A 57,671-nucleotide genomic window follows, 5' to 3' on the forward strand; every position below is an offset into this window, starting at 1 on the left:
TGCTCATGCCACCGCCCCGTCGGGGTCTTCGACCGCCGACCTGCGGGGGCACGCCACGCCTTGCCCCTTGTGGGTCGGCACTCGAAGAGTCCGACATTGCACCATTCACCAATGCCGCCCGCGCAAGCGCAAATGCTCAACCCACGGTCCACGTCGGGGTCTTCAACCGCCGACCTGCGGGGCACGCCACGCCTTGCCCCTTGTAGGTCGGCACTCGAAGAGTCCGACATTGCACCATTCACCGCTGTCGCCCGCGTAAGCGCAAATGCTCATGCCACCGCCCACGTCGGGGTCTTCGACCGCCGACCTACGGGGGCACGCCAGGCCTTGCCCCTTGTAGGTCGGCACTCGAAGAGTCCGACATTGCGCCATTCACCGCTGTCGCCCGCGCAAGCGCAAATGCTCATGCCACCGCCCCCGTCGGGGTCTTCGACCGCCGACCTGCGGGGGCACGCCACGCCTTGCCCCTTGTGGGTCGGCACTCGAAGAGTCCGACATTGCACCATTCACCAATGCCGCCCGCGCAAGCGCAAATGCTCAACCCACGGTCCACGTCGGGGTCTTCAACCGCCGACCTGCGGGGGCACGCCACGCCTTGCCCCTTGTAGGTCGGCACTCGAAGAGTCCGACATTGCACCATTCACCGCTGTCGCCCGCGTAAGCGCAAATGCTCATGCCACCGCCCACGTCGGGGTCTTCGACCGCCGACCTACGGGGGCACGCCAGGCCTTGCCCCTTGTAGGTCGGCACTCGAAGAGTCCGACATTGCACCATTCACCGCTGCCGCCCGCGCAAGCGCAAATGCTCATGCCAACGCCCACGTCGGGGTCTTCGACCGCCCACCTGCGGGGGCACGCCAGGCCTTGCCCCTTGTAGGTCGGCACTCGAAGAGTCCGACATTGCACCATTCACCGCTGTCGCCCGCGCAAGCGCAAATGCTCATGCCAACGCCCATGTCGGGGTCTTCGACCGCCCACCTACGGGGGCACGCCAGGCCTTGCCCCTTGTAGGTCGGCACTCGAAGAGTCCGACATTGCACCATTCACCGCTGTCGCCCGCGCAAGCGCAAATGCGCATGCCCCCGCCCCCGTCGGTGTCTTCGACCGCCGACCTACGGGAGCACGCCAAGCCTTGCCCCTTGTAGGTCGGCACTCGAAGAGTCCGACATCGCGCTTACGTGGATGGGCGATAGCGTTTCCACAGTGGCGGCACGATGAGCAGCAGCGCTGCCACTGCCATCAAGCCGCCCGACAGGGGCCGGGTGAAGAAGGTGGACCAGTCGCCTTGGCTGATGGTCAGCGCCTGGCGCATGGATTGTTCGCCCAGGGGGGCCAAAATCAAGCCCACGATCAGCGGCGCAGCCGGGAAGTCAAAGCGCCGCATGATGTACCCCAGCAAGCCAAACACAAACAACAAGCCCACGTTGAACACCGAGTTGCCAGCGCCGTACACACCAGCGGTAGAAATCACGATGATGCCCGCGTACAGCCAAGGCGGCGGAATCTTGAGCAGCTTAACCCACAGGCTCACCAGTGGCAGGTTGAGCACCAGCAAGATCACGTTGCCAATGTAGAGGCTGGCGATCAGGGTCCACACCAGGCTGCCTTGTTGGCTGAAGAGTTGCGGGCCGGTCTGGATGCCGTAGCCTTCAAAGGCCGACAGCATGATCGCCGCCGTGGCCGAGGTGGGAATGCCCAAGGTGAGCAGGGGCATCAACACCCCCGCAGCGGCGGCGTTGTTGGCTGCTTCTGGCCCGGCCACACCTTCAATCGCGCCGTGGCCGAATTCTTCGGGGTGCTTGGAGAGTTTTTTCTCGGTGTAATAAGACAGCAAGGTGGGCAACTCCGCCCCGCCTGCGGGCATGGCCCCAATGGGAAAGCCAAAGAAGGCACCGCGGAACCAGGCTTTCCACGAGCGTGCCCAGTCTTGCTTGCTCATCCACAGGCTGCCCGAGAGTTTCATGACCTCGCCACCTTTGGATTCGCGCCCTTGCCAAGCCAGGTACAGCGCTTCGCCCACGGCAAACAGGCCCACGGCGGCCACCGTCACCTCGATGCCGTCGAGCAGTTCTGGGCGGCCAAAGGTGAAGCGGGGCTGGCCAGTTTGCAGGTCCACCCCCACCATGCCCAAGAGCAAACCCAGGCCCAGCGCCACTAGGCCGCGCAGCATGGAGTTGCCCAGCACGGCCGACACGGCCACCACCGACAAGACCATGAGGCTGAAGTATTCGGCCGGGCCAAAAGCCAGAGCCGCTTCGACCACCCAAGGGGCCACAAAAGTCAGGGCCAGCGTGCCGATGGTGCCGGCCACAAAGCTGCCAATGGCCGCAGTGGCCAGCGCTTGGCCCGCTCGGCCACGCCGGGCCATTTTGTTGCCCTCTAAAGCAGTGACGACTGCCGCCGATTCACCAGGGGTGTTGAGCAAGATGGAGGTGGTGGAGCCGCCATAGGCTGCGCCGTAATAAATGCCTGCGAACATGACGAACATGCTGGTGGCGGGCACATGGTAGGTCAGGGGCAAAAGCAAGGCGATGGTCAGCGCTGGGCCAATGCCGGGCAGCACGCCGACCAGCGTGCCGACAAAGCAGCCCACAAAGCCCCACATCAAAGTGGTGGGTTGCAAGGCAATGGCAAAGCCACCCATCAGGGCGTCAAAAGCTTCCATGGGGAATCCGATCTATGTACGTTTTGCGTTGAGCGTTGAGCGTTGGGCGTTGAGCGTTGGGGAGGAGTCATGGCGTTGATGCCCCTTTTTGGATTCGGCCCTGTGAAGTTTTCAATGTTCCAAGATCTTGTAGGTCGGCGGTCGAAGACCCCGACGTGGGCCTGTGCCTAAACCCATCCTGTCTGCCTTTGCGAGTGGCGACCTACGAGCTGACATTTCTCACAATTTGAACCGCCCTAAGGGCTGGGCTCTCACTTAAATCCACCAAGGCAGAGCAGGCCCCAGGCCCACCCCCAACAGCTGCGCAAACACAAACCAGAAGGTGCTGGCTATGGCGGCGCAGATCAGGGCCGATTTGAGGCCCAAGGGCGCATCGAACGAGCGGGCCACGCCCATGCCGCACAGCGTGCCGGGAATGACAAAACCCAAGGGAATCACCAGCACGATGAAGGCCACGCCGCCGCCCAGCAAGCTGAGCACGCGGGTGTTGGCACCCGGCAAGGCAGATTGGTCTGGTGCTTGGCTTTCGTCGGTTTGGCGACCACGCCAAGCGCTCACGCCGTACAACACGGCAAAAACACTCAGCGCCGCCACGATCACGCCGGGAGCCAGCACCGGCCCCACGGTCATCTGCATCATAGATTGAGGAATGACAGAGACCTGCCAACCAGCCACCCCGCACAGGGCGATCAGCAAAAGGGCCACGCGAAAAGGCGTCATGCCAGGCCCAGTTCTTTCATCAGGACTTCCTTCTCGGTAATGTCCTTGGCCAGGTCGCGCTCAAAGGGGCGCTCGGTCATGAAAGCGTCGGTCCACTTGCGTGTTTCCAACTCTTGCTTCCATGGTGCAGAGGCGTTGAGTTTGGTCACGAAGTCGATCATGGCTTCGCGTTGAGCGGTCGAAATGCCAGGAGGTGCAAACACGCCGCGCCAGTTGGACTCGGTCACGTTCACACCCAATTCGCTCAGGGTGGGCACGTTCACGCCGGGAATGCGGCGCTTGCCGGACACGGCCAGCGGGATCATGCGGCCCGCCTTGATTTGCTCTTCAAACTCGGAATAGCCCGAGATACCGGCCACCACTTGGCCACCCAAAATCGCGGCGTTGGCGGGGCCGCCACCTGCAAAGGCCACATAAGCGGCTTCGCGGGGGTTTTTGCCCAGGGCTTTGATCAGCATGCCCAAAATCAGGTGGTCGGTGCCGCCAGCGCTGCCGCCCGCTACTGAGACGGCCTTGGGGTTGGCCTTGATGGCGGCTTCGAGTTCTTTCCAGGTTTTGATCTTGCCGCTGGCGGGCACCACGATGACGCCGGCTTCTTCGGTCAGGCGGGCAATCGGGGTCACGTCCTTGATGGTCACGGGGCTCTTGTTGGCAATGCCCGCACCGATCATGACCGAGCCGCCGATCATCAGGCTGTTGCCCTGGCCTTTGCGTTGGTTCACGTAACGGGGCAGACCCACCATGCCGCCTGCGCCGCCGACGTTTTCAAACTGCATGGTGCCCACCAGGCCAGCAGCTTTGGCCGCGCGTTCGATGGCGCGGGCTGTGCCATCCCAGCCGCCGCCGGGGGCTGCGGGCACGAACATGTTGATGCTGGCGATCAGGGGCTTGGCTTGCGCCCAAGCGGGCAAGGCCATGGATGCGCCAGCGGCAGCGCCGAGGGCCAGAAAGTCGCGTTTGGAAAGGGTCATGCGGGTCTCCTGTGTGAAAATGAAAAACACTTCTGCGCGGCGCAGGCCATCGGCAGATGCTTTGATTTTGGTGTGCTGCTGGCGGCGAAACTGTCAAACAGCTGTCAATTGCGTTCAGTGAAAACCCTCAATAAACCATGCACCCCCGAATCTTGTTGGTGGAAGACACGCCCGACATTGCCCTGTGGCTGGGCACGGCTTTGCGCCAAGGGGGCATGGCGGTCGAATTTGCCACCGATGGCCATGAGGCTGACCGCTGCCTGCAGGCGGGCCATGGTTTTGATGCGGTCTTGCTCGATTTGCAGCTGCCCGGGCAAGACGGTCTGAGCGTGTTGCAGGCCTTGCGGGCGCGGGGCGACACCGTGCCGGTGTTGATTTTGACGGCGCGGGCCAGCGTGCCCGACCGGGTGCTGGGCCTGAACATGGGGGCCGACGACTATTTGCCCAAGCCTTTTGATTTGAGTGAGCTCGAAGCCCGCTTGCAGGTCTTGCTGCGCCGCCAAGGCCGCACCAAAACCAGCGCCTTGCGCTGGGGGCCTTTGGAGATGAAGCCCGACACCAGCGAAGTGCAGCTGCACGGGCAGCCGCTGGCGCTGACCCAGCGCGAGGCGGCGGCGCTGCGCGTGTTGCTGGCTTCGCCCCAGCGCACCGTGAGCAAAGAGCAGCTGCACGCCGAGGTGTTTGCCGACGAGTCTGCCGGGCTGGATGCGGTGGAGGTGCTGATTTACCGCTTGCGCAAAAAGCTCGAATCGGCCGCGCTGGTGCCCGGCCCGTCGGCCGGTGTGGCGATCACCACCTTTCGCGGCATGGGTTACATGCTGACCCAGGCGGTCAAGCCGTCACAGGCCCCGTTGCCATGAGTGAATCTCCATGAGCGCTTTTTCATGAGCGATTCCCCGCAGGTTTGGGCACCTTCTGCCACGTCCTTGCGCAGGCGCTTGCTCAGCTGGATTTTGTTGCCGCTGGCCGGCCTGATTGGCATCAACGCCTGGGTGGGCTATGGCAATGCGGTGCAGGCGGCCAACGAGGCCTACGACCGGTCTTTGTATTTGGCCGCCCGCACGCTGGCCGAAGAGCTGGAGTGGCGCGAGGGCCGCCTGCAGCTGGATGTGACCCAGGCGGCCGGCTATCTGTTTGAAAACCACACAGGCTCGCGCTTGTTTTACAAAATCACCTCACCCAGTGGCCAGTGGCTGGCAGGCGTGGCCGCCTTGCCCGATGTGCCTGCCCGTGCCCAGTCGGCGGTCAAGTTTTTTGCCCTGGTGCAGTTTGACGACGGCCAATACCTGAGCCAGCCGGTGCGTCTGGCGCAACTCATGCATGTGGTGGAGGCCGATGCGAGGGGGGCTGGGGCCAAACCCACGGAGCAGTTGGTCAAGATCACCGTGGCCGAGACCATGGAGGCTCGCCAGCAACTGATTGAGCACATTTTGTGGGACACCTTGGGCAGTCAAGGCTTGCTGCTGTTGGCCGCCGCTTTGCTGGTGGTGTGGGGCGTGCAACGCGGCATTCGCCCGCTGGAGGCGTTTCGTCAGCAACTGGACCAAAAAGCCGATGACGATTTTTCACCCATCGAGCCGCCGGATTTACCGCGCGAGTTGCGCCCCTTGATCGAGACCCTGAACAGCTATCTGGCGCGTTTGGGGCGTTTGATCGACATCCGCAAACGCTTTTTGGACAACGCCGCACACCAATTGCGCACGCCGCTCACCGCCCTCAAAACCCAGCTGACCTTGGTGCAGCGCAGCGCAGAGCCTGAACAGGTCCAGACTTTGGTGGCGGCGGCACACCAGACCACCGACGATGCGGTGCGCCTGACCGAGCAGTTGCTGGCCATGACGCGGGTCGAGCATGCCCGCGAAATGCACAGCCCACAGCGTGTGGATTTGGCGGATTTGGCCCGGCGGGTGACGCAAGAGCATTTGCTGCGCGCGCATCACATCGGGCACGATCTGGGGTTTGAAACCACATTGGCGCAGGGCCAGCGGTGTGAGGTTCCGGGTGTGGCGCTGCTCTTGCATGAGGCGCTGAGCAACTTGGTGGACAACGCCATCCACCACTGCCCAGCAGGCGCACACATCACCGTCAGGGTGGGCCTGCACTGGGTGGAGGTGCAAGACAGCGGCCCCGGCATCGCTCTGTCGCACCAGGCCCATGTGTTTGAGCGCTTTTACCGGGCCGCTGCCGCTGGCGTTTCAGGCAGTGGCCTGGGCTTGTCGATTGTTCAGGAAATTGCCAAACAACATGGGGTGCAATTGCAGCTGAAAAGCCCTGCTTGCGCGGCAGGCGGCACAAGCATTCGCATGGCCTGGCCCCAGCTGGTTGCGGGGCCAGTCAGTGCGTCGGGCAAGGATCAGAAAACGTGAGTCAATGACGCGTTCAAGCGCCAGTTGTTGGGCGTGGATTCGATGTTGTAGGGTGTCCATGCCGAATACCCGCCCAAGCCTTTGGCCAGAGTCAGGCTGTAGCTGGATTTCTGCACATTGCCTGACAACTGCAGACCTATCGCTTGCAGTGTGTACTTGTTCAGGGGCTCGGTTCCGTTGGTAGCGGGGTTCTTCAGCTTGATCAGGCCCGCATCGTAAAAGCCACCCACCAACATGCCATTGTTCAAACGGCGGTTGAGTTCGAGCGAGGCCACCGCGCCGTCGTCACCCGTGCCGTCCACCGAGGTGTAAGCCCGAACGCCACCGATGCCGCCCAGCGAGAGCTGGTTGTATGAGTCCAGCCGCGCAGAAGTCATTTGTCCACGGAACTTGAGCACCGAAAACAAGCTGCCATCCTGGTTCCACGATTTTTGGCCCCTCAGCGCCAGTTCGATCTTGGCATAAATGCTGGGGTCGACTTGGGTTTGACCCTCGATCAGGCTGTAGTTGCCCAGGGTGTAGGTGAATTCTGCACGGCTGGCGTCGCGTGTCAGCTTTTCGTTGTCAGCGGTGATGCGCACACGGAACTGGTTGTCGTGCACGCGGGTGGTGACCGCGCCAGTGCTCTCCAGGGTGCTGCTGCCCCGACGGGCGGCGATTTCCACGTTTTGCTTGAACACGAAATCGCGGAAACCACCATGGATGCGGGTGATGCCCAAGCCCACCTCACCACTGCGGCCCAGGGTGGTGGATTGCCCGCCCATGATGTTGCGGCTGTTGGAGCCAGCTGTCCAAACACGCCAGCGCGATTGAGCGCCTTCCAAAGCCGACTCATATTCACCACGGCCGTAGGTGATGCCTTCGGATTTTTGGCCCACCAGGCTCAAGCTGGCTTTGGGCTCATGACCGCCAATCACCAAGGAGCCCATGACCTGAGGAATGCCGTATTGACGCAGGCCGTAGTTGTTCAGCTGAACCACGCCATCCAGCACTTTGCCCATGCGTTGGGGCGCTTCTGCCATGCTGACGATCAGGTCGATTTGCTCGGGGCCCACGGCGCGGATCGTGGCGTCCAGCTCAATGGGCAAGTCGTAGCTGGCCGAATCGAGGCGCTGGTCCAGGCCCAGGGTGTCCACGGGCATATTGGCCTTGAAGTCCTGTTCAAAGCGCTGGGTGATCAGGGCACCATAGGTTTGTAGCAAGGCCGGGTTTTTGGCAATCACCCGCACGGCGTTGATCTTGGGGCGGAGAATTTTGACCACCAAGATGCTGCCACCCTCAGATTTTTTGATCTCGGTTTGTGCATACGACAAAAAACCCAGGCGGCGTGATTCTTCAAACAACCAGCCATTGAAGTTTTGCAGTTCATCGGCCGAAACAGGCTTGCCAATCGAGCCCGCCCAGTATTTCTGGATCTCGTCTTGCAAGGCGGCGCTTTGAATTTCTAATCCCAGCAAGCGGTCGATCGACTCTGCGTTTTCCAGACCCAGCACATCGATGTTGGCCAGTGGTTTGACTTTGGGTTTGGGCAACTGGTTGACGGATTGGTCGATGTTTTGCTGAATGCTGCCCGGTGGCGGCGTTGGCGTGGAGGTTTGAGCCCAGGCTTGCCCAAAAGTGGCCTGAAGTGCAGAGGCCAAAGTGATCAGTTTGAAAGTGTGTTTCATGGTCGGTTCAAGACTAGCAAGTATTCGGGGAGCGGGGTATTGGTGTTTGAATGGATGCTGAAAAAGTTTAATTGATAACTATAAAATATTTTTGAATAAATTTCATAAAACTTTTAAAGTCATTTTTTTGGTGTTTGGGGTTCATTTGTTGGACCTGTGATGGCTGAGTGGATAGCCGGTTCGAATCAGGCGGGGTTTTTGTGAATGACCCAAAACCCGCCTGTACCTGTTTCAGGACTGGATGCAAGTTCAGCTGTTTGATGCAGGGGCCAGGCACATTTCGACGCCTGTGACTCCAATTTCTTCGCATGTGCAGTCGATATCACTTTCGGGGGTGCACGACAAAGGGTTTGCATTGTTGCTGCTCGATTCCTGTGCGTCAACGCCACCGGCCACGGCCGCGCCAATTCCACTTTGGTTGGAAAAGCCTGACAAGGTCAATCGGCTGATGGGCGTGACGCTTCTGGCTTGCGGAATGGTGACCGGAATCACTGAGGCGTTGGCGTTGGCTGCTGCCGGGTTGATGGTCAGGGCTGCATTGGTGATGTTGATGTTGTAGTTGGTCAGCAAGGTGGCTGCATTGGCGGGGCTCAGACTCAGATTGGAGTTGTAGGTGCCTGCGGCCGTGCCCGTTGCGAGTCCTGACACATTCACATCCTCACCCGCCATGAAGCCGGACTTGGTGGGGGTACTCTGCGTTTGAAGGGTGCCATCCGCTGTGGCCGTGGTGTCAGTGCTCGTGACCGACGCATTGGCCTTGTCAATGTTCAGTGAACCCGCGACGAAATTCAAGTTGGCGTAGTTGTTCGCCAATTGCGTGTTGTTGCCTGTGAAGGTGCTGGCATAGCTGCCTGCGTTCTTGGCAGAGGTGCCAGCGGAGAGGCCTGCCACCGCAGCGGCGCTGTTGGTGGCGTCATCGCCCACCAGGCCCGTCACAGCAAAGCCGGAAACACTTTGAGTGGTGCCGTTGTAGGTGGTGCTGGCGCTGTTGGCGGTCAAGATCACGATGCTGGTGCTTGGGGCAATTTTGAGGCTGGCATTGGTGACGGCGATGGTGTAGTTGGACACATCACCGCCCGTGGCGATCAAGTCCGAGGTGTAGGTTCCTGCGTTGTTTCCTTGGGCCGTGCCGCTGACCAAGATGTCATCGCCTGCCAGGAAGCCTGTGCTGATGGCCGGGTCCTGACGGATGGTGTTGCCGCTGTAGGTGGGATTGCTCAGGGTGGCGCTGAGGCTTGCTGCTTTTTTGCCAATCACAAACTTCACGGTGTCAGCGGCAATGGTGGAAGCATATTTGCTGCTGTTGAACTCACCGAATGAGTAGGCGGTGTCGCTGGCGCGCAAATAGTTCGATGTGCTGTAAGTGGCGCCCTGCAATGAGGCGCTCATGGAATCCAGCAAAACCGCATTGGCAATGCGCAATGTGCCTGCTTGTCGGCCTGTGACGGTGGTTTCGCCGAGGTTTTTGTTCTTGAGCTGGCTCAGCACGTCGGCCATCAACAGGCCGGAGGCGGTGTTGAGTGTGCTGCTGTCGCCATAGGTTTTGTTCAGACTGATGTCACCATCCAGGGCCCCGATGGCCACTTTTTCGCGGAACATGACTTGGGCTTGAGCGCCCCCCGCAATGACGTTGCGAGTGCCATCTGTTTCAAAAGCGGTAGACGAGTCGGCGTTTTGCAAGCCCCCCGCAATCGCGGAAAAGTCCAGGTTGCTCAGCGTGCCGTCCAATGCCGAGAGCGTGCCGGTTTGGCTCACATTGCCGGTGTAGATGAAGGTGTTGCGTGTCCCGTTGCTGACGGTTTTGCCAGCGGTGGTCAGCACGTTGGAGCCCAGGTCTTGACCTGCTGCGGCAGCCACACCAGCGCCGAGCACCACGTCGCCCGTGCTGGTGTTGTTGATGCCTTGCAAAATGCTCAGGTTGCCGGTTTGGGTGGTGATGGCGGCGCCATTGGCCGTGGTGATGCCGGTGGTGGTGGTGCCTTGCACGCTCACGGCATCCAGGTTCAATGCAAGCGCGTTGGTGAAGTCCAGCTTTTGCACTTGCGCGGCCAGCTTGCCGACCGCGTTGGTTTTTTCATTCAAGAAGAAGTTGCCCGTGCTGCCCAGCAATTGAAGTTCTGCGGCTTTGATGGCGGCCCCCGCATTTTGAGTGGCGGTGCCTGCCGCTTGCAGTGACAGTTTTTTCGTGCCGACATCCAAGGTCTTGTTCAGCACGATGTCGCCGCCTGTTTGCAAGCGAACGTCGCCTGTTGTGGCCAGGGTCTGGGTGGGGCCAGCAACGGTGATGGTGCCGGTGCTGCTCGCGTTGCCCACCACCAAGTTTGCGGCCGTGATGCGGTTCAATTCGCTGTTGTCAATGCCCAGGACTTGCCGGGTTAGCGTGGTGTTGAAGGTGTCTTCGGCACCGATCTGTATGGTGTTGCCTGCGGTGGTGGTCTGCAGGTGCACGGTGCCTGTGCTGCCCGCCTTGACGGCAGAGCCGTTGGCAATCAGCAAGGTGTTGGCGTTGATCTGGATGGATGTGTTGCTGCCCCTTGTTTCCAGGCTGCCAAAGGTCGAGCCGCTCAGTTGGGTGATCGCCACCGCGCGCTGGGATGCGGCTTGGGTTTGACCCGTTGCCGTGATGTTGCCGTCGATGGATGTGATTTGGTTTTGTACCAACAGACCTTGCGCATTGGTGGTGCTGGCGCTGGTGCCTTCCAGCACGATGTCTTGTTTGGCATTCAAGGTGCTTTGAATTTGTGTACCCGCTTTTAGCGCACTGCGACCGGTGATGCGGACCTGAGCTTGTGTCGATGACAATTTCCCCTGCGAGTTGCTGAAGACCCCTTGATCGCCGTTGGATGAACCCTCCAAGACCAGACTGCCCCCAGTGATGACGCCAGCGTTGTAAATGCCCAGACCGAATGCACCTTTGGCCTCACCTGTGATCGTGATGTTTCCGCTGTCGGCGGTGATGGCGGCTGCGCCGCCGTTGTGGTTGATTTCCACGGCGCTGCCTGTGCCAGCACTGCTGCCTGTGATGAGGATGTTGCCCCCACCGTTGGCACTGATGGCGTTGGCGATGTAGACCCCTTTGCCTGCACCACGGCCCGAGGTGCTGCCTTGTCCTGTGAGGGTGACGGCGCTGCCATTGTTGCCGGTGATTTTCGCCAGATCCAGGTTCAAACCGGTGCCTTGGCTGGAGACGCCTTGCAAGCTGATGCTGCCGCCTGCGCCATTGGCGGTGATGGTGTTGCTGATGTTGTTCAGGCGCATGTTCACGCCTGTTCCTGTGCCGGTACTTTCACCATCGATCACAAGTTGGGCCCCATTGAGGCCGGTGATGGTGGCCGGGGTGGGGGCGTTGTCCTGGATGGAAATGCCTTCGCCCGAGGACTTGCCCAGCAAACTCAGCCGCCCGCCTTGGGCTGTGAGGGTCGTGCCCCGAATCCTCAGATTGCCGTTGGTGTTGAGCTTGGAGCCCACAGTCACATCCCCCTGGGTGTTGAGCGTCATGCTGCCAAGGAACACGCCGCCACTGCTGTCTGTGGTGCTCCGCAAGACGGCCTGTCCCGGGCCGCTGTCAATGCTGAGCGTGCCGCTGTTGGCTTGAACCCCCAGTGTGCCTTTGCCCTCGATGACGCTGGCCACTGTGGTGGATGTGGACTTGAAGCTGGATGTGCCACTGGTGTTGACACCGGCGTTGTGGAGAGAACTGCCATACACCTTGTAGCTGACGGCCTCAATGGCGGTGTTGTTTTCGATGTTCACCCCGGCGGCGGGGCCTTGGGTGATGCCGCTCACACTGACCGTGCCCCGTGTGGCCGTCAGGGCGTTGTTGAGCTTCACGCCCAAACTCTGGTTGCTGGTGCCCGTGAGGGTGATGTTGCCTTGAGCGGAGGTCAGTGCTCCGAAGCCGCCAATGCCGAAAAACGCATCGGCTTGCCCCGTGATGGTGATGTCTTTGAGTGCGCTCATGCTGCCGCCACCGCCCAAGGCCAAGCCTGCGCCCTTGGTGGTTTCACCCCAAACGGTGATGCTGCCACCCGTACTGGTGAGTGCGCCATTGGTGAACAAGCCATGCCAGTTTTGGGATTTGCCGGTCAATTGGATATCACCTGTGGCAGTGATGCTGTTGTTGATGTTGGCTGCCACATGGTTCAGGCTTTGCCCTTGCACGCTCACGCCACCTGCCGTGGCCTGAAGACGGCCAATCCCGCCTACGCCAAAACCGTCCACTGAGGTCCCATTCAGCGCGATGCTGGCTCCGGTGATGCCTGCGCTGACCGTCAGGCCCGAGCCCTTGGTGCTGTTGCCCGAGAGTTGCACAGCCCCCGTCGCTTGGATGGCGTTGTTCACGCCTGACCGGGCGCTGAGCGCCACACCTGTCAGGGTGTTGGCCGATCCCGTGCCCGCAACGGATGCCAACAACGCCCCGTTGGCATCGTTGCTGGTGCCTCCGGTGTTGTCGATGGTGATGTTGTTGCCGGTGATGGCCTGGGTCAATTCGCTCAGCTTGATGTCACCCTGATTGGCCTTGAAGGTCACATCGCCATTGCCGGTAGAGACCGCGCTGAAGCCATGGTTCGAGCCGTCCCTGCCTGCTTCGATGGCCTGGTTGCTGCTGGCTTGGACGTTGGCCTCAATCAGTACATGGCCACCTGCTTGCATTTTTGTATCGACCAGGCCAATGGCTCCTGTGCCCGCAATGTTGCTGGCTGCTGTGGCATCGCCCATCAGGGTGATGTTTTTCGAGGCTTTGATCTGAACTGCATTTCCAGTACCCGAGCCCAGCAAAATGCTGCCAGCGTTGTTGCCGTTGACCGAGCCGACACCCTTTTGCGTGGCTGCCATGCGGATGCTGCCGGCCGTGGCCTCCAGGGTGGTGGCGTTTTGCAAAAACGCACCATACACGCGGTTGACCACGGGCAAATCCACATTCAGCACAAAGTTCAGGTCTGTGCCCCGAATCATGGCGCCGCTGCTCATGGCCAGTGCCGACCGGGTGAAATCCCAAAAACCTGTCTGGCGGGTGGTGGCATCGATGCGCACTTGCCCATTGGTGTCGATGCCTGCACCGCCTTGCATATACACGCCGAAGCTGTTGGCACTGTTGGCCGCCCGGCCTTGGGCTTTGAGCACCACATCCAGCTGGCCTGTCCCGGTGCCCGTGATTTTGACGCCGCTGCTGAACCAGATGCCATTGTTCGCCTCCAGCGTCAGCGTGGCCTTGGTGCCTGTGGTTTTGGCAATGTTGGCCGCCACGGTGATGTTGCCGTCTTGCCCGCCACTGCCCGTGCCCGTGGTGATGGTCACGTTGGTGCCATCGTTCAGGCTGTTTTGGATGTCCGTGTTGCGGATGATTGAGGTGTTCGCCGCCGCCGTGTACGCATAGCTGCCACCCGTCGAGTTGGGGTCGGTGTAGGCCGTGCCCGAGGGGCTGCCACTTGTGATGGTGATGTTGTAGGGGTCCAGCAACCAGTCTTTGGCATGCACTCGGGTGCCATCGGTGAGGAGCCATTTGCCCGAAGTTTCGACAAATCCGCCCTGGCTTTGCAGCTTGGCACCACTCACATCCGTGGTTTGGGCCAGCGCGCCGCTGTCCAGGTCGCGGCCGATGACGATGTCCCCGCCTGGGTGGCCTGCTGCCGTGCTGTTGGCGGTGATGCTACCGTCCACCACAATGCGGCCGCCGTCGGCCAGCAAGTGCACCGCGCCGCCTTGAACGCCTGATGTATCCATGTTGCCCGATTGCATGACGCTGGCCATGGCACTGCCCACGGCGGCGGCTTGCATGTAGACCTGGCCGCCTTCTGTGACGATGCTTCCGCCCCTTTGGTTGGCCACGGCGGCGTTGATGGCCGAGGGGGTCAGCTCCATTTTGATGCGGCGGCTGCCGTACACGGGCAAGGTGATGGACTCTGCCGCGCCCAGGGCGACGTTGCCTTGGGGGGCCACGATCTTGCCTTCGTTGCTGACGCTGGCGCCCAGCAGGGCCACATAGCCGCCCGGGGCTGCCGTGAGCGTGCCCTGGTTGAGCACCTGGCCGGTGGCACCGTCTCGGGTGAAGCGGTTGCGCCCGGACATGAAGTCGGCGTCAGTGGTGTTGAGTGTGCTGGCTGTCAGGCCTGCGGCGCTGACCGAGCCGTCTTTGCCAAAGGTCACGCCGTTGGGGTTGACCAGAACGACCTGGCCGTTGGCGCGTAACTGGCCAAAGATTTGGCTGGGGGCGGTGCCCGTGACGCGGTTCATCAGCACGGCCTGGGCGTTGGGCTGTACGATGTTGACTTTGGCGTCTTTGCCGATGTCAAAGCTTTGCCAGTTGACGACGGCGCGTGCCGTGCTTTGGTGGATGGCCATGTTGGCAGCGCTTTGGCTGATGGCCGCTGTGCCTTGGGCCACTTGGCCGCCTGTGGGCAGGGCGTTGGGGGCTGGGGCTGCCCAGGCCAGGGTGACCAGGCAAAAGCTCAAGGTCAGGGCACTCACAAAGCAAGCCCCTGGAATGGGGCCAGTGCCAGTGAAACGATAGCCTCCCAAGCCGGCAAAACTGCCATTGGCTTTGCCTTGGCTGCTCGTTTGCTCACCCACCGCCACGAGGGTGCCCAGGCGTTTGGAAAAAACGGTTTTGTAGCAATGTGTATTCATGAAAAAAATGGACTGATCAAGTTGTTTTGGCGCAACCACGCAGACGCAAAGACAAATTCGTGAATGACCACGATGTCTGAGGTTTTCTGTGTGAGGAGGCATCGACCAAGGCCGATGCATGGGTTTCAGTAGGTTTTTTGTTTGACCAGATACGTCGTCAACAAAAAATGAAAACTAAAGCGCGCAAATCATACAATTTAAAACGCGTAAAACAACTTAAACAATATTAACGTTCGAAACGTTTTTCATTTCAAAAATATCTTAAATATTCTTTTATCGTTCCAAAGCCTTGAGTGCTGAGTCAAATCACCAGACTTGTCACTCGGGTGATGGGGCTCGTGGATGCTTGGTGAGGCCATCGGAGCGATGTCTGAGCCGGTGAAGGCACCGATGGGATTTCTTGAGAGATGTGCAGGTCAATGCTCGGATCTATTGAGCCGACACGTTGCAGTCAGAAACGATCATCAGGCGCTTGGCAAAGGTGGAAAGCGCCTTGATATGTGTGGGAGCGAAGCCGTCTGGGCGGTGGGGGCTGGTCTGCGAGGGGGTGATCGCAACGTGGGCACCGCTCCCACAGGAGAAGGGCCCTGCAAACTTGACAGGGCCGCCTTTAGAGGTTGAAGCCTCCGGCGATGAGGACCAAGGGCCTGTTGGTCCTTGCGCGCAGTGGACGTGATGGGGGGGTATCGGCTTGGCGAGTGCCGACGTGTTCAGCGGCCTGCGGTCTTGCGCCAGCCGTTCATGCGGCTGCGTGGGCCGCGGTGGCCCAGGTAGCTTGGGGCCACGCCCGCTGCAGATGCAGGCGCGATGCCCAGCGCGGACAGGCCCGGGTGCTGGCCTGTGGCGATGTTGTCCACTTTCATGGATGCCAGATTGTCCCGGCTCATCAAGGGCTCGCCCGGGGCCATTTCCATGACCAGGGCCTGCAGCCAGCCCATCCACATGGGCAGTCCGATCACCGGGCGGCCTCGGCCGTGGTTCACCCCGGCCCACTGGCCAGCGCGATGCACCAGCTCGCCCAGGGTCAGCACGTCGGGGCCGCACAGCTCGTAGGTCTGTCCGATGGTGTCCGGCTTTTGCAGGCAGGCCACCACGGCGCTGGCCACATCGGCCACCCACACGGGTTGGAAACGGGTTTTGCTGCCTGCCAGCGGCATGAAAGGCACGATGGATTGCAGGTCGGCAAACAGATTGAGGAATTTGTCTTCGGCACCAAAGATCACGCTCGGGCGCAGCACCGTGAGTTGCAGGCCTGCGTTGTGCAGCACGGTTTCGCCGCGGGCCTTGCTGCGTTGATACATCGACGGACCTTGGGCATCTGCACCCAGCGCACTCACATGCACCAGCCGCTGCACGCCCGATTTGTTCATGGCGTCCGCGATCTTGCCGGGCAGGGTGACATGCACTTGTTCAAAGCGGTCTTCGTTACCGTGCAGCACCGCCACCAGATTGACCACGGCATCGTGCCCGGGCATGAGCCGAGCCAGATCGGCTTCACTGTGCACGGAGGCTTCGATCACTGTGAGGCCGGGCAGGGTTTGCACATGGGATGCATTCACAGCGCGTCGCGTGGCAACAGTGATTTGCCAGCCCAGACGGGCCAACTGCTCGCACACATGGCCGCCTACAAAGCCGGTGCCGCCCAGAACCAGAATGCGTGGTTGAGTCATTTAACTGTTGAGGCCTGTCACGGCTTGGTGCATGGCGTCCATGGCCTGGTCCACGATCTGGGTGCGCCATGCGTCAGTGTCCACGTAAAACGCATCCATCAGGTCTTGCTTGATCTGCTTTTTCAGGGCCTCGGGGGCTTCGGGGTGCAGGTGCAGCCAATGGTCGCCGCGCAGGGCACCGATGACCTGGTTTTGGGTTTGCGTGCCGTATTCCATCGCAATGCCGGTGTACTCGGCTTGCGGGCATTCCTGGTAGGCCGACATCCACATCAGGCCCGTGAGGAAGGCCGAGCTGGACGAACCGTCATAGATGGAGGTGATGCCCTGGCCCCACCAGGCTTTGGCACGGGTGTAGGCCGCTGCGTCGTCGGCGCAGGCAAAAATGCGCTCGCCTACACCGCTGGGGCCAAGGCCCGTGTGCAGGTCAATCCAGGCCATTTTCTGGCAGCGTTGGCCGTACTTTTGCAGCACTTGGCGCAAGGTGAGGTTGCTCCAGGTGGGGGCCTGGCCACCAAAGAACAGTCCGTCCGGAAAGTCGTGCTGGCCTTTGGTGACGGCGGCCTGAAAGACTTTCATGCTGCGCTCGGCGATGTACTGGGCGGTGGCTGCCGCATTGGCGGCGTCGGGCGGCCAGACTTCGGGCAGCAACAGGGCGTGGATTTCCTGGTAAGCCTCGTTGGTCGGCAGGGGTTTTGAAAAGTCCTGGAAGTTGCGGTTGATGTCCACGTTTTCGTGGGTCACGCGCCGCACATGCGAAAACCCGTGGGGGTTGAGCGCATGGATGTAGAGCACGGCCACGCCGTTGGCCTTGGCAGCTGCACGCCAGGCGGTGTTTTGCAGCGCGTGGATTTGCACGCCCGAGCCGCAGTAGCCCTCAACCCCGTGGCAGGCGCTGCTGATGACCAGCAGCTGCTTCGCATCAGGCGCGCCGTCGAGCACCACGTCCATGGCCAGCTCTTCGCCATCGCGGCCCTTCAAGGGGTGGATGTTGGAATCAATGGTCAAACCCGCAGCATTTGCGGCGTTCAGGAACTTCTGACGAGCTTCGGCATAGCTTTTAGAAAAGCCGGTTTGGATATCGGTCATGCGGATTTTTTACTCAAACGTTTTGTGTTGGATTGGCCAGCCATTGCGTGGCGAGCTCGACCCAGTAAGTGCCGCCCAATGGGATCAGGTCGTCGTTGAAGTCGTAGCTCGGGTTGTGCAAGGTGCAAGGGCCGCCGCCGTGGCCCATCTCGCGGTGCGCGCCGTCGCCGTTGCTGATGAACACATAAGCCCCCGGCTTGGCCTGCAGCATGTACGAGAAGTCTTCTGCGCCCATGGTGGGTTCTTGGTGCAGCACTTGCTCGGCCCCCACGATGCCGCCCATCACCTGGCGGGCAAAGTCGGCCTCGGCGGGGCTGTTGATGGTGGGCGGGTAGTTGCGTTCGAACTCGAATTCGCATTGCGCACCAAAAGCAGTGCAGATCGACTCGGCCACCAGCTTCATGCGGGTCTCGATCAGGTCGAGCACTTCGATGCTGAAGGTGCGCACGGTGCCCTGCAATTCGCAAAAATCGGGCACCACGTTGGTGGCTTCACCCGCATGGATCATGGTGACCGAGATCACACCCGCGTCTACCGGTTTTTTGTTGCGGGTGATGATGGTCTGGAAACCTTGCACCATTTGGCAGGCAATTGGCACCGGGTCGATGCCGTTGTGGGGCAGCGCAGCATGGCTGCCTTTGCCGCGGATGGTGATCTTGAACTCGTTGCTGGACGCCATCACGGGGCCAGCGCTCACCGCGAAGGTGCCCACCGGGGCGCCGGGCCAGTTGTGCATGCCGAACACGGCCTGCATGGGGAACTTGTCGAACAGACCGTCTTTGATCATCTCGCGTGCGCCGCCGCCGCCTTCTTCGGCCGGCTGGAAGATCAAATACACCGTGCCGTCAAAGTCGCGGTGCTTGGCAAAGTGTTTGGCCGCTGCCAGCAGCATGGCGGTGTGTCCGTCGTGGCCGCAGGCGTGCATCTTGCCTTGGTGTTTGCTGGCGTGGGCGAAGGTGTTGAACTCCTGCATGGGCAGGGCGTCGATGTCGGCGCGCAGGCCAATGCCGCGCCCGCAAGCGCCGCCGTCACGCCCGTGCACGATGCCCACCACCCCCGTGGTGCCCATGCCGCGGTGGATGGGGATGCCCCAGTCGGTCAACTGCTTGGCCACCACATCGGCCGTGCGCACTTCTTGAAAGCACAACTCGGGGTGGGCGTGGATGTCTTTGCGAATGGCCGCGATGCTGGCCGCGTCGGTGAGGATGGAGTCGATGATTTTCATGCTGAACAGTCTAGCGGGACTTCCTGAGCCACGCCATCACCCCTGTGCGCTTGGGGGACATCGAGTATCAGGGTTTTCCCGTGATCATTCGCTTGCGAAGTGGTGGCTACAGGGGACACAGTATTTGTAGGTCGGCGGCTTCAGCCCCGACATGGGGCCTTAGCCGAAGCGAACAATGTCGGAGCTGAAGCTTGCGACCTGCGAGGGAAGGTCTTTTGAAGGTCGGCACCACAGCGGATACCCGACAATCTCGCTTCCAGCTTCAGCTTTGCCACATGACCACCACCGACACCTCCATCACCGTGCGCGGCGCTTGTCCGCACGATTGCCCCGATACCTGCGCCTTGTTGACCACGGTAGAAAACGGCCGTGCGACCAAAGTGCAGGGCAACCCGGCCCACGCCCTGACCGACGGCGTGCTGTGTACCAAAGTGGCGCGCTACACCGAGCGCACTTACCACCCCGAGCGACTTTTGCAGCCGCTCAAGCGTGTCGGCCCCAAGGGATCGGGCCAGTTTGAGCCTGTGGGCTGGGACGAAGCCCTGGAGGCGATTGCCGCCCGCCTGCAAACCATCGCTGCCCGCGACCCGCAGGCCGTTCTGCCCTACAGCTACGCGGGCACCATGGGCCTGGTGCAAAGCGAGTCGATTGCGGCGCGGTTTTTCCACCAATTGGGCGCGTCGCTCTTGGACCGCACCATTTGCGCCTCGGCCGGGGCCGAAGCCTTGACGCAGACCTTGGGCAACAAGGTCGGCATGAAGGTGGAGTTTTTTGCCGAATCCAAGCTCATCGTGATTTGGGGCAGCAACTCGATTGGCAGCAACCTGCACTTTTGGCGCATCGCCCAAGCGGCCAAGCGCAACGGGGCCAAGCTGGTGTGCATCGACCCCCGGCGCAGCGAAACGGCCGAAAAATGCCATGAACACATTGCCCTGCGCCCTGGCACCGACGCCGCGCTGGCGCTGGCTGTCATGCACGAGCTGATCGTCAATGCTTGGTTGGACCAAGATTACATCGACCGCTACACCCTGGGCTGGGACGCCCTGAAGGCCCGCGCTTTGCAGTGGTCCCCCGAGCGCGCGGCCGAAGTCTGCGGCGTGCCGGTTGAACAAATTCGCCAACTGGCCCGCGACTGGGGCACCACTCAGCCAGCAGCCATTCGCCTGAACTACGGCATGCAGCGCGTGCGCGGCGGTGGCAATGCGGTGCGGGCGATTGCTTGCCTGCCAGCGCTCACGGGCGCTTGGCGGCACCGGGCGGGTGGTTTGTTGCTCAGCAGTTCGGGGCATTTCCCGGTGCGGCGGGCGGCTTTGCAGCGGCCCGATTTGATGGGCGAGCGGCGTCCGCGCACCATCAACATGAGCACCATTGGCGACGACTTGCTTCGTCCGGCTTCGCCCACGTTTGGCCCGCAGATCGAGGCGCTGATTGTTTACAACAGCAACCCGGTGGCCGTGGCCCCCGAGTCGGGCAAAGTGGTGCAGGGCTTTGGCCGAGAAGACCTGTTCACCGTGGTGCTGGAACATTTTCAGACCGACACGGCCGACTACGCCGACTTCATCCTGCCCGCCACCACGCAGCTGGAGCACTGGGACATCCACACCAGCTACGGTCACACCGACGTGCTGCTGAACCGCCCGGCCATTGCGCCCGTGGGCGGTGCACGCACCAACACCGACATCTTCCGGGCGCTGGCTGCACGCATGGGGTTTGACGACCCGTGTTTCGCCGAGAGCGATGAGAGCCTGTGCCGCAGCGCCATCGGCGATGCGGATGATTATGAACAGCTGCTGGCCCACGGCTTTGCCTCTTTGCCCGTACCGGACGCGCCTTTTGCCCAAGGCGGCTTTCCCACACCCTCGGGCCGCTGCGAATTTTTCAGCCAGCGCCTGGCCGACCAAGGCCTCGATGGCCTGCCCGACCACTTGCCCAACTATGAGCTGGCCACACCCGGCGGCCGCTACCCGCTGGCCATGATCTCGCCGCCTGCGCGCAACTTCCTCAATTCGACCTTTGTCAACGTGCAAAGCCTGCGCGACATCGAAGCCGAGCCGGTGCTGGAGATGCATCCCGAGGATGCTGCCCAGCGGGGTATTGCCGATGGCGCGGTGGTGCGTGTGTTCAACGACCGGGGTACCTACCACTGCAAAGCGCGGGTGAACCAGCGTGCACGGCCCGGCGTGGTCAATGGCCTGGGCATCTGGTGGCGCAAGTTGGGGCTGAACGGCACCAACGTGAACGAGTTGACCAGCCAGCATTTGACCGATTTGGGGCGTGCACCGGTGTTTTATGACTGTCTGGTAGAGGTGGCGACATGCCCGAATTGAAGATTGAACGCGCCCACACGCTGGGCCTGGCGGGTGCGCGGGCCGTGGCCCAGCGCTGGCGCGAACAGGCCGAGCAGGAATGGGGCATGGTGTGTGAACACGGGACGGGCGAAGCGGCGTCTGTCGATGGCTGTGCAGTGGAGCCGCAAGACCAGATGCGCTTTGCCCGCAGCGGCGTCAGTGGCCAACTCACTGTGACCGCCAGCCGCTTTGACCTGCAGCTGAAGCTGGGTTTTTTGCTGGGGGCCTACAGCGAACGCATTGCCCAAAAAATCAACGCCAATCTGGACGAGTTGCTGGGGCCTGCGCAAGCTTGAAGGCGATGCAGGCGCATGCGGTTTGCGAGTGATCGCTTGCAGGGCCATCTCCTACAAAAATACCTTTTGATTTGTTGTAGGTCGGTGGCTTCAGCCCCGACATGTGCCCGTGCCGAAGCCCATCATGTCGGAGCTGAAGCTGCCGACCTACGGGGAGGTGCTGATGGTTTTTGTAGGTCGGTGGCTTCAGCCCCGACATGCGGCCTGTGCCGGAGCTGACATTGTTGGAGCTGAAGCTGCCGACCTGCGAAGCCGACCTGTTGCAAGCACCTGCCCTGCTGATGGCCCCGGTGCTGTTTACGCCGACGGCTTGACGAACAGGCTCAGCGGAATTTGTGCCTCGGCCGCCTGCTTGGCCCATTGGCGGTCTTCGGCGGCGCGTTCGGCGTAGCGGTTGAAGCGCCAGGACGTGCCCTCGGCCGTGATGCGGTGCCAGACCGTGCGTTTTTCGCCGGGCGTCATCTCTGTCCACAGCTGCACTTCTTCAAAACTGCGGCCACAGCCCTTGCAGGTTTCATCGCCCTGGCTGGTCGAACAAATGGCGATGCAGGGCGTGTCCGGGGTGCTGGCGTACCAGTCCTGCCAGGCTTCGGCGGCTTCTAGCGGCAGCGTGAACTCGTCGGCAAAGTCCTGCTTGAAGTAGACCATGGCGCCATACACCTCGGCCAGCGCACGCAGCTCAGGCGGCAGCAATACGCCGTCGGGTGAAGGGTTCTTGGCCCGCCAGTGGTTGATGGCAGCTTCAATGTCGGTGATGTGGATTCCAGCCATGTTGTCTCGGATGTAGGACGGCGATGATAGCCCTTTGCCAGGGCGCTGTCGGTGGTCCGGACAGCGCCCAACCTAAAGGTCAGGGCAAGTCGGGGTTGACTTCGACCGTTTGGCTGTTGCGTGGCCCGACTTGCCCCAGGCGTGCTTTGAGAGATTGGGGTTGGCGCGTCAGGATGGCCGCGTAGTTGGTGGTGTTGGACAGCACTTTTTTCACGTAATCACGCGTCTCATGGAAGGGGATGTTCTCGGCCCAGATGGCCGCTTCGAGCACCGGGCCATTGCGCCAGTTGCGTGGACGGCCGGGGCCTGCGTTGTAGGCGGCAGCGGCCATGGGCATGGAGCCTTCAAAGTCGTCCAGCACGAGCTTGAGGTAGCCGGTGCCAATGGCCACATTCACCTCGCGGTCGTTGATCTGGTCGGGGGTGAAGTTGGTCAGGCCGATTTTTTTGGCGGTCCATTTGGCGGTGGCGGGCATGACCTGCATCAGGCCCGAGGCACCCACATGCGAGCGGGCGTCGGTGATGAAGCGGCTTTCTTGCCGGATCAGGCCATAGACATAGGCCGGGTCGAGTTTGATTTGCTCGGCCCGGCGCACCACGATCTCGCGCAGAGGCATCGGAAAGCGTTGTTCAAAGTCGATGAGGTCCTTGGTGCGATCGCTGGTGTTGATGCAGCGGTCCCACACCTGGCGCTGGCAGGCCAGATCGGCCGCAGCCAGCAGATCGCGGTCGTTCATGCCGCCTGGCGTGTGCAAGTTGGTGCTGTAGTTCCACTCGCGGTTGCCTTCGGGGCGCAGGCCTATGCTGATGGCGTACAGGGCGCGTTGCAGGCCGGGGTTGTTCAGGGCTGAGGCCTTTTCCTGAGGCGATGGAGGGGCGGGGCGCTCGGGCACGGTGATGGGCTGGCCCAGGTCTTCCAAAGCCAGCTGCTCATAAAAGCCCCGCACGCTGGCGATGTTGCGCAGCAGGTTGTGCGCTTCCTGTTTTTGCGCGGCATCGCTGGCGGGCGAGGCCAGCAGGGCGCGGGCGCGCCAATACACCCAAGTGGGGTCTTTTTGCGATTCGGGGCTCATGGCTTGTGTGGCGCTCAGCACTTGCCGCCATTGGCCCTGGCGCAAGGCAGCGCGCACTTTCCAGCCCAGCAGATCGTCGTTCAGGTCACTGTCTTTTTGCACTTTGGCAAAGTAGGCGGCAGCGTTGCCCTGCAGTTTTTGAGCGGCTTGCTTGCCAATCACGCCCCATGTCCAGTGGCGTTCTTCGGCGCTCAGCATCAGGTCCCAGTGCTTGTCCAGGCGCTCGGCCGCCTCGTCCGGGTTGCTGGCGGCCAGGCGGATCAGGGCCAAAACGGCCAGTTCCTTGCGATTTCGGGTGATGGCGATGATGCGTTTGTCCAGGTACTTGGCCGGGTCAGCATGGATCAAGGTCACTTGCTCGGACAGCCGCGGGGCTTCGATGTCCACCGCGTCTTTGGCTGGTCTGGGGCGGTTGGCGTCCATCGCGATGCGGGCCTTGCGCCACAAATCCAGGCCGTTGATCTGTTTGCCTGAATGCAAATGGTCGGCCACATAGGTGCAGCCATCATCGGCCTCGCGCAGGGCGTACCACAGGCGTTTGGCCTCTTCGGCCACATTGGCCTTGCTGTTCATGGCCTCGGTGGCCAGCGCGTAGCAGCGCACCTCGCGGTCATCGCGCATGCGGTAACGTGGGTATTCGGCGGTGAACGTGGCCCAGTCGCGGCGCTTGCCCAATTGCAGCAGCCAGTCGTTGCGCAGCCGGTCTTCGTAGTAGCTGCCCGCGTAGGCGCTGAAAAAACTGCGGATCTCGGAGTCGGGCGCAGTGTCCAGCCGTGCGCGCAGTTCCCAGTAAGCGGCCAGCGGCTCCAGCACATGGCCGCGCACCTGCGGCAGCAGCGCCGCCAGGCGGGTTTTGTCGTTTTTGCGTGAAGCCTGGTGCATTTCCAGCATCAGGTCATCGCCCTTGTTTTGCGCTTTTGCAGCAAAACTGGTCAGACCTGTCATGGTCAGTGCACTCAGCAGTGTCAGAATCGGCGTCAGTAGTTTGATTGAATAAGGCATGGGTTGATTATGGACAAAGCACAAGCCAAGAAAGCCTTGCGAAAGGCCTTGATTGAAGAACGGTTGAATCTGCCGGACCGTCTGGAGCGGGCCGAGGCCTTGCAGCGCGTCATGCGCATCTGGCTGTTTGACCGCCCGGACACCGTGATTGGCGCGTATTGGCCCATCAAAGGCGAGTTCGACCCGCTGCCCGCATTGCACCGCTGGAAAGAAGACGGCGAACTGCACGGCGAACCCCAGCGTCGCCAAATTGGCTTGCCCGTCATCAACAAGCAGCACAAAACCCTGACTTTCCACACTTGGTACCCCGGCTGCCCCATGGAAGAAGACGCCTACGGCATCCCCAAGCCCAAAGACACCGAAGTCATCGTGCCCACCTTGCTGTTTGTGCCCTGCGTGGGTTATGGCATTGGTGGCTACCGTGTGGGCTATGGCGGCGGTTTTTACGACCGCACGCTGGCCAGCTTGCAACCCAAACCCTTCACCGTGGGCCTGGGCTACACCCAGGGCTTTGTGGACGATCTGGAGCCCGAAGACCACGATGAGCCGCTGGACGCCATCCTGAACGACAACGGCGTGGTCTGGCCGGTTTGACGGGTGATTGTTCCGGCACGCTGAAGTTTGAAATGTGTAAGAAGTGCCATCTCGCAGGTCGGCACTCTCAGAGTCCGACGTTATTGGTTTCGGCACCGGCCCATGTCGGGGTCTTCGACCGCCGACCTACAACATCTTTGAGGCATGTCATTTCGTAGGTCGGCACTCGCAGAGTCCGACATTGTTGGTTTCGGCAAAGGCCCACGTCGGGGTCTTCGACCGCCGACCTGCAACATCTTTGAGGCATGTCACCTCGTAGGTCGGTACTCGCAGAGTCCGACATTGTTGGTTTCGGCAAAGGCCCACGTCGGGGTCTTCGACCGCCGACCTACAGCATCTGTGATGCATGTCATTTCGCAGGTCGGTACTCGCAGAGTCCGACGTTATTGGTTTCGGCACCGGCCCATGTCGGGGTCTTCGACCGCCGACCTACAACATCTTTGAGGCATGTCATTTCGCAGGTCGGCACTCGCAGAGTCCGACGTTATTGGTTTGGGCAAAGGCCCATGTCGGGGTCTTCGACCGCCGACCTACAGCATCATTGAGCATTGATCTCGTAGGTCGGCACTCGCAGAGTCCGACGTGATGGGTCTGGGCAAAGGCCCACGTCGGGGTCTTTGACCGCCGACCTGCAACATCTTTGAGCATTGAATACTTCACAGGGCGGAATCAATCATCAGGCGCGGCCAGCGTCTGCGGGTCAGGCACATCGCCAGTGGCCAATCGGGTGTTGTCTGCCTGCTGGCGCAGCCAGTCGCAAAAAGCACGCACTTCGGGCCGCAACTTGCTGCGGGGTGACACCATCAGCCAATAAGCCAGTGGTGAACTCAGCCGCATCTCTGGCAGCACTTCCACCAAGTCGCCATTGGCCAGGCTTTCTGCCACAAGGGGCTGACGTGCCAGCGCCACGCCCTGGCCGGTGAGCGCAGCCTGGACGATCTGGTGGGCGTAGTTGAAATACAACCAGCGCGCAGGGGAGGGGGCGGCTGTTTTGCCTGCAGCTTGGGTGCTGAAGGTGTCCAGCCAGCGCTGCCAGCTCAGCCATTCCATGTGTTGGTTGCGGTAGGCATAACCTGACTCGATCAGTGTGCAGCGCATCAAATCAGCCACGTTGCGGATGGGCTGTGATTTCAACAGCCATGGGCTGGCGACCACGGTCAGATGCTCACCAAACAGGCGCTCAGCGGAGCTGCCGATTTGGCTGGGGTTGGCATAGCGCAAAGCCAGATCCACATCGGTGTTGTTCATGTCGATCACCGCATCGGTGGCGTCGATGCGGATGTCGATGTCCGGGTATTCGCGCTGAAAGGCTTCGAGCCGGGGAATCAACCACATGCTTGCAAATGAGGCCCAGGTGGTGATGGACACGCTTTGGCGTCCGGTGCTCTGGCGGATTTGTCGTACCGCTGAGTCAATGCGCTCCAGTGTTGTGCTCGCCGATCGGTGCAGCACGCTGCCCGCACTGGTTAACTCTACCGAGCGGGTGTGCCGCAAAAACAGCGTCGTGCCGACTTCGTGTTCCAGCGCCTGAATCTGGCGACTGACCGCGCTTTGGGTCAGGGCCATTTCCTCTGCTGCCACCCGGAAGTTCAGGTGCCTGGCGACAGCATCGAACGCCCGCAGGTAACTCATCGAAATGGGGCGAGTGCGGGCCGAGGGGGCGAAAGCAGGGGTGGAGGAGGGCGGCATGGTGTGGGCAATGATTCGGGTGACTGGTTTTTCAATTAATGCGTTTAATGCATCAATTTGAGTGAGTATATTCATTGGACGGTGAATGCTTTGGCTTGCATCATGGCTGTACCGACGATGTTGTCGGTGCCGATGGAAGCCAGGAGATCGAGATGTCCGAAACCAATGTGTGCGGTTCTTTGCAAGACTGTCAAAAACTGAAAACTGTCCGCTGGGCAGGCACTTGGCATCTGGCCCCCGAGCGTGCCATGAGTCTCTTGCCACGCAAAAAAAGCCAATTGTTGATTGTTCAGGGTAGCGCATGGATCACGACAGGAAAACCGATGGGACACTGGCGGCAATCCGATGGCGACCATTTTTTGCAAGCGGGACAAATCATGGATGTCGTGGCCGGGACCCATTTGGTCTTGCAGTCGCGCCACACCCACGAAGCCTTGCGTTTTGACTGGCGCGAAATGCCACCCGGTTTGGTGCAGCACCACAGCCCCAAGGCCAGCGTGCCCGAGTTGGCGCGGCAGTGGGTGCAGGCCTGGGCTCAGGTCGGCCTGGCCACCGGCAGTCTGGCGCGTGCCCTGTGGCATGCACGCTTGCCAGGGCGGCAGGTCAGCGACATGCCTGTGTGAGCGCCTTGGGCAAGCTTGAGGGTCTGATCAGAAAGAAGCCGTGGGCCATGGCTGGCAAAATGCCGCCATGGCCCGACCCAAATCAGCAACCCACGACATCAAACGCGACGCGATCCTCGACATCGCCGCCCAATGCTTTGCCCAGAGCAGCTACCCTGCCACCAGCATGAACGAGATTGCTGCGGCCTGCGGCACCTCCAAGGCGCGGCTGTACCACTATTACGAGAGCAAAGAGGCCATCTTGTTTGACCTGCTGGACCGCCACACCCAGCGCCTGCTGGCGCTGATTGCGCAGACCGAAGCCACCGCCCAGCGCAAGAACCTAGACGACCGGGCTGCGCTGCACGAGTTGGTGCGGGCTTTTTTGCAGGAATATGAAACCTCCGCCACCCGGCACGCGGCACTGCTCAACGACACACAATTTTTGAGCGATGTGCCCGACCCGGCCTTGCCCGCCAGCAACGGGTCACCGCGCGACCTGATCCTGAACCGTCAGCGCGACATCGTGGCCGCCATGACCCGCTTTTTGAAGCGCGCCTACCCCGAGCGCCTGACCCCCACCAACCAGACCGCCCTGACCATGATGCTGCTGGGCATGATCAACTGGACCTTCACCTGGCTGCGCCCGGGTGGGCCGATCAGCTATGCGGACTTTGCTGATGAGGTGATCTCCATGCTCGAAAAAGGCTTGGGTTGACTGTGTAGGCCGAGACCTTTGGAGTTTTGTAGGTCGGCGGCTTCAGCCCCGACATGGACTTGCGACGAAGCCAGCAACGTCGGAGCCGAAGCTACCGACAGGAAGCCGCGGGCCCAAGTAGGTCGGCGGCTTCAGCCCCGACATGAGTTTGCACCGAAGCCCACAATGTCGAACCTGAAATGATCTACATAAACACATGCACAGTTGCCAACGGGGTGAATTTTGGGTTTGTAAAAATTCAACTATCCGTAACGCATTTCGTTTAGGTAAAATTCATCCCATTCATTGACCGGAGAAATTTCCATGTCCAGCGCCCCCACCAAAGCCTTCGCCAGCCAGGCCGACCTGACCGAAAAGAAAATCACTTTCGAGCAACTCAGCCAGCACTGCTGGGCCTACACCGCCGAAGGCGACCCCAACTCGGGCGTCATCATCGGTGACCGCTTCATCATGGTCAGTGACGCCACGGCGACGCCCGCCATGGCGCAAGATCTCATCAAAAAAATCCGCACCGTCAGCGACCTGCCCATCAAATATGTGCTGCTGACCCACTACCACGCGGTGCGCGTGCTGGGCGCCTACGCCTACGCCGCCGAAGGCGCGACCGAGATCATTGCCAGCGAAGGCACCCTGGACCTCATCAAAGAGCGTGGCGCGCAAGACATGAAAAGCGAGATGGAGCGCTTTCCGCGCCTGTTCAGCGGTGCCGACAGCATCCCGGGTCTGACCTGGCCCACCATGGTGGTCGGCGGCGGCAACCCCACAAAAGGTGAAGTGCCCGGCAAACTCAGCATCAACCTGGGCGGTGTGGTGGTGCAAATCTGGCATCCGGGCCCTGGCCACACCCGTGGCGACACGATTGCCTGGGTGGAAGAAGAAAAAGTGCTGTTCTCGGGCGATCTGGTCGAGTACGAAGCCGGCGTCTACACGGGCGACGCGCAGCTTGAAGAGTGGCCTGCCACGCTCGAAGCCCTGCGCGACCTGAACGCCGAATTCATCGTGCCAGGCCGCGGCGAAGCCATGAAGGGCAATGACAACGTGAACAAGGCGCTGGACTACACCCAGCGCTGGGTGACGACTTTGTTCCAGGCGGGCAAGGAGGCTGTTGCGGGCAATATGGACCTCAAAGCCGCCATGGCCCACACCCGCAAGAGCATGGACCCGGTGTTTGGCCATGTGTTCATTTACGAGCACTGCCTGCCCTTTGACGTGACCCGCGCTTATGACGAGGCCAGCGGCATCAAGAACCCCCGCATCTGGACCGCCGAGCGCGACATGGAAATGTGGAAAGCGCTGCAAAGCTGAAGCCGCTATGTCGGGGTCTTCGACCACCGACCTACAAAATGCCGCTTGCCGCTGACTGCTTTACCCGTAGGTCGGCACTCGAAGAGTCCGACGCTGTTGGCAAGCCGGTAGCCTCGTCGTGCAGCACATTGTCTCGCATGCAGTTGTCGGGGTCTTCGACCACCGACCTACAAAATGCCGCTTGCCGCTGACTGCTTCACCCGTAGGTCGGCACTCGAAGAGTCCGACGTTGTTGGCAAGCCGGTAGCCTCGTCGTGCAGCACATTGTCTCGCATGCAGTTGTCGGGGTCTTCGACCACCGACCTACAAAATGCCGCTTGCCGCTGACTGCTTTACCCGTAGGTCGGCACTCGAAGAGTCCGACGTTGTTGGCAAGCCGGTAGCCTCGTCGTGCAGCACATTGCCTCGCATGCAGTTGTTGGGGTCTTCGACCACCGACCTACAAAATGCCGCTTGCCCCGGACAGCTTTACCCGCAGGTCGGCACTCGAAGAATCCGACGTTGGCGCACTTCAGGGCTTGATCAAATCACGCAGGTCGCGCTCGTAGGCGCGCAATCTGCGGCTGGCGCGCAGGCGCTGCTCTGGGGTGGTGGTGTTGTGCAACTGGGCCAGGTTGTCGCAGGCTTGCTGCGTCATTTTTTGCACCATCATGCGTCCGGCTTCGTCGGGCGGCGTCAACCATCGCTGCCAGACGGCATAGAGCGAGGCCTCGACTTGCGCAACCGAGCCGCTTTGCCGGGCTTGTCGCAAGGCGCTGAGCAAGTCGTCCTGGCGGCGCAATCGGTCTTGTCTGCCCCAATGGGGGTTCCACGCCGACTGCGCGACTTGTGCTTTGATCAGGGTGATTTGTTGGGGGCTCAGCTCGCCGTAAAACCCGCTGTAGCGGTCCAGGCTTTTTTCCAGGCGGCGCTCCAGCCGTTCATCGGGCGTGCCTTGGAGCCATTCTTTTTCCCAGTCTTCGTTTTTCACCTCCCAGTGCCGGGCCAGGTGACTCCATTGGCGTGGCCCCAAAGCCATGACCACTGGCGCGGCTTGGGTGATGCTGGTGCGCAGCGTGCGGTCCATCTTGTTTTGCACTTCAACCCAGACGCTGCAGACCTGACTGGCTTGCACGGGGCTCTGGCTCAGGGCTGTGGTGCGCTCGAGCAGGTCCAGATACGTGGGCAGTTCCTGGTAGCGGTGCCAGCGGTGGGTGTTTTGCAGGGCCTCCTTGGCGCGCAGGGATTGCTCGTCTGTGAACGATAAGGCGCTGTCGAGCCACCAATACCCGAGGGTGGGCAGTTGCGGGTATCCCAGCTTGAAGCTGCTGCACCCTTGCAACCATGACAGAACCAAAATCACCAGCAAGCATCGCTTCATGGGCGGCCTTTCATTGACAAATTGAACCGGGCAGAAACCGGGGAGCGCTCGGTGCAAGGCAGCCATTGTGACCGCAACAAGCGCAATAGCCTGAAACGGGTCGAATATCGGGTCCATGGCGTGACCACAGCTTCGCAGTGACGATAATCTCCTGATTCCATTGTCCGGGCCTGGCTGTCGGGCTCCCTTGCGAAAGAAGTTCATGAACGAAAACAATCAATTGCCCGTGGATGTTGTGGTGATGGCCGCTGGCAAAGGCACCCGCATGAAAAGCCGCTTGCCCAAAGTGCTGCATCGCCTGGCGGGTGTGCCGCTGGTGCAGCATGTGTTGAACACCGCTGCGCAGCTGAACGCACGCTCGGCCGTGGTCATCACCGGGCACGGGGCCGATCAGGTGGAGCCGGTTTTGTTGGCCCCAGGGCAAGCGCTGGCGGTGCAATGCGTGCGCCAAGAGCCGCAATTGGGCACCGGTCACGCCGTGCAGCAAGCGGTGCCCGTGTTGGGCGACGATGGAGTCGTTGTGATTTTGTCTGGCGACGTGCCCCTGACCCAGGCGGACACCTTGCAAGCGCTGATTGGCCAGTGCGACGGCCAGCGTCTGGCGCTGCTCACCCTCGACATGGCCGACCCCACGGGCTACGGCCGCATCTTGCGCGAGGGCGATGCTGTCAACGCCATCGTTGAGCACAAAGACGCGAGCGACGCGCAGCGCCAAATCCAAGAGGTGTACAGCGGCATCATGGCCGTACCTGCCCGCCTGCTCAAAGGGTGGCTGGGCCGCATCGGCAACCAGAACGCCCAAGGCGAGTACTACCTCACCGACGTGGTCAAGCTGGCTGTGGCCGACGGTTTGCCCGTGGTGGCGCACAAGATCAATGACGCCTTGCAAGTGGCGGGCGTCAACAGTCCGGTGCAACTGGCCGAGCTGGAGTGCGCCCACCAACACCGCCAAGCCATCCAATTCATGGAGCAAGGCGTGCGCCTGAAAGACCCCGCCCGCTTTGACCTGCGTGGCCAACTGGTCTGCGCGCAAGACGTCGAGATCGACGTGAACTGCATTTTTGAAGGCCAGGTGTCTTTGGGCGAAGGCGTGAAGATTGGCGCAAATTGCGTGATTGCCAACTGCACCATTGAAGCGGGTGCCGTGATCCACCCCTTCACCCACATCGACGGCGAAAAGCTGGGCGTGACGGTGGGCGAGGGCGCGCTGATTGGCCCCTTTGCCCGCCTGCGCCCCGGTGCGCAGCTGGGGGCCGAGGTGCACATCGGCAACTTTGTCGAAGTCAAAAATTCCACCCTGGCCAAGGGTGCCAAGGCCAACCACCTGGCCTATTTGGGCGACGCCACCGTGGGCGAGCGTGTCAACTACGGCGCGGGCAGCATCACCGCCAATTACGACGGGGCCAACAAGCACCGCACCGTGATCGAGGCCGATGTGCACATTGGCAGCAACTGCGTGCTGGTGGCACCCGTGACGATTGGCGCAGGCGGCACCGTGGGCGGCGGCTCGACCATCACCAAAAGCACCGAACCCGGGGCATTGAGTGTGGCCCGGGGCAAGCAAGTCAGCATCGCCAACTGGACCCGGCCCCAGAAAAAACCCAAGGCCTGAATCTTGCCCGCTCAGCGGCGCGTTCATTGGCCAGTTCAGCTTTGGTGATCGGACTTTTTCAGAGCCGCCCAAGCCATGCGATCGACCCAATTCGGGGCGATCAGCTTGAGCCAGCGGCTCAAATACCCGGTCGGGCTCATGAGCACATCGCGCTGGCGTTGCTCGGTGCCCTGCAAGATCTTGCGCACGCACACGTCAACGGGCATGGCCTTGTCTTCGCTCAGGCCGCTGGAGCCTGCAGGCTGGCCCAGCGCATTGAAGCCGCGGCGGCGGATGTCGGTGTCCACTACCCCGGGGTAGGCCATCGTCACTGACACCCCATCGCCCTGCAATTCGGTGCGCAGCGCTTCCATGAAGCCATTCATCGCAAATTTGCTGGTGCAGTAAGCCGTGCGACCGGGCACGCCCACCAAGCCCGCCAGCGACGAGACCGCCACGATTCGGCCGCGTGAGGCTTTGAGGTGCGGCAGCGCTGCATGGGTGCACCAAATGGTGCCCCACAGGTTCACACGCATCAGGTCTTCGTACCAGTCCAGGTGCTCGGCCTGCACCTCTTGCAGCAAGGCATGTGCAGACACCCCGGCGTTGTTGATCAGCGTGTCGATCCGGCCAAAGTGCTGCAGGGTCCGGGCGATCAGGGCTTCGCAGTCTGCGCGCACGCTGACATCGGTGGGCACGCACAGCACTTGCGTTCCATGGGGGAGGCAGGCGGCAGCCACCGCTTCGAGCTTGACCACCTGGCGCGCTGCCAGCACCAGCGCCACGGCGGCACCTTTTGTTTGGGCCAACTGTGTGGCCATTTCGGCCCCAATGCCTTCAGAGGCCCCGGTGATGATGATCACTTGCATGTTGTGCTCCTTTTGCTGGATCAGACCACCACTTTGATTTTGGCGGCTGCTTCGCGTGCGCGTTGCAGGGCTCCCAGGCCTTTGGCCAGCGCTACCGCCATGCGGCGGTAAGGCCGGGTGCTGGGCTTGCCAAAGATGCGCACATCCACGCCCGGCTCGCTCAGGGCCGCTTCCACGCCGGTGTAGGTGGGGGCGCTGCCCTCCTTGTCGGCCAGCACCACGGCGCTGGCACCTTCGCTGCACTCGATGCTTGGGATCGGCAGGCCCAACACGGCGCGGGCGTGCAGGTCAAACTCGCTCAGGTTCTGGCTGATCAGCGTCACCATGCCGGTGTCGTGCGGGCGGGGGCTCAACTCGCTGAAGATCACTTCGTCCTTGGTCACGAAAAACTCCACGCCAAAGAGGCCCGCACCGCCCAAGTCGGTCGTGACCTTCTCGGCCATCTGCTGGGCCGCGCTCAGGTGTTCGGGCTTCATGCCCTGCGGCTGCCAGCTGTACTGGTAATCACCGCGCTCTTGCACATGGCCAATCGGCGGGCAAAACAGCGTGGGGCCTTTGCGCTGGCGCACGGTGAGCAGGGTGATTTCGTATTCAAAGTGGATGAACTCTTCGACGATGACCTTCTGTCGGTCGCCGCGCATGCCCGCGCAGGCATAGTCCCAACTGGCTTGCACATCGGCAGCCGTCTTGGCCACGCTTTGGCCCTTGCCCGATGAACTCATCACCGGCTTGATGACGACCGGGAAGCCAATGTCGGTGGCTTTGGCCAGCAGTTCGGCGGCCGAGTCGGCGTAGCTGAACTTCGCGGTGCGCACACCCAGGCCCACGGCCACATCGCGGATGCGGTCTCGGTTCATGGTCAAGTTGGCGGCGCGGGCGCTGGGGATGACTTCAAAGCCTTGCTTTTCCACGTCGAGCAGCACCTCGGTGCGGATGGCCTCGATCTCGGGGACGATCAAATCAGGCTGGTACTTGGCAATCGCCGCGCGCAGCGGGGTCTCATCGAGCATGCTGAACACGCAAAACTCGTCAGCCACCTGCATGGCGGGCGCGCCCGCATAGCTGTCGCAAGCGATCACGTAGCAGCCCAGGCGCTTGGCGCTGATGACGAATTCCTTGCCGAGTTCACCGGAGCCCAAAAGCAGGATCTTTTTCATGGGGAAATACCTTGGAGATTGAAAAATCTGGGGTTGATTGTGCGGTCGTGGCTTGTTCTGCACGGGCACCAGCACGGTCCGGGGACTATTGTTGCACGCGTGCTGAGCCTTGCATGGAGGGCGACATTGCAGTCTGCAACACGGAGTTTGTCGATCTGGCTGACGCTTATCCAGAACTTGCATGTGAAAAAGCCCGCTGGTGGCGGGCTTGGTTTTCGCGTCAGTCACAGCGCCTTGGGGCGCTGTGTGGAACGTCATTCTTTATAGGTTTTTGTGCTATAGGTGGAGACGGCGGGCTTGTCGAGGGTGATTTTGGCCTTGACATACGCCAAGAAGGAGTCAGCGTAGTCCAGGAAGGTGTTTTCCTTGAGGCTCTTGTCAATCCCTTTGAGGGTCAGGTAATTGTCGCCACCGCCTGCGGTGAAGTCGTTCGTCACGACCTTGTACGTGCCGGCCAGGTCAAAGTTGGCCCAAGCACTGTTTTTGTAAATTTCAAGGTTGCTGATGCGAGAGCCCTTGGCTTTGGTGATGTCCACATCAAAGCGCAAACCTGCGGTGTAGGGGTAGGCGCCAGAACCTGTGCCGCCGTTGTTGCCGAGCATGGAGTCCACGCCGTCTTCCAGTGAGTCCTTGACCTGTTGACCGGTCATGCTGATGCGAACCAACACGTTCTTGAAGGGCAGCAATTCATAGACCTTGCCAACGGTGATATCACCTTTGGCGATGTCGATGCGCACGCCCCCACCGTTTTGCAGCGACAGATCTGCGCCGCCAAAGCGTTGGCCTTGATCCAGGAAAGCTTGCGCGACCAGTTGCTGGATATTGCCGCCTTGGCTCACGACGGTGGCATCCTTGTTGCAAACGTCACCCAGTTTGGAACGGGTGGTGTCGCTCTTGGCACCAATGCCTGGCACTCGTCTCAGGCACAGGTTGTCATTGGCCGAGCCAACTTTGACGGCACCCAGTGCAGTTTTGGCGTCACTGAATGGCTTGAGTGCTGTTGTTGTGGCGGCCAACGGCGTGGTGAAGCGGAATGCGCCCACCTGTTTGAGAGCTGCCGTGTAAGCCGCCGCATCTGCGGTGCTGCTGGCGGCCGACGTTCCGGTTTTGCTGTCTTTGTAGCTGTCACTCACCAAGATCATGGGCTGACCATTGCAAGCGCTGACGTTGCCGTATTTGTCGAAGTCAACATTGAGTTTGCCAATGGCATAGCTGTATTGCCAGGCTTGCACGATGCAGACCTTTTGGCCACTTTTGTCTTGCAGTTGCGTGGCGTAGGGGCCTTCAGGTGTCAGACCGACAGCTTTCAATGTGTCGGGGCCGAGCAGGCTGTGCGAATCGCCGCCCACGATGACATCGACACCGTCGAGTTTGGGTGCCAGGGTTTTCACATCCATTTCATAACCTGCGTGGCTCAGGAGGATGATTTTGTTGACGCCCTGAAGGCGCAGTGCGTCGATGGTTTGTTGTGCACTGGTGACTTCGTCTGCAATCACCGTGGTGGCATCAGGACGAGAGGCATTTTTTGTCTTGTTGGCAATGGTGATGCCGACAATGCCGATTTTTTGACCGCCGCGCTCCACGAGGGTGAAAGGGCTAAATTTGCCGGCAATCGGCGAGCTGCTGGCGGTTTTGATGTTGGCTGCAATGACAGGTGTTTTGCACTTTGCGGGGTCTTTGTGCAGGAAGTTGATGAACTTCGCCAAGCCCGAATCACCGCTGTCGAACTCATGGTTGCCGATGGCCATGGCATCAAAGCACACGGTATTCATGGCCACTGCATCAGCTTCGCCGTCGCTTTGGGTGAAGTACAGGTCGCCCGTCAAGGCGTCGCCTGCATGGAGCTTGAGCACATTTTTGCTGCCGGCTGCTTCTTCTTGGATGGCGGCTGCCACCCGTGCAAAGCCGCCCAGCGGCAAGGTCACGGATTGAGTCGCACCGCTGGCATCCGGCAGCTTCAGCGTGGTGGTCTCGGCATCCAGATGCGAATGGTGGTCGTTCATGTGCAGCAAGGTGACCGACAGAGGGTCGCCACCGTCGCCACCGCATGCGCTGAGCGCCGCCACCAAGCCTGTGAGCAGGACATTTCGGGTTGACTTGATGACATTGATTCTTCGAAACACTTGGTTCTCCAGTAAGGGGTTAACCATTGATTGGAGTTGTTGCTGATTAAGGTTTCGGGTGATTTATATGAATTTTTTGTGTCAATATTTGCTTTCAAAGTGTAAATATCAATTAAATATTCATCATTGATAAATCCAGAAATGCAGCACAGATGACGAAGGAAGCTTCAAAGAGCTGTCAGACGGTGCATGTCAACGGCCAGCATTCCGCCCAAACCTCACTGATCCAGACATGAACCTCATCCATCGAATCGAACGATTCAGTCTTTGGGTGCTAAATTGCCATGCAAACCTTTTCTGCCAACGAAGCTAAAACCCAATTCGGGCATTTCATCGATGTGGCCCAACGTGAACCCGTGCGTGTGATGCGCCGTGACCGTGTCGTTGGCGTGATGGTGTCTGCCAAAGACTACGAAGCCATGCGTGAGTTTTACGCCAACCGTTTGCAGCACACCCTGACAGAAACGGCAGCCCAAGCCGAGCAGGCGGGCTTGACCCCTGAGTTGCTGGACGACTTGCTGAGTGACGAGTCTTAAGCGGGTCATCGACACCAACAACCTGATCAGCGCCGCGCTGTCTTCGCAAGGCGCTCCCGCCAAACTGGTGCAGTGGGCATTGGCGCAGCACCGGCTGGTGTTTGCCCAAGTCGCCTTTAAGGCCTTGCTGCAAGCGCCTGAGGTGCCAGGGCTGCGCGTGGTCTCGGTTCACGAGGCGCTGCGGGCCTTGGGTCAATGACTTCTATTGACTCGGCCTTGTGAAGTTTTCAATGCTCAAAGCTGTTGTAGGTCGGCGGTCGAAGACCCCGACGTGAGCCTGTGCCGAAATCCATCATGTCGGACTCTGCGAGTGCCGACCTACAAGATGACATGCCTCACACATTGTTGTAGGTCGGCGGTCGAAGACCCCGACGTGAGCCTGTGCCGAAACCCATCATGTCGGACTCTGCGAGTGCCGACCTACGAGATGACATGCCTCACACATTGTTGTAGGTCGGCGGTCGAAGACCCCGACGTGAGCCTGTGCCGAAACCCATCATGTCGGACTCTGCGAGTACCGACCTACGAGATGACATGCCTCACACATTGTTGTAGGTCGGCGGTCGAAGACCCCGACGTGAGCCTGTGCCGAAACCCATCATGTCGGACTCTGCGAGTGCCGACCTACGAGATGACATGCCTCACACATTGTTGTAGGTCGGCGGTCGAAGACCCCGACGTGAGCCTGTGCCGAAACCCATCATGTCGGACTCTGCGAATACCGACCTACGAGATGACATGCCTCACACATTGTTGTAGGTCGGCGGTCGAAGACCCCGACGTTAGCCTGTGCCGAAACCCATCATGTCGGACTCTGCGAGTGCCGACCTACAAGATGACATGCCTCACACATTGTTGTAGGTCGGCGGTCGAAGACCCCGACAGGGGCCTGTGCCAAAACCCATAACGTCGGACTCTGCGAGTACCGACCTACGAGATGACATGCCTCACACATTGTTGTAGGTCGGCGGTCGAAGACCCCGACGTTAGCCTGTGCCGAAACCCATCATGTCGGACTCTGCGAGTGCCGACCTACAAGATGACATGCCTCACACATTGTTGTAGGTCGGCGGTCGAAGACCCCGACGTTAGCCTGTGCCGAAACCCATCATGTCGGACTCTGCGAGTGCCGACCTACAAGATGACATGCCTCACACATTGTTGTAGGTCGGCGGTCGAAGACCCCGACAGGGGCCTGTGCCAAAACCCATAACGTCGGACTCTGCGAGTGCCGACCTACGAGAAGACATGCCTCACACATTGTTGTAGGTCGGCGGTCGAAGACCCCGACGTGATCCTGTGCCGAAACCCATCATGTCGGACTCTGCGAGTAACGACCGACGAGATGACATGACTCACACATTTCAAACTTCAGCGTGCCGGATCAATAGGGCAGCACCGGCAAGGTGGTGGTGAACTTGGCCCGTTTGGTCGAAAAAAAGGCCTTCACATTGCGCACATTGGCGTCCTGCGTGAACAGCGCCTGGCTGATGACCAGGTAGTGCGGCATGTCGCGCGCCTGCACCACCAGCATGAAGTCGGGGCCGGGCGACACGCGCCAGCACTGCTGCACCGCATCGTGCGCCACGGCACGGGCTTCAAAGGCGTCCAGCTGCTCACTGCCCTGCCTGTCGAGTGACACCTCGACCAGCGCTGTGAGACCATGGCCCAGTGTGACGGCGAGTCTGTCTGCACTGAGCACGGCCACCTGCCGCTCGACCCAGCCGCCCTCGACCAGCCGCTTGACGCGGCGCAGGCAGGTGGGGGGCGAGACATTCACTTTGTCGGCCAGCGCCACATTGCTCAGGCTGGCGTCGCGCTGCAGGCTGTCCAGCAGTTGCAGGTCAATGGCATCGAGTTCTTCGTGGTTCATGGGGCTCCTTTGTGGTGATGCTTGCGCTGTACTGGATTGCCACGCTTCGCTCGCCATGACGGGCTTCATGATTTCTTAAATCATTTAAATTTGAAATTTTATTTCATTAAATTCATTTTATGAAACATTTAAATAAATATTGAAAGAAATTGATCTGAAATTTCAAATCACCCGTTCTAACATCCAACCACTTCACTGTTTTGGAGCATCAATATGTGTGGCATCGTCGGCGCAGTTTCTTCTCGCAACATCGTTCCCATCCTCGTGCAAGGCCTGCAGCGGCTCGAATACCGGGGCTATGACTCTTGCGGCGTGGCCGTGCATGCGGCCAGTCTGGGTGGCACGGGTGGCCTGCAGCGCGCCCGCAGCACCTCGCGCGTGGCCGAGCTGATGGATCAGGTGAGCGCCGACCACATCGAAGGCGGCACCGGCATCGCCCACACGCGCTGGGCCACACACGGCGCGCCCGCTGTGCACAACGCGCACCCGCACTTCAGCCACGGCACGGGCGCTGCTGACACCAAGCCCGGCAAGGTGGCGCTGGTGCACAACGGGATCATCGAAAACCACGAAGAACTGCGCGCCGCCCTGCAGGCCAAGGGCTATGTCTTCAGCAGCCAGACCGACACCGAAGTCATCGCCCACCTGGTGGACAGCGTGTACGACGGCGACATTTTTGAAGCCGTCAAAACCGCCCTCCGCCAGCTGCACGGCGCGTATGCGATTGCGGTGTTCCACAAAGACGAGCCGCAGCGCGTGATTGGCGCGCGTGCAGGTTCGCCGCTGATTTTGGGCGTTGGCCAGGGCGAAACTTTCCTCGCCAGTGACGCGATGGCATTGGCCGGTGTGACCGACCAAATCGTCTATCTGGAAGAAGGCGACGTGGTCGACATTCAGCTGGGCAAATACTGGGTGGTGGACCGTGAGCACAAGGCCGTGACCCGCGTGGTGAAGACCGTGCACGCCCACAGCGGCGCGGCCGAACTGGGGCCGTATCGCCACTACATGCAAAAAGAAATCTTCGAGCAACCGCGTGCCATTGCCGACACGCTCGAAGGCGTCGAGGGCATCACGCCCGAGCTGTTTGGCGACGGCGCATATTCCACTTTCAAGGCGATTGACAACGTGTTGATCCTGGCCTGCGGCACCAGCTACTACAGCGGCTGCGTGGCCAAGTACTGGATTGAAGCGATTGCCAAAGTACCTTGCCAAGTGGAGATCGCCAGCGAATACCGCTACCGCGAATCGGTGCCCAACCCCAACACCCTCATCGTCACCATCACCCAAAGCGGCGAGACGGCCGACACCCTGGCCGCGCTGCGCCACGCGCAAAGCCTGGGCATGACGCACACGCTCACCATCTGCAACGTGTCCACCAGCGCCATGGTGCGCGAATGCAAACACGCCTATGTGACCCGCGCAGGGGCCGAGATCGGCGTGGCCTCCACCAAGGCCTTCACCACCCAACTGGCAGGCCTGTTCTTGCTGACCTTGGCGCTGGCACAGACCAAAGGCCGCCTGAGCGACGAAGAAGAAGCCGGGCACATCAAAGCCATGCGCCACCTGCCCGCCGCGCTGCAAGCTGTGCTGGCGCTGGAGCCCCAAATCATCGCTTGGGCCGAAGAATTCGCCAGCAAAGAAAACGCGCTGTTCCTGGGCCGTGGCACGCATTACCCCATTGCCCTCGAAGGCGCGCTCAAGCTCAAAGAAATCACCTACATCCACGCCGAAGCCTATGCCGCAGGCGAACTCAAACACGGCCCGCTGGCCCTCGTCACCAGCGCCATGCCCGTGGTGACGGTGGCCCCCAACGACCAGCTGCTGGAAAAGCTCAAAAGCAATATGCAGGAAGTGCGCGCTCGCGGCGGCGTGCTCTATGTGCTGGCCGATGGCGACACGAAGATCGAAAGCAGCGAAGGCGTCAATGTGATTCGCATGCCCGAGCACTACGGCGTGTTGTCACCGATCTTGCATGTGGTGCCGCTGCAGTTGCTCAGTTATCACACGGCGTGCGCGCGGGGGACGGATGTGGACAAACCGCGTAACCTTGCGAAATCTGTGACTGTGGAGTGATTGACTTCAAGGCTTGGACGCCTTAAATTCATGCAAAAATTAACTTCAAGTTAAATATTGCATGAAAAATATAGAGCGACAAGCCTTGGGTGTGCTGCTCCAGCGGGCCACGCTTTACCCAGTGGTGACGGTGTTGGGGCCCAGGCAGTCGGGCAAAACCACCTTGTGCCGGATGACATTTCCGGACAAGCCCTACGTCAATCTGGAGCAGCCCGATGTGCGGGAGTTTGCGCAGCAGGACCCCAAAGCGTTTTTGGCGCAGTTTCCGGATGGCGCCGTGCTGGATGAAATTCAGAATGTGCCTGCACTGTTGTCGTGGATTCAGGTGCTGACCGATGCCGATCCGCGCAAAGGTCGTTTCGTATTGACAGGTAGCCATCAGTTGCAAGTGAGTGCGCAGGTCACGCAATCGTTGGCGGGGCGGACGGCGGTGTTGGAACTGTTGCCTTTGAGTTTGTCCGAGTTGGCTGCGGCGGCCATTTTTGTCCCTGAATGTGCAAATGTGAACAGATGGATGCTGCAAGGCGGTTACCCCCGCATCCATGCGCAAGAGATGCCGCCCGAAGTGATGTTGTCAGATTACTTTGCCACCTATGTCGAGCGCGATGTGCGCCAGCTCATCAACCTCAGGCATCTGCGCGAGTTTGGGCAATGTGTGCGTTTGCTGGCGGGGCGCACTGGGCAGTTGCTCAATCAGTCCAGTCTGGGCAACGAGGTGGGGGTCAGCAGCAACACCATCACTCAATGGTTGAGTATTCTTGAAGCGTCATTTCTCGTGTTCAGCTTGGCACCCTGGAGCGTCAACATTGGCAAGCGCTTGGTGAAGAGCCCCAAAATTTATTTTTACGATGTGGGGCTCGCCTGCTGGTTGCTGGGCATCAAGACGGTTGAGCAGCTGCAGCACCACCCCTTGCGCGGAGCCTTGTTTGAAAACCTGGTGGTGCTGGAAGTGCTCAAGTCCTTGCGCAACCAAGGCTTACGCGATCCTTTGTATTTTTTCCGTGACAGCAATGGCCTGGAGATTGATCTGTTGCTGGAGCGTGCAGATGGCATTGAGCTGGTCGAGATCAAGGCTTCGCAAACAGTGGCCGCACCGCTGTTCAAAAACTTGCGCACCGTCAGCGCCTTGCTGGGGGAGCGCGTGAAAAGCCAATATCTCGTTTATGGCGGCGATGTCGGGCAAGCGCGAACCGAAGTGGGGGTTTTGCCCTATTGGCAAGCAGGTTCTTGGGTGTCGTCGTGAAGACTTTGAATGGATCAAGGCTGATCCATCCATGCTTTTCGCTGTTGAGCGGTTTTTGACGTCAAGATCCGGTCCCATGAAGTTTGCACGGCCCTAGACCTTTGGGAGCGGGGCCCCGCCGAGATAAACCCTCGCAGTTCACTACACATCACGCCGAGGGCAGGGCTCCTGCACATACTTAAGGGCTTCCGACATGAGTCAAGGCCCTGATCTTCGTTTCAGACTTCATGGATGCGGATCAGTCGCCACGCGGTTTGGCTATGTCGCGTGTTTCAAACCCTGGAATGGTTGTCAAGGCTTGCGAGGGCCTGCAAATCGCAGGCCTTCAAGCCCAATGAGCCTCAATCAAGCCGTGCCGCCCACCGTGAGCCCGTCGATGCGCAGCGTGGGCTGACCCACGCCCACCGGCACGCTCTGGCCCTCTTTGCCGCAGGTGCCCACACCCGAGTCGAGCTTCATGTCGTTGCCGATCATGCTGATCTTCTTGAGCGACTCGGGGCCGCTGCCGATCAAGGTGGCGCCCTTGACGGGGTATTGGATCTTGCCGTTTTCCACCCAATAAGCCTGGCTGGCCGAGAACACGAACTTGCCGCTGGTGATGTCGACCTGGCCGCCCGCGAAGTTGGTGGCGTACAGGCCTTTTTTGATGCTGGCCACAATTTCTTCGGCGCTCTTGTCACCACCCAGCATGTAGGTGTTGGTCATGCGCGGCATGGGCACATGGGCATAGCTTTCGCGGCGGCCGTTGCCGGTGGGCTTGACGCCCATCAAGCGAGCATTCATGGAATCCTGGATGTAGCCGCGCAAGATGCCGTCTTCGATCAGCACGTTCTTTTGGCTGGCGTGGCCTTCATCGTCCACGTTCAGCGAGCCCCGGCGGTCAGCAATCGTCCCGTCATCCAGCACGGTGACGCCTTTGGCCGCCACGCGCTGGCCAATGCGGCCACTGAAAGCGCTCGAGCCCTTGCGGTTGAAGTCACCCTCCAGGCCATGGCCCACGGCTTCGTGCAGCAGCACGCCTGGCCAACCATTGCCCAGCACCACAGTCATTTCGCCTGCGGGGGCGGGGCGTGCGTCGAGGTTGATCAGCGCGGCCGACACGGCTTCTTGCACATAGGCTTCCACCATGGCGTCGTCAAAGTAGGCCAGGCCAAAGCGGCCACCGCCACCGCTGCTGCCCACTTCGCGGCGGCCGTTTTGCTCGGCGATCACGGTGACCGACAAACGGATCAAGGGGCGCACATCTGCGGCCAAGGTGCCGTCGGCGCGGGCCACCATGACCACGTCGTATTCGGTGGCCAAACCGGCCATGACCTGCACCACACGGGGGTCCTTGGCGCGGGCGATTTTCTCGACACGGCCGAGCAAATTCACCTTGGCGGTGCTGTCCAGCGTGGACATGGGATCGAGCGAGGGGTAGAGCGAGCGGCTGGCCGACACCTTGCGGGCAGGCACTTTGATGCGTTTGTTTTGAGCCACAGAAGCAATGGAGCGCACCGTCATGGCCGCGTCCATCAAAGAGGCTTCGGAGATGTCGTCCGAGTAGGCGAAAGCGGTTTTCTCGCCCGAGACAGCCCGCACGCCCACACCCTGGTCGATGCTGAAGCTGCCGGTCTTGACGATGCCTTCTTCGAGGCTCCAGCCTTCAGAGCGGGTGTACTGGAAATACAGATCGGCGTCATCGACCGCGTGGGCTTTGATGGCGTTCAGGGCTTGCGTCAGGTGGGTTTCATCCAGGCCAAAAGGCTCAAGCAAGAGGGCGCGGGCTGTGGCCAGGCGTTCGATGGTGGGTTCGCGTGAAATCATGGTGGCATTGTAGGCACGGATCAAGACCCTTGCCGGGGCTGGAGAGCCGAGGACTGCACCGACCGTGACCGAGTCGGGTTCGCAAATCAAAGGACCTCCGCCCTGAAAGCCTACATCCGGCCGTGCTGGCGCATCAAATCCAGCAGCTTGTCTGTGTCCAGCGCAGGCACCACATGCCCAGCCGGTTTGACGGTGGGCACATCTTCGCCCTGCACCAGGGCGTTGATGACCGCCTCGTCCACGGCCTGCACTGCGGCCTCGTAGAGCACATCCAGCACCTCCCAGTTCAGGCTTTGGCGCTGAATCACTGCACCCATTTTTTCAGGATGAGGCATGGGATCGGCCACCGAAAAGGCCAGAAAAATATCGCCCGATGAATTGCCCCCCGGACTGCCCGAGCGTGCGATGCCCAGGCCTGCCCGCTTGGCCAGCGAGCGCAAGATGGCATCTGACAGGGGCGCATCGGTGGCCAAAATGACAATGATGGAGCCACTTTCTTTCTTGGCAAAACCACCCGGCATGGCTTGCCCCACAGGCACCCCCAGCACCGATAACCAGTGACGCCTGCCGTAATTTGCCTGTACCAAGGCACCGAGGGTGTAGGTCTGGCCTGCCACCTGGATCTGGCGCGAAGCGGTGCCGGTGCCGCCCTTGAATTCGTAGGCGATCATGCCGTTGCCACCCCCCACCGAGCCTTCGGCCACCGGCCCGCTGGCGGCGGCATCGAGCGCGGCCACCGCATGCGCCGGTTGTACATGCAGGGCATTGATGTCGTTGAGCACCCCGTCGTAGGTTTCGGCCACCACAGGCATGGCCCAGGCGTGGTGGTTTTGAAAGTGCTCGGCGTAACGGCCCAACATCCATTGCACCGCCCCTTGGTGGCACGCCCCCACCCCATGGGTGTTGGTGATCAGCACAGGCCCCAGGAAATACCCCGCATCGTTGATCCAGTGAACCCCAGTCATCTCGCCATTGCCATTGAGCGCATGAAAACCCGCCCACACGGGCATGGGGTTGTTCGCATCCTGCCGGGGCACGATGGCCGTGACCCCTGTGCGCATGCGCCGCGAGGGATCGGTCAAGGTGGTGAAGCCCACCGTCAGCCCGGGCACGTCGGTGATGGCGTTGAAGGGGCCGGTCTGGCCCGCAAAAGGCAGGCCCAGTTCACGGCCTCGGGGTCGGGTCATCGGCGTCCTCCGGTTTCACAAGTTGCCACCAGGCGGGTATCTGTTGATTTGGCCCTGTGAAGTTTTCAATGCGCAAAGATCTTGTAGGTCGGCGGTCGGAGACCCCGACATGGGCCTGTGCCTAACCCATAACGTCGGACTCTGCGAGTACCGACCTACAAGATGACATCGCTCACCCGTTTCAAAATTCAATGCTCAAAGATGTTGCAGGTCGGCGGTCGCAGACCCCGACATGGGCCTGCGGCGAAACCCATCATGTCGGACTCTGCGAGTACCGATCTACGAGATGACCTTTCTCACACATTTCAAACTTCAGCGTGCCGGATCACTCTGAAGCGCAGCTGATGGTCCAGCGCTCAGCGCTGGCGCATGAGTTGCAGCAAAGCCGCATCGTCCAGGTCGGCCCAGCCTTGCTCAAGGGCTTGGGCAAACAGCGCGCCTGCAACCGAGCCCAACGGGGGGGCGAAGGCCACGTCTTCGGCAGCCTGCAGGGCCAGGCCCGTGTCTTTGGCCAACAAACTGACATGGGCGCGAGGCGCCAAGTCACCGGCCAGGGCACGGTGCATGCGGTCCGAGCCGATCCAGCTTTGCCCGCTGGAGGCCTCGATCACGGCCAGCGTGGTCGCGGGCTCCAGGCCCAGCCGCTCGGCCAAGGCCATGGCCTCGGCAGCGCCTGCCAAATTCACAGCCGCCAGCAAATTGTTGACCAGCTTGGTGCGTGCACCGTCACCGGCCCTTGTGCCCACACGAAAGACCTGGTCGCTCAAGGCGTTCAGCAAGTTCTGGTGGCGCGTCCACACGGCATCCGAACAAGCCACCATCAGGCTCATGCGGCCCTCACGGGCGCGCAAAGGGCCACCGGACATGGGCGCGTCCATGCAATCGACGCCCTGCAGCGCCAATCGCTCAGCCTGAGCCGCCACCGTGGCAGGCCCCAGGGTGGGGCACAGCATCACGCTCTGGCCAGGCCGCAAGTGCGCACCCGCGCCACCCTCGCCCCACAGCACCGACTCGGTTTGCGCCGCATCGACCACCGCGACCAGCAACACACCTTGCGGTGTCAGGGACTGCGCGGCCTGCCCAGCTGAGCCGCAAGGTGCAGCCCCCAGGGCCACGGCTTGGGCTTGCGCCTGCGCATCGGTGTCGTGCACAGCCACCTGCCAGGCCAAATCGCGCAAGCGGGCCAACATGGCGCCGCCCATGTTGCCGGCACCCACCACCGCCACAGAGGTTGAAGGGTTCATGTTTGCACCAGCTGTTTGGAGCGGGCAATCGACATCAAAATGCCCAGCGCCAGTCCCAGGGTGACCATGGCGGTGCCCCCGTAGCTGATGAAGGGCAGGGGCACGCCCACCACCGGCAAGATGCCGCTGACCATGCCCATGTTCACAAAGGCATAGGTGAAAAAGATCATGGTCATGCTGCCCGCCAGCAAGCGGCTGAACAGCGTGGGCGCGTCTACGGCGATCATCAGACCGCGGTACACCAGAAAGAAATACCAGAAGATCAGGAACAGGCCACCGGCAAAGCCGAACTCTTCGCCATAGGCCGCAAAAATGAAGTCGGTGGTGCGCTCAGGGATGAATTCCAGATGGGTTTGCGTGCCTTGCATGAAGCCCTTGCCCCAAAAGCCGCCCGAGCCAATGGCGATCATGCCCTGGATGATGTGAAAGCCTTTGCCCAGCGGGTCGCGCGCAGGGTCCAGCAAGGTGCACACCCGCTGGCGCTGGTATTCATGCAGCACTCGCCAGTCCACATCGGGGGCGCACAAGGTCGGCTCCATGACAACCAGCACCGCCATGCCCACCAAGGCCAGTAAAACAGGGGGAACTATCCAGCGCCATCTGAGCCCCGCAAAAAAGATCACGGCCAGACTCGCGGCCAAGACCAGCAGTGCGGTGCCCAGGTCGGGCTGTTTCATGATCAGTCCCACAGGCACCGCCATGATCAGCAGTGCAATGACGAAGTCCAGTGGTCGCAAATGCCCTTCACGCTTTTGAAACCATGCCGCCAGCATCAAGGGCAGCGCGATTTTTAAAATTTCACTGGGCTGGATCACCACGCCCAAATTCACCCAACGTCGGGCCCCCTTTTTGGTAATGCCAAAAACCGCCACAGCCACCAGCAAGATCACGCCCATGGTGTAGATGGGTACGGCCCAGGCCATGAGTTTTTGGGGCGGGATCTGCGCGACGACAAACATGATGACCGCTGCCAGCAGCATGTTGCGGCTGTGGTCGATAAATCGGGTGCCGTGGTCAAACCCTGACGAATACATGATGAGCAAACCCGCGCATGCCAGCATGAAGACGGCAAAGGCCAAAGGGCCATCAAAACCGTCGACATGGCGCCAAAGGCGCTGCCTGAGGGTGGATTTTTGAATCACGGAAGACATGGGTGTACCGATCATCGGTTTGCGCGATTGGACGGTGTGCCCTTGTTTCATACCGATTCACCCCGGGGGCCTCGGCCCATCAGCACCTGCACGGCTTCACGGGCCTGCAAACGGCCATCGAGCAGGGCCACGACGGCTTCAGTGATGGGCATGTCCACGCCCAGGCTTTGGGCGCGTTGCCAGACGGTTCGGGCGCTGTAGACGCCTTCGGCCACATGGCCCAAAGAATCCACGGCTTGCGCCAGGCTCAGGCCTTGGGCCAGCAACAGACCGACTTTGCGGTTACGGCTCAGATCGCCCGTAGCGGTCAAGACCAGATCGCCCAGCCCCGACAAGCCCATGAAGGTTTCAGCCTTGGCCCCTAACGCCAGTCCCAAGCGGGTCATTTCGGTCAAACCCCGGGTGATCAGCGCCGCCCGGGCGTTCAGCCCCAGATTCAGGCCATCGCACAGGCCGGTGGCAATGGCCAGCACGTTTTTGACCGCACCACCCACTTCGACGCCCACGATGTCTTCGTTGGCATACACACGCAGGGCCGGACCATGAAAGGCCTGCACCATGGCATTTCGCACCGCCGCATGGGCGCTGGCGGCCACTAAGGCAGTCGGCTGCTGGCGCGCCACTTCGAGCGCAAAACTGGGGCCACTCAGGGCACCGGCTTGCAAACCAGGCGCTGTTTGGGCCTGCACTTCGTGGGGCATGAGGCCGGTGCCTGCCTCAAAACCCTTGCACAGCCAGGCCAGTGGTGCCTGAACTTGCTGCAAGCGCTGCAAGTTGCTGCGCAGACCCGACATGGGGGTGGCCAGTACCCACAACTCTTGGGGCTGCCCGGACAACAAGGCCTCGACCGGACCGGTCAGCACCGACAAATTTTCGGGCAGTTCAACGCCCGGCAAATAGCGCAGGTTTTGGCGCTGCGCCTGCATGGCAGCCGCCTGCGACGCGTCCCGGGCGTGCAAGCGCACGACGTGCTGCCCGGGATGGCGGCAAGCCGCCATGGCCATGGCCGTGCCCCAGGCGCCTGCGCCAATGACCGTGATGTGCATCAAAAACGCAAAGCCAGTCAGGCATCACTGCTGCGTGGCAGCAGCTTGGGCTTGTTGTTGCTCGTACATGGCCTGGAAGTTGATTTCGGCCAGGTGCACGGGCGGAAAACCAGCACGGGTGATCAAGTCCGCCACGCTGGCGCGCAGGTAGGGGTACACGATCTGGGGGCAGGCGATGCCCATGATGGGGCCCATCTGGTCTTCGGGCAGGTTGCGGATTTCAAAGATGCCGCCTTGCTTGCACTCGACCAAAAACACGGTCTTGTCGGCAATCTTGGTGTGCACTGTGGCGGTCACGCACACTTCAAACACGCCTTCAGCAGCGGGGGTGGCTTCCACGCCCAGCTGGATGTCGACGCTGGGTTGCTGCTGCTCGATCAGGATGGCGGGGGAATTGGGTTGCTCCAGCGAAGCCTCTTTCAGGTAGACGCGTTGGATCTGGAAAACGGGTTGCACATCGGCTTCGGGGGTGACAGCGGTATCGGTCATGGGGGTTCTCTTTGAAAAAATACGGGCAAGACGACAAGCATCTGCCCAAGGGACGAAACAGCAGAATTATCAGGGATGCAGCGCATCGCATCGGCGCGAGATGCGCCAGTGAAAACCCCCGGTTGGGGTTCAGGCCTGCAGCAAAGACACCAGGCCGCCTTTGGCGTCAAGGGCCATCAGGTCGTCGCAGCCGCCCACATGGGTGTCGCCCACAAAAATTTGGGGCACGGTGCGACGGCCGGTGATTTGCATCATGTGGTCGCGTTGAGCAGGGTCCAGGTCAATGCGGATTTCTTCAACCTGCGTGACACCTTTGGCCTTGAGCAATTGTTTGGCACGGATGCAGTAGGGGCAAACGGCGGTGGTGTACATCTTGACGGCTTGCATGGGGCGTCCTTTCAGGCTTTTTCAATGGGCATGCTGGCCGCTTGCCAGGCCTTGAGGCCACCGGCGAGCGATTGGGCCTTCTCAAAACCCAGTTTTTGGGCGGCAGCAGCTGCGCGTGCCGAGCGGGCACCCACTTGGCACACCATGATCACCGGGGTCGATTTGTTCTTCACCAACTGGCCCAGCTTGGCTTCAAGTTGGCCAAGGGGCAGGTTTTTGGCACCGATCACATGGCCCCGGGCAAATTCATCGGGTTCGCACACATCAATGACGATGGCTTTTTCGCGGTTCATCAGTTGCACCATGTCCTGAGGTCCCAGGCCACGGCCCGCGCTCAAGACAGGAAAAAGCAAAGCAACGCCAGACGCCAATGCCACGGTCACCAACATCCAGTTATCGAGGAGAAATTTCACGAATCAGACCTTTTTCAGTCAAAAAAATCGGCCTGATCGCAGGCCGCCAAGTCTGAATTCTAAAATGATGTCCTTTCCCTCTGTTTCTGACAGCCTCTGCTGTCCACTTCAATATGTACAAAATCGTCCTGATCCGCCACGGAGAATCCACCTGGAACCTTGAAAACCGCTTCACCGGATGGACCGATGTGGACCTGACCCCCACCGGCGTGAGTCAGGCCATGTCGGCGGGCAAACTGCTCAAGGCCGAAGGCTGGGACTTTGACCTGTGCTACACCTCGGTGCTCAAGCGCGCCATCCACACCCTCTGGTACACCTTGGACGAAATGGACCGCACCTGGCTGCCCGTGGTCAAAGACTACCGCCTGAACGAGCGCCACTACGGCGCTTTGCAGGGCCTGAACAAAGCCGACATGGCCAAGCAATACGGCGACGAGCAGGTGCTGGTCTGGCGCCGCAGCTACGACACCCCGCCACCCGCACTGGAGGCGACCGATCCCCGCTGCGAGCGCAGCGACCGCCGCTACCCCGATGCCAGCGCCGTGCCGCTGACCGAGTGCCTGAAAGACACCGTGGCCCGTGTGCTGCCCGCCTGGAACGACAGCATTGCCCCCAGCATCAAATTGGGCAAACGCGTGCTGATCGCGGCGCACGGCAACTCGATCCGCGCCTTGATCAAGTACCTGGACGGCATCTCCGAGACCGACATCGTGCACTTGAACATCCCCAACGGCATCCCGCTGGTCTACGAACTGGACGAAAACCTCAAGCCGATCCGCCACTATTACCTGGGCGACGCCGAGGCAGCAGCAGCAGCAGCTGCCGCAGTGGCCAGCCAGGGCAAGGCCTGAACGGCTGCGGTGGTGGTGCGCGATGTCTGCGAAGGTGTGCGCTGAGTCTTCGCAGGCTGTCCGGCCCACTGAATGCCGAGCCAGACACGGTCACGTTTATTCACACAACCTGAAAACTCCAAGCCACGCCGGGTGTATATTGAGCTGCATTGGCCATAGTGGAATCCTGAGCACATGAAACAACATCTGAAAATCGCGGGCTGGATCAGCGTGGGCGCACTGGCAGGTGCCATGACCACCGTGTCGCTGCAAACCGTGGCACGCGGCAACATGGCGCCCTTGCCCCTGGAAGAGCTGCAACAACTCGCCGCTGTTTTTGGCATGGTCAAAAGCGACTATGTCGAGCCCGTGGACGAGAAAAAGCTGATCACCGAAGCCATCACCGGCATGGTGGCCAGCCTGGACCCGCACTCGCAGTATTTCGACAAGAAAAATTTCAAGGAATTTGCAGAAGGCACCTCGGGCAAGTTTGTCGGTGTGGGCATCGAGATCAGCCAGGAAGATGGCCTGATCAAAATCGTCTCGCCCATCGAAGGCTCTCCGGCTGATCGCGCGGGCCTCAAAACCAATGACCTGATCACCAAGGTCGATGACACGCCCGTCAAGGGGCTGTCCCTCAATGAAGCTGTCAAGCGCATGCGCGGCGAGCCCAAGACCAAAGTGGTGCTGACCATCTTCCGCAAAGACGAAAGCCGCACCTTCCCGGTCACCATCATCCGTGAAGAGATCAAGACCCAGTCCGTCAAGGCCAAGATGATTGAGCCGGGCTACGCCTGGGTGCGGGTGTCTCAGTTCCAGGAGCGCACCGTGGACGACTTCGCCCGCAAAGTCGAAGAACTCTACGCACAAGACCCCAAAATCAAGGGCCTGGTGCTGGACCTGCGCAACGACCCCGGTGGCTTGCTCGATGCTGCCGTTGCGCTGTCTGCAGCCTTTTTGCCCGAAAACGTGACGGTGGTCACCACCAACGGCCAGCTTGAAGAAAGCAAATTCACTTACAAGGCCACCCCCCAGTTCTGGCGTCGCAATACGTCCAATGACCCGATTGGCAAGCTGACGCAAGCCACAGGTGGTGCCCTGAAAAAAGTGCCACTGATCGTTCTTGTCAATGAAGGCTCGGCCTCGGCCAGCGAAATTGTTGCCGGTGCCCTGCAAGACTACAAACGTGCCACCCTCATGGGCAGTCAGACCTTTGGCAAAGGCTCGGTGCAAACTGTGCGCCAATTGGGGCCTGATACGGCGCTTAAGATCACCACCGCCCGTTACTACACGCCCAATGGCCGCGCCATCCAGGCCAAAGGCATCGTGCCTGAAATCATGCTGGACGAGACCGCTGAGGGCAATGTGTTTGCCGCCTTGCGCACCCGAGAGGCCGACCTGCAAAAGCACCTGTCCAATGGCAAGGAAGAAGAGAAAAAAGACCCCGAGCGCGAAAAAGCCCGCGATTTAGCCCTGAAAAAACTGGAAGAAGAATCCAAGAAGCCCGTGGCCGAGCGGCGTTTGCCCGAATTCGGTTCCGACAAGGACTTCCAGCTGGCCCAGGCCCTGAACAAGCTCAAAGGCCTGCCCGTGAAAGCCAGCACCACACTGGCCGAACGCAAAGTTGAAAAGAAAGAAAATTGAGCGCCATGGACGACGCGCATGGATGACGCACAGTTACTGCGCTATTCGCGGCACATTCTGCTCAACGAACTGGGCATTGACGGTCAGGAAAATCTGCTCGCTGCACACGCCCTGATCATTGGCGCAGGTGGCCTGGGCTCGCCGGTGGCGCTGTACCTGGGCAGTGCCGGTGTGGGCCACATCACCGTGGTGGACCATGACGAAGTCGATGCCACCAACTTGCAGCGCCAGATTGCCCACACCCTTGACCGGGTCGGCCAGCCCAAGGCCGAATCCGTGCGCACGGCCATTGCCCAGATCAACCCCGACCCGCAGGTGCACACCGTCACGCGCCGCGCCGATGCCGCCTTGCTGGCCGAACTGGTGCCTCTGGCGGATGTGGTCATCGACTGTTGCGACAACTTCGACACGCGGCACGCTGTGAACCTGGCGTGTGTGCAACACCGCAAACCGCTGGTCTCGGGCGCAGCCATCCGCATGGACGGCCAAGTGTCCGTGTTTGACAGCACGCAGCCCGATGCGCCTTGTTACGCCTGCATCTTCCCGCCTGAGGACCTGCCCGAAGAAACCCGCTGCGCCACCATGGGTGTGTTTGCGCCGCTGGTGGGCATCATCGGCAGCGTGCAAGCGGCAGAAGCCCTCAAAATCCTGAGCGGCATGGGCAGCCACATGGCCGGGCGTTTGCTCATGCTCGACGGGCGCGAACTGTCCTGGACCGACATCCGCATGCAGCGCAACCCCCAATGTTCGGTGTGTTCATCCCACCGGGCCTGAACAGCTTCTGAGACTGCACCCAAGGCGATCCGCTCAAGGGGCGTGGCAGCTGCCGTTGAACTTCCTGAACAAAGCCGGTGACATGGGGGCTTCGCGCCCGGCAAACATGCCTCTTTTTTCCTTTTGCGCCTGCCGCTGCAAGGCCGCGTAAGGCCCCCGGCCCGTGCGAAACTGGTAAGCCCAAGCCATGCCCAAGCGCACCATTTCAGCGCCCAGATCCGCCCCATCTACCGATAAGCGCCCAATGTCCCGCCCGTAGCTGTCGTGCCCCAGTGACTGCACCTGAACCGACTTGCGCAGTGCCAGCGTGATCATGGCGTCACGCGCCGCTGAGCCGCCGGGCTGGCAAGTTTCAGGCGCATCCACGGCATCCAGGCGCAGCTTGACCGGCTCTTTCTGGCCTGGGCGCACCACCAAAACCGTGTCTCCGTCCATCACCCAGCTGACCCAACCGGTCCAGACCTCGGCCTTGGCTTGGTTTGTTGACTTGGCCTGTGCTGAAAAAACGCTCCCCAGTGCGAACAAGAGGACCCAGCCCAATACCCAAGCCCTCATGCCGGGCTCCGCGCCACCGGGCCGCGCCTGCGGTTGGCGTGCGGCCAGTTGGGACTGAGCTCGACCACCAAGCTTTGGGCGCGTGCCTGCAAACGCGCCAGCACACTGTCAAACTGCACCACTTCGTCGGCCTGCAAGGCACTCAACACCTGGCTATTGATGGCCTGGATGCGCGGCATCAAATCGTCGTACAACTGCCGCCCAGCAGGCGTCAACTCCACCCGCGCACCGCGCCGGTCACCCGGCGTCACTGTGCGCAGCACGAGTTGTTTTTTACCCAAAGCCGTCAAGGTGCGAGACGTGCGGGCGCGGTCACGGTGCATGCGCTCGGCCAGCACCGAGGGGGGCAAGGCGCCGTTTTCGTACAAATGCGCCACCATCGCCCACTCACGCCGCGTGATACCGTAACCCCCTTCGCACAGCCGCACCACCAGGGCCCCGGCGGTGCTGGACAAGCGGCCCAAGCGGTAGAGCAGGAGGTCTTCAATGGAGGACAAGCGTTGGGATGGAGACAGCGGCATCAGGGTTTTCCGGGGGAATGATTGATTAGATCAATTGTCATGGCAAGGGCTACATTTTCGTCACATTGGACGCGGGTTCCCAGGCTTTAGCCACACTCACCAAGAGACTTTCATGAACATCATCAGACATCTGACCCGCCGAGCCTTGGGCTTGGCCGCGCTGTCAATGGCCTTGCTCTCGCCGGGCTTGCAGGCCCAAGACAAGCCGCCACTCAAAATTCTGGTGGGTTTTCCGCCAGGCGGATCGGCTGACGTGCTCGCCCGCATGGTGGCAGACGCGCTGCGAGACGATTTTGGCACCATCGTGGTGGACAACAAACCCGGCGCTGGCGGTCGCATCGCCCTGAACATGACCAAGGCCGCCAAACCCGATGGCCAGACCGTGATCATTTTGCCCAGCGGCCCGATGGTGCTGTTCCCGCACGTTTACAAAAAACTCGACTACGACGCGGTGAAAGACTTCACGCCCATTTCGCAAATTGCCCGCTTTCAGTTTGGCGTGGTCTCCGGCCCTGCCAGCAACGTGAAGAATGTGGCCGAGATGGCGGCCAAAGCCAAAACCGACCCGACCTCTGCCAGCTACGGCACGCCCGGTGCGGGCACCTTGCCGCACTTCATGGGGGTCTTGCTGGAGCAATCGGCGAGCATCAAGCTCAACCACATCCCCTTCCAGGGCGGTGCACCCGCCAACAACGCCTTGCTGGGTGGCCACATTGGCTATAAATTTGACGTGGTGTCTGAAACCGCCGAACTGCACCGGGCGGGCAAAGTCCGCATCATCGCCGTGACCGGGGGCCAACGTGATCCGCAAGTGCCCGAGGTACCCACCCTCCAGGAATCGGGCATCAACATGGACGCCACAGCATGGTTTGCCATGTACGGCCCGGCAGGTCTGTCTGCCGAGGCGCTCAGTCGTCTGGAAAAAGCCATGATGAAGATGGCCCGCAACCCGGCCATGAAAGAAAAAATGGTCAAACTGGGCTATGAATCGATTGGCTCCAGCTCAGCCGAATTGGCTGCGGCGCAAAAAACCGATCTGGACCGCTGGGAAAAACCCATCAAGGCCACGGGCGTGCAACTGGACTGAATCGCCTGCTTGCGTTGAACTTGACCCTGTGCAAGGGCAATGCGCCATTGAACCCCTCTCACCTTTCCCCTTCAACCACTCACCTTTCACACAATTTGTCATGAATATCTCGACACCCAGCCGTCGTACGGCCTTGTTTTTCGGACTGGCAGCCTGCGTTTTGGCCATGCCCACATGGGCCCAGAACTACCCCAATAAACCCATCAAATTCATCACCAACTTTCCTGCGGGTGGCCCGGCGGACTTTTTGGCGCGCACGGTGGGTGAGGCCATCACCACTCAGTACAAGCAGCCCGTGATCGTGGAAAACAAGCCCGGAGCGGGCGGCAACATCGGTGCCGACTTTGTGGCCAAAAGCCCAGCCGATGGCTACACCGTGTTGTTTGGCATCGACACCACCTTCACGGTGAACCCTTACATCTACAAAAGCATGGCCTTCAAGCCTGCCGACCTGCGGCCCATCATGGTCATGGTGTCGTCAGGCTTGCTGGTGGGGGCGCACCCTGGTACCGGCTTCAAGACCCTCAAAGACCTGATCGCCCAAGGCAAAGGCAAGGGCCTGAACTTCAGCAGCGCGGGCAGCGGCAGCCCCGGCCATCTGGCTGCAGAAATTTTCATGGATGCGGCCAATATCAAGATCCAGCACATCCCCTACAAAGGCAACGCGCCCGCCGTCGCTGCTGTGCTGGCAGGCGAGGTGGATGCTGGCGTGCTCGCCACCCCCGGCATGCTGCCGCATGTCAAATCCGGCAAGGTCACCGCATTGGCCGTGACCAGCCGTCAGCGCTCACGTTCAGCCCCTGATATTCAGACCGTGGCCGAACTCGGCCTGAAGGACCTGGAGCTCGAAGTGCTCTACGTGGCCATGGTGCCAGCAGCCACCCCCGAGCCCGTGGTGCAGCTGCTGCAAAAAGCCTTCTCGGACGCCTTGAAGCGCCCAGACACCCAAACCCAGCTGGTCGGCATGGATTTGTTTTATGAAGGACTGGTCGGTCAGGACGCTTCCAAACGACTGGCCGATCAATCTCAACGTTACGACCGCGTGGTCAAATCCACGGGCATGAAGGTCGATTGATTGCCACCATGAACACCCCCACACGACAACGCCCCAACATCATCTTCATCGTCGCCGACGACCTCGGCTTCGCAGATCTGGGCTGCTACGGCGGTCGAGATGCGAAGTTCGGCAAAGTCTCGCCCGTGCTCGACCAGTTGGCTGCGGGGGGGCTCAAGTTCACGCAGGGTTATGCCAACTCACCCGTGTGCTCACCCACGCGCTTTGCGCTCATGACGGCGCGCTACCAATACCGCCTGCGCGGCGGTGCTGACGAGCCCATCAACAGCCGCAGCCGGGGCAGCGCCGTGCTGGGCTTGCCGCCCGAACACCCCACGCTGCCGTCCTTGCTCAAGGCCAGCGGCTACCGCACGGCGCTGATTGGCAAATGGCACTTGGGCTACCCGCCGCACTTCAGCCCGCTCAAGTCGGGCTATGAAGAATTTTTCGGCCCCATGTCGGGCGGGGTGGACTACTTCACGCATTGCGCCTCCAACGGTGCGCATGACCTGTTCACCGGTGAAGACGAAACGCCTGAAGACGGCTACCTGACCGACATGATTTCCAAGCGGGCGGTGGACTTTGTGGAGCGCATGGCCCCGGGCGCTGCGCAAGGCACCCCCTTCTTTTTGAGCCTGCACTACACCGCGCCGCACTGGCCTTGGGAAACGCGAGAAGACCATGCGCTGGCGGCAGAAGTGAAAGACAACATCTTTCACCTGCACGGTGGCAACATCCACACCTACCACCGCATGATCCACCACATGGACGAAGGCATTGGTTGGGTGGTCGACGCGCTCAAAAAATCCGGCCAGCTCGACAACACCCTGATCGTCTTCACCAGCGACAACGGCGGCGAGCGATTCAGCGACAACTGGCCCCTGGTGGGCGGCAAGATGGACCTGACCGAAGGCGGCATCCGCGTGCCCTGGATTGCGCACTGGCCAGCGGTCATCGCGCCCGGCGGCACCTCCACCCAGCACTGCATGACCATGGACTGGTCGGCCACTCTGGTCGAGCTGGCGGGTGCCAAGGCCCATGACGACTTGCCGTTCGACGGCGTGTCCCTGCTGCCCGTGCTGCGAGATGCACAGCACCAGTTTGAGCGCCCCCTGTACTGGCGCATGAACCACCGCGGCCAACGCGCCATGCGGATCGGCGACTACAAGTACCTGCGGGTGGACGGCCACGACTACCTGTTCAACATCCCGGCCGACGAACGCGAACGCGCCAACCTGGGCGGACACCAACCCGAGCGCCTGCAA

45 protein-coding genes (1 of these 45 running past the window's edge) are annotated in these 57,671 nt (G+C 60.8%); 19 read left to right on the forward strand and 26 right to left on the reverse strand.

What is annotated here, in order from left to right:
* Positions 1-1,173: 1,173 nt before the first annotated feature.
* The 3 genes from H663_RS24515 to H663_RS24525 form a co-directional block, all read right to left on the reverse strand.
* Positions 1,174-2,664, reverse strand: coding sequence for a tripartite tricarboxylate transporter permease (locus H663_RS24515; RefSeq protein WP_053171282.1), 1,491 nt, complete (start codon positions 2,662-2,664; stop codon positions 1,174-1,176).
* A gap of 255 nt (positions 2,665-2,919) precedes the next feature.
* Complete coding sequence (locus H663_RS24520) at positions 2,920-3,384, reverse strand: tripartite tricarboxylate transporter TctB family protein (protein WP_053171280.1); 465 nt, start codon at positions 3,382-3,384, stop codon at positions 2,920-2,922.
* Entirely contained in the window at positions 3,381-4,355 is a 975-nt protein-coding gene (locus H663_RS24525) for a Bug family tripartite tricarboxylate transporter substrate binding protein (protein ID WP_053171278.1), read from the reverse strand. The genes H663_RS24520 and H663_RS24525 overlap by 4 nt, the downstream gene beginning before the upstream one ends.
* A 137-nt stretch (positions 4,356-4,492) precedes the next feature.
* Here H663_RS24525 and H663_RS24530 point away from each other — a divergent pair, with 137 nt between their 5' ends.
* Both H663_RS24530 and H663_RS24535 read left to right on the forward strand, forming a co-directional pair.
* A complete protein-coding gene (locus tag H663_RS24530) occupies positions 4,493-5,215 on the forward strand; it encodes a response regulator transcription factor (protein WP_053171276.1) in 723 nt (240 codons plus the stop codon).
* 24 nt (positions 5,216-5,239) lie between these two features.
* Positions 5,240-6,721 carry a sensor histidine kinase gene (locus H663_RS24535; RefSeq protein WP_053171273.1) on the forward strand — a complete coding sequence of 494 codons (1,482 nt, stop codon included), beginning with the start codon at positions 5,240-5,242 and terminating at the stop codon, positions 6,719-6,721.
* Here H663_RS24535 and H663_RS24540 read toward each other — a convergent pair.
* The 5 genes from H663_RS24540 to H663_RS24560 form a co-directional block, all read right to left on the reverse strand.
* Positions 6,709-8,388 (reverse strand): ShlB/FhaC/HecB family protein, encoded by a 1,680-nt coding sequence (locus tag H663_RS24540; protein ID WP_053171270.1) that lies wholly within the window; start codon positions 8,386-8,388, stop codon positions 6,709-6,711. The genes H663_RS24535 and H663_RS24540 overlap by 13 nt on opposite strands.
* A 249-nt stretch (positions 8,389-8,637) precedes the next feature.
* On the reverse strand, positions 8,638-15,015 hold the full coding sequence (locus H663_RS24545; protein ID WP_053171266.1) for a two-partner secretion domain-containing protein: 6,378 nt from the start codon (positions 15,013-15,015) through the stop codon (positions 8,638-8,640).
* A gap of 710 nt (positions 15,016-15,725) precedes the next feature.
* Positions 15,726-16,685 carry a complex I NDUFA9 subunit family protein gene (locus H663_RS24550; protein ID WP_053171263.1) on the reverse strand — a complete coding sequence of 320 codons (960 nt, stop codon included), beginning with the start codon at positions 16,683-16,685 and terminating at the stop codon, positions 15,726-15,728.
* Positions 16,686-17,771: a M14 family metallopeptidase gene (locus H663_RS24555; protein WP_053171260.1), complete on the reverse strand. Its 1,086-nt coding sequence runs from the start codon at positions 17,769-17,771 to the stop codon at positions 16,686-16,688. It abuts the gene before it with no gap.
* Positions 17,772-17,784: 13 nt separating this feature from the next.
* Entirely contained in the window at positions 17,785-18,996 is a 1,212-nt protein-coding gene (locus tag H663_RS24560) for a M20 aminoacylase family protein (protein WP_053171257.1), read from the reverse strand.
* Between the two features lie 275 nt (positions 18,997-19,271).
* Here H663_RS24560 and H663_RS24565 point away from each other — a divergent pair, with 275 nt between their 5' ends.
* Complete coding sequence (locus H663_RS24565; protein WP_053171254.1) at positions 19,272-21,323, forward strand: molybdopterin-containing oxidoreductase family protein; 2,052 nt, start codon at positions 19,272-19,274, stop codon at positions 21,321-21,323.
* Complete coding sequence (locus H663_RS24570; protein WP_053171251.1) at positions 21,311-21,640, forward strand: polyhydroxyalkanoic acid system family protein; 330 nt, start codon at positions 21,311-21,313, stop codon at positions 21,638-21,640. The genes H663_RS24565 and H663_RS24570 overlap by 13 nt, the downstream gene beginning before the upstream one ends.
* Positions 21,641-21,937: 297 nt before the next feature.
* Here H663_RS24570 and H663_RS24575 read toward each other — a convergent pair whose 3' ends face one another.
* Both H663_RS24575 and H663_RS24580 read right to left on the reverse strand, forming a co-directional pair.
* Positions 21,938-22,411 carry a DUF3717 domain-containing protein gene (locus tag H663_RS24575; RefSeq protein WP_053171248.1) on the reverse strand — a complete coding sequence of 158 codons (474 nt, stop codon included), beginning with the start codon at positions 22,409-22,411 and terminating at the stop codon, positions 21,938-21,940.
* Between the two features lie 79 nt (positions 22,412-22,490).
* A complete protein-coding gene (locus tag H663_RS24580) occupies positions 22,491-24,485 on the reverse strand; it encodes a lytic transglycosylase domain-containing protein (RefSeq protein ID WP_053171245.1) in 1,995 nt (664 codons plus the stop codon).
* A 9-nt stretch (positions 24,486-24,494) separates the two neighbouring features.
* Between H663_RS24580 and H663_RS24585 the strand changes: the two genes are divergently transcribed.
* On the forward strand, positions 24,495-25,079 hold the full coding sequence (locus H663_RS24585) for a 5-formyltetrahydrofolate cyclo-ligase (RefSeq protein ID WP_053171242.1): 585 nt from the start codon (positions 24,495-24,497) through the stop codon (positions 25,077-25,079).
* A gap of 669 nt (positions 25,080-25,748) precedes the next feature.
* Here H663_RS24585 and H663_RS24590 read toward each other — a convergent pair.
* Complete coding sequence (locus tag H663_RS24590) at positions 25,749-26,768, reverse strand: LysR substrate-binding domain-containing protein (RefSeq protein WP_053171239.1); 1,020 nt, start codon at positions 26,766-26,768, stop codon at positions 25,749-25,751.
* A gap of 152 nt (positions 26,769-26,920) precedes the next feature.
* On the opposite strand from H663_RS24590, the gene H663_RS24595 reads away from it, so the two are divergent.
* The 3 genes from H663_RS24595 (at position 26,921) to H663_RS24605 (ending at position 29,393) form a co-directional block, all read left to right on the forward strand.
* The gene (locus H663_RS24595) at positions 26,921-27,391 is read left to right on the forward strand and encodes a DUF2917 domain-containing protein (RefSeq protein ID WP_133239964.1); all 471 of its coding nucleotides are present in this window, start codon (positions 26,921-26,923) and stop codon (positions 27,389-27,391) included.
* Between the two features lie 67 nt (positions 27,392-27,458).
* Positions 27,459-28,088 (forward strand): TetR/AcrR family transcriptional regulator, encoded by a 630-nt coding sequence (locus H663_RS24600; RefSeq protein ID WP_053171685.1) that lies wholly within the window; start codon positions 27,459-27,461, stop codon positions 28,086-28,088.
* 303 nt (positions 28,089-28,391) lie between these two features.
* Positions 28,392-29,393 (forward strand): MBL fold metallo-hydrolase, encoded by a 1,002-nt coding sequence (locus H663_RS24605; protein ID WP_053171233.1) that lies wholly within the window; start codon positions 28,392-28,394, stop codon positions 29,391-29,393.
* A 511-nt stretch (positions 29,394-29,904) separates the two neighbouring features.
* Here the strand turns inward: H663_RS24605 and H663_RS24610 are convergent.
* A complete protein-coding gene (locus tag H663_RS24610; RefSeq protein ID WP_053171683.1) occupies positions 29,905-30,753 on the reverse strand; it encodes a DUF6279 family lipoprotein in 849 nt (282 codons plus the stop codon).
* 202 nt (positions 30,754-30,955) lie between these two features.
* Here H663_RS24610 and glmU point away from each other — a divergent pair, with 202 nt between their 5' ends.
* Positions 30,956-32,365 carry a bifunctional UDP-N-acetylglucosamine diphosphorylase/glucosamine-1-phosphate N-acetyltransferase GlmU gene (gene glmU / locus H663_RS24615; RefSeq protein WP_053171230.1) on the forward strand — a complete coding sequence of 470 codons (1,410 nt, stop codon included), beginning with the start codon at positions 30,956-30,958 and terminating at the stop codon, positions 32,363-32,365.
* A 35-nt stretch (positions 32,366-32,400) separates the two neighbouring features.
* On the opposite strand, the gene H663_RS24620 is transcribed toward glmU, so the two are convergent.
* From H663_RS24620 to H663_RS24630, 3 genes are all read right to left on the reverse strand, one after another.
* Positions 32,401-33,213 carry an SDR family oxidoreductase gene (locus H663_RS24620; protein WP_053171227.1) on the reverse strand — a complete coding sequence of 271 codons (813 nt, stop codon included), beginning with the start codon at positions 33,211-33,213 and terminating at the stop codon, positions 32,401-32,403.
* 20 nt (positions 33,214-33,233) lie between these two features.
* A complete protein-coding gene (gene purT, locus H663_RS24625; protein ID WP_053171225.1) occupies positions 33,234-34,370 on the reverse strand; it encodes a formate-dependent phosphoribosylglycinamide formyltransferase in 1,137 nt (378 codons plus the stop codon).
* Positions 34,371-34,624: 254 nt separating this feature from the next.
* On the reverse strand, positions 34,625-36,493 hold the full coding sequence (locus tag H663_RS24630; RefSeq protein WP_205872677.1) for a bifunctional metallophosphatase/5'-nucleotidase: 1,869 nt from the start codon (positions 36,491-36,493) through the stop codon (positions 34,625-34,627).
* Between the two features lie 284 nt (positions 36,494-36,777).
* On the opposite strand from H663_RS24630, the gene H663_RS24635 reads away from it, so the two are divergent.
* Together H663_RS24635 and H663_RS24640 are read left to right on the forward strand one after the other, a co-directional pair.
* Positions 36,778-37,029, forward strand: a complete 252-nt coding sequence (locus tag H663_RS24635) for a type II toxin-antitoxin system prevent-host-death family antitoxin (protein WP_053171222.1) — start codon at positions 36,778-36,780, stop codon at positions 37,027-37,029.
* The gene (locus H663_RS24640; protein ID WP_053171219.1) at positions 37,016-37,228 is read left to right on the forward strand and encodes a hypothetical protein; all 213 of its coding nucleotides are present in this window, start codon (positions 37,016-37,018) and stop codon (positions 37,226-37,228) included. The genes H663_RS24635 and H663_RS24640 overlap by 14 nt, the downstream gene beginning before the upstream one ends.
* Before the next feature lie 1,185 nt (positions 37,229-38,413).
* Here H663_RS24640 and H663_RS24645 read toward each other — a convergent pair.
* Complete coding sequence (locus H663_RS24645) at positions 38,414-38,902, reverse strand: Lrp/AsnC family transcriptional regulator (protein WP_053171679.1); 489 nt, start codon at positions 38,900-38,902, stop codon at positions 38,414-38,416.
* Between the two features lie 213 nt (positions 38,903-39,115).
* Here H663_RS24645 and glmS point away from each other — a divergent pair, with 213 nt between their 5' ends.
* Positions 39,116-40,975, forward strand: coding sequence for a glutamine--fructose-6-phosphate transaminase (isomerizing) (gene glmS / locus H663_RS24650; protein WP_053171217.1), 1,860 nt, complete (start codon positions 39,116-39,118; stop codon positions 40,973-40,975).
* 61 nt (positions 40,976-41,036) lie between these two features.
* On the forward strand, positions 41,037-42,218 hold the full coding sequence (locus H663_RS24655; RefSeq protein WP_053171214.1) for an ATP-binding protein: 1,182 nt from the start codon (positions 41,037-41,039) through the stop codon (positions 42,216-42,218).
* 345 nt (positions 42,219-42,563) lie between these two features.
* On the opposite strand, the gene tldD is transcribed toward H663_RS24655, so the two are convergent.
* From tldD to H663_RS24695, 8 genes are all read right to left on the reverse strand, one after another.
* Positions 42,564-44,024, reverse strand: a complete 1,461-nt coding sequence (gene tldD, locus H663_RS24660; protein ID WP_053171677.1) for a metalloprotease TldD — start codon at positions 44,022-44,024, stop codon at positions 42,564-42,566.
* Positions 44,025-44,134: 110 nt separating this feature from the next.
* Positions 44,135-45,211: a DmpA family aminopeptidase gene (locus H663_RS24665; RefSeq protein WP_053171211.1), complete on the reverse strand. Its 1,077-nt coding sequence runs from the start codon at positions 45,209-45,211 to the stop codon at positions 44,135-44,137.
* Between the two features lie 356 nt (positions 45,212-45,567).
* On the reverse strand, positions 45,568-46,455 hold the full coding sequence (locus H663_RS24670; RefSeq protein WP_053171208.1) for an NAD(P)-dependent oxidoreductase: 888 nt from the start codon (positions 46,453-46,455) through the stop codon (positions 45,568-45,570).
* Positions 46,452-47,606 carry a rod shape-determining protein RodA gene (gene rodA / locus H663_RS24675; protein WP_053171675.1) on the reverse strand — a complete coding sequence of 385 codons (1,155 nt, stop codon included), beginning with the start codon at positions 47,604-47,606 and terminating at the stop codon, positions 46,452-46,454. Before rodA ends, H663_RS24670 begins: the two co-directional genes overlap by 4 nt.
* A 47-nt stretch (positions 47,607-47,653) precedes the next feature.
* Positions 47,654-48,652: an NAD(P)H-dependent glycerol-3-phosphate dehydrogenase gene (locus H663_RS24680; protein WP_053171205.1), complete on the reverse strand. Its 999-nt coding sequence runs from the start codon at positions 48,650-48,652 to the stop codon at positions 47,654-47,656.
* A gap of 24 nt (positions 48,653-48,676) precedes the next feature.
* A complete protein-coding gene (gene secB / locus H663_RS24685) occupies positions 48,677-49,141 on the reverse strand; it encodes a protein-export chaperone SecB (RefSeq protein WP_053171203.1) in 465 nt (154 codons plus the stop codon).
* 129 nt (positions 49,142-49,270) lie between these two features.
* On the reverse strand, positions 49,271-49,528 hold the full coding sequence (grxC, locus tag H663_RS24690; RefSeq protein ID WP_053171200.1) for a glutaredoxin 3: 258 nt from the start codon (positions 49,526-49,528) through the stop codon (positions 49,271-49,273).
* Positions 49,529-49,539: 11 nt separating this feature from the next.
* Complete coding sequence (locus H663_RS24695) at positions 49,540-49,941, reverse strand: rhodanese-like domain-containing protein (protein ID WP_053171197.1); 402 nt, start codon at positions 49,939-49,941, stop codon at positions 49,540-49,542.
* Between the two features lie 113 nt (positions 49,942-50,054).
* On the opposite strand from H663_RS24695, the gene gpmA reads away from it, so the two are divergent.
* The 3 genes from gpmA to H663_RS24710 all read left to right on the forward strand — a co-directional run bounded on the left by gpmA (position 50,055) and on the right by H663_RS24710 (position 53,189).
* Complete coding sequence (gene gpmA, locus H663_RS24700) at positions 50,055-50,792, forward strand: 2,3-diphosphoglycerate-dependent phosphoglycerate mutase (protein WP_053171193.1); 738 nt, start codon at positions 50,055-50,057, stop codon at positions 50,790-50,792.
* Positions 50,793-50,966: 174 nt separating this feature from the next.
* Positions 50,967-52,415, forward strand: a complete 1,449-nt coding sequence (locus tag H663_RS24705; RefSeq protein ID WP_053171190.1) for a S41 family peptidase — start codon at positions 50,967-50,969, stop codon at positions 52,413-52,415.
* Between the two features lie 18 nt (positions 52,416-52,433).
* Entirely contained in the window at positions 52,434-53,189 is a 756-nt protein-coding gene (locus tag H663_RS24710; protein WP_053171187.1) for a HesA/MoeB/ThiF family protein, read from the forward strand.
* A gap of 33 nt (positions 53,190-53,222) precedes the next feature.
* On the opposite strand, the gene H663_RS24715 is transcribed toward H663_RS24710, so the two are convergent.
* Both H663_RS24715 and H663_RS24720 read right to left on the reverse strand, forming a co-directional pair.
* Positions 53,223-53,744 (reverse strand): thermonuclease family protein, encoded by a 522-nt coding sequence (locus H663_RS24715; RefSeq protein WP_240620368.1) that lies wholly within the window; start codon positions 53,742-53,744, stop codon positions 53,223-53,225.
* The gene (locus tag H663_RS24720) at positions 53,741-54,265 is read right to left on the reverse strand and encodes a MarR family winged helix-turn-helix transcriptional regulator (RefSeq protein ID WP_053171185.1); all 525 of its coding nucleotides are present in this window, start codon (positions 54,263-54,265) and stop codon (positions 53,741-53,743) included. Before H663_RS24720 ends, H663_RS24715 begins: the two co-directional genes overlap by 4 nt.
* 112 nt (positions 54,266-54,377) lie before the next feature.
* Here H663_RS24720 and H663_RS24725 point away from each other — a divergent pair, with 112 nt between their 5' ends.
* From H663_RS24725 to H663_RS24735, 3 genes are all read left to right on the forward strand, one after another.
* Complete coding sequence (locus tag H663_RS24725) at positions 54,378-55,352, forward strand: Bug family tripartite tricarboxylate transporter substrate binding protein (protein WP_053171182.1); 975 nt, start codon at positions 54,378-54,380, stop codon at positions 55,350-55,352.
* A gap of 100 nt (positions 55,353-55,452) precedes the next feature.
* Positions 55,453-56,427 carry a Bug family tripartite tricarboxylate transporter substrate binding protein gene (locus tag H663_RS24730; RefSeq protein ID WP_053171179.1) on the forward strand — a complete coding sequence of 325 codons (975 nt, stop codon included), beginning with the start codon at positions 55,453-55,455 and terminating at the stop codon, positions 56,425-56,427.
* An 8-nt stretch (positions 56,428-56,435) separates the two neighbouring features.
* Positions 56,436-57,671, forward strand: partial view of a sulfatase family protein gene (locus tag H663_RS24735; RefSeq protein ID WP_053171176.1) — the 5' portion only. The gene runs 105 nt beyond the window's last position; only the first 1,236 of its 1,341 coding nucleotides appear in the window; its start codon is at positions 56,436-56,438; its stop codon lies off the right edge, out of view.

Source organism: Limnohabitans planktonicus II-D5, from assembly GCF_001270065.2.
Taxonomy (GTDB): domain Bacteria; phylum Pseudomonadota; class Gammaproteobacteria; order Burkholderiales; family Burkholderiaceae_C; genus Limnohabitans_A; species Limnohabitans_A planktonicus.

Coding starts and splice junctions, on each gene's coding strand:
- H663_RS24515 (WP_053171282.1), bottom strand. CDS start 2,664: ATGGAAGCTTTTGACGCCCTGATGGGTGGCTTTGCCATTGCCTTGCAA.
- H663_RS24520 (WP_053171280.1), bottom strand. CDS start 3,384: ATGACGCCTTTTCGCGTGGCCCTTTTGCTGATCGCCCTGTGCGGGGTG.
- H663_RS24525 (WP_053171278.1), bottom strand. CDS start 4,355: ATGACCCTTTCCAAACGCGACTTTCTGGCCCTCGGCGCTGCCGCTGGC.
- H663_RS24530 (WP_053171276.1), top strand. CDS start 4,493: ATGCACCCCCGAATCTTGTTGGTGGAAGACACGCCCGACATTGCCCTG.
- H663_RS24535 (WP_053171273.1), top strand. CDS start 5,240: ATGAGCGATTCCCCGCAGGTTTGGGCACCTTCTGCCACGTCCTTGCGC.
- H663_RS24540 (WP_053171270.1), bottom strand. CDS start 8,388: ATGAAACACACTTTCAAACTGATCACTTTGGCCTCTGCACTTCAGGCC.
- H663_RS24545 (WP_053171266.1), bottom strand. CDS start 15,015: ATGAATACACATTGCTACAAAACCGTTTTTTCCAAACGCCTGGGCACC.
- H663_RS24550 (WP_053171263.1), bottom strand. CDS start 16,685: ATGACTCAACCACGCATTCTGGTTCTGGGCGGCACCGGCTTTGTAGGC.
- H663_RS24555 (WP_053171260.1), bottom strand. CDS start 17,771: ATGACCGATATCCAAACCGGCTTTTCTAAAAGCTATGCCGAAGCTCGT.
- H663_RS24560 (WP_053171257.1), bottom strand. CDS start 18,996: ATGAAAATCATCGACTCCATCCTCACCGACGCGGCCAGCATCGCGGCC.
- H663_RS24565 (WP_053171254.1), top strand. CDS start 19,272: ATGACCACCACCGACACCTCCATCACCGTGCGCGGCGCTTGTCCGCAC.
- H663_RS24570 (WP_053171251.1), top strand. CDS start 21,311: ATGCCCGAATTGAAGATTGAACGCGCCCACACGCTGGGCCTGGCGGGT.
- H663_RS24575 (WP_053171248.1), bottom strand. CDS start 22,411: ATGGCTGGAATCCACATCACCGACATTGAAGCTGCCATCAACCACTGG.
- H663_RS24580 (WP_053171245.1), bottom strand. CDS start 24,485: ATGCCTTATTCAATCAAACTACTGACGCCGATTCTGACACTGCTGAGT.
- H663_RS24585 (WP_053171242.1), top strand. CDS start 24,495: ATGGACAAAGCACAAGCCAAGAAAGCCTTGCGAAAGGCCTTGATTGAA.
- H663_RS24590 (WP_053171239.1), bottom strand. CDS start 26,768: ATGCCGCCCTCCTCCACCCCTGCTTTCGCCCCCTCGGCCCGCACTCGC.
- H663_RS24595 (WP_133239964.1), top strand. CDS start 26,921: ATGTCCGAAACCAATGTGTGCGGTTCTTTGCAAGACTGTCAAAAACTG.
- H663_RS24600 (WP_053171685.1), top strand. CDS start 27,459: ATGGCCCGACCCAAATCAGCAACCCACGACATCAAACGCGACGCGATC.
- H663_RS24605 (WP_053171233.1), top strand. CDS start 28,392: ATGTCCAGCGCCCCCACCAAAGCCTTCGCCAGCCAGGCCGACCTGACC.
- H663_RS24610 (WP_053171683.1), bottom strand. CDS start 30,753: ATGAAGCGATGCTTGCTGGTGATTTTGGTTCTGTCATGGTTGCAAGGG.
- glmU (WP_053171230.1), top strand. CDS start 30,956: ATGAACGAAAACAATCAATTGCCCGTGGATGTTGTGGTGATGGCCGCT.
- H663_RS24620 (WP_053171227.1), bottom strand. CDS start 33,213: ATGCAAGTGATCATCATCACCGGGGCCTCTGAAGGCATTGGGGCCGAA.
- purT (WP_053171225.1), bottom strand. CDS start 34,370: ATGAAAAAGATCCTGCTTTTGGGCTCCGGTGAACTCGGCAAGGAATTC.
- H663_RS24635 (WP_053171222.1), top strand. CDS start 36,778: ATGCAAACCTTTTCTGCCAACGAAGCTAAAACCCAATTCGGGCATTTC.
- H663_RS24645 (WP_053171679.1), bottom strand. CDS start 38,902: ATGAACCACGAAGAACTCGATGCCATTGACCTGCAACTGCTGGACAGC.
- glmS (WP_053171217.1), top strand. CDS start 39,116: ATGTGTGGCATCGTCGGCGCAGTTTCTTCTCGCAACATCGTTCCCATC.
- H663_RS24655 (WP_053171214.1), top strand. CDS start 41,037: ATGAAAAATATAGAGCGACAAGCCTTGGGTGTGCTGCTCCAGCGGGCC.
- tldD (WP_053171677.1), bottom strand. CDS start 44,024: ATGATTTCACGCGAACCCACCATCGAACGCCTGGCCACAGCCCGCGCC.
- H663_RS24665 (WP_053171211.1), bottom strand. CDS start 45,211: ATGACCCGACCCCGAGGCCGTGAACTGGGCCTGCCTTTTGCGGGCCAG.
- H663_RS24670 (WP_053171208.1), bottom strand. CDS start 46,455: ATGAACCCTTCAACCTCTGTGGCGGTGGTGGGTGCCGGCAACATGGGC.
- rodA (WP_053171675.1), bottom strand. CDS start 47,606: ATGTCTTCCGTGATTCAAAAATCCACCCTCAGGCAGCGCCTTTGGCGC.
- H663_RS24680 (WP_053171205.1), bottom strand. CDS start 48,652: ATGCACATCACGGTCATTGGCGCAGGCGCCTGGGGCACGGCCATGGCC.
- secB (WP_053171203.1), bottom strand. CDS start 49,141: ATGACCGATACCGCTGTCACCCCCGAAGCCGATGTGCAACCCGTTTTC.
- grxC (WP_053171200.1), bottom strand. CDS start 49,528: ATGCAAGCCGTCAAGATGTACACCACCGCCGTTTGCCCCTACTGCATC.
- gpmA (WP_053171193.1), top strand. CDS start 50,055: ATGTACAAAATCGTCCTGATCCGCCACGGAGAATCCACCTGGAACCTT.
- H663_RS24705 (WP_053171190.1), top strand. CDS start 50,967: ATGAAACAACATCTGAAAATCGCGGGCTGGATCAGCGTGGGCGCACTG.
- H663_RS24710 (WP_053171187.1), top strand. CDS start 52,434: ATGGATGACGCACAGTTACTGCGCTATTCGCGGCACATTCTGCTCAAC.
- H663_RS24715 (WP_240620368.1), bottom strand. CDS start 53,744: ATGAGGGCTTGGGTATTGGGCTGGGTCCTCTTGTTCGCACTGGGGAGC.
- H663_RS24720 (WP_053171185.1), bottom strand. CDS start 54,265: ATGCCGCTGTCTCCATCCCAACGCTTGTCCTCCATTGAAGACCTCCTG.
- H663_RS24725 (WP_053171182.1), top strand. CDS start 54,378: ATGAACATCATCAGACATCTGACCCGCCGAGCCTTGGGCTTGGCCGCG.
- H663_RS24730 (WP_053171179.1), top strand. CDS start 55,453: ATGAATATCTCGACACCCAGCCGTCGTACGGCCTTGTTTTTCGGACTG.